Source organism: Paenibacillus sp. FSL H8-0048 (assembly GCF_038002825.1).
Taxonomy (GTDB): Bacteria; Bacillota; Bacilli; order Paenibacillales; family Paenibacillaceae; genus Paenibacillus_AQ.
Genome location: NZ_JBBODF010000001.1, coordinates 3975334 through 4033004, shown reverse-complemented (window position 1 = coordinate 4033004; position 57671 = coordinate 3975334). Strand labels below are relative to the sequence as shown.

The window sequence follows — 57671 nt, the reverse complement described above, 5'->3', positions numbered from 1 at the left end:
GTATCTGGTCGGCATCGGCATCGCTACGGTGCTGCTCATGACGGAGCACAAGATTATCAAGCCAGCTAACCGTAAGCTGATGAAGGTGGCTTCTTATAATTTGAATCAGGTGATCAGTATGGTGATCTTGCTGTGTACGCTGATTGATTATTTTTACGTTAATTAGGTTGGGCGCCTCGGGTAGGGGCGGCTGGAGGTTGGGGAGCTGCACTGCGCGGAATGTTTGGACTTCCGGTCGCTGTTAACTTCGGATTCCCTGATTGGAACCGCTGGAGCGGTTGGAATCCGAAGTTAAAGGCGAACGCTGCCGCTCCTCCAGTTCCAAAATTCCTCTCCGTTCCGTCCTAACCTTTCCCAGGCAAGATTAACTTCAAAAAGACAACAGGCCTACCCAGGGGGTGGGCGGCAAAAAAGGCGCGAATAAGCTTAGAGCTTCGCGCTTTTCTTCTTTTTTGGAGCATCAAACCCCAAACCCCAAACCCCCATGCTAAACATCACTCACGTACGCTTCGCTGCATTCGTTTGTTCAGCAAAACTTCAATTAACATGCGCTTTAAGTGCTTATTGGATGGGTATAGAAAGAATAGGTCTTGGAACATCCAAATTCTTGAAGGAGGAATACAAATTGAATAACAAACTGGCGCTCAGCCTCATTGTAGCTTGTGCTGTAGTGTCGGGCTGCGCTTCGGATGCCAATATAGCAAAGCCTGATAGCACTTCGGCTGCTGCTGAACCCACTGCCGCTGCAACGGTCGAACCTACGGCAGAACCTACTCCTGCTCCTACAACGGCTCCTACGGAAGCTCCTAAGGCAGAGCCTACAGCTGCGGAGAAGCTGGCTCTGGACTATATCATTACATATGTGAACAATTCGGATGTGGCGGCGAAAAAGAAATTTGTGGCTGAACATCTCCATCCCGGTGTGCAGGCTTTGTTTAAAGAAGCACAATTGACGGAGACGGAGCCAGAGCTTAAAGTGCTTAGACCCAAGGTCATTGAATCTACAGAGTATACGGATGACAATGGGGAAAAGGTGGATGCAGTACTGCTTCAGGGGGAGAAACGGTCGAATATGTACAATGAGGTTATTGTTCTGATTGCAGATAATAAAATCTTCAGAGCTATGGAGGCAGTGGAAAAAGCCGAATTTAACAATCTCCGCAGCAAGTTTAAGGCACCGGTTCCGGCTGTGACGTTACCGCCCCTAACGGTGCTGGATGAATTGGTCAACTTTATGATTGTCGATGTGTGGAACAAAGGCTTCGCTGATTTCCATTATTATGCCAAGAACGGGAAGAACACTGTCGGCGAAAATATGGATATTCAAGCAACCATGGACCGGCTAGCTGTTGCGATGGCCCACAAGAAAGAATCCGACAGCTATATCGCAGGCCTGGGTGCAGAATATGACGATGTGAAGAAAGTCTGGGCACCGCTATCCAAAGAAACTGACCGTTTGTACGCGGAGCTCCTCACTGGCCCGCCTAAGCCCAAAGATCCCAATACTAAGTTTAATACCGAAGCTTTCCGCCAGTACCGGGATGATTTTCAGGAAATAATAGATACAATGCTGCTTGAAAATAAATAACAAAAGGGCGCCCTGTTGCAAGGCGCCCAGGCTGCCGGAGAAGTCCCGGCAGTCTTTTTTTGGATAAGATTGATTTCACCAGCTGAAACTAAATGTATGTGAAAAATAGCATACATTGTGCTGGCACGCAGGCGCATGACCCGAATGTATGCGAAAAACAGCATACATTGTACTAACGCACAAGGTTGTCACTGCATTATGCTGATGCCCGCTCAGCGGTCACGCCCGGCGAAGTATTGCAGCAGGGTCTTCAGATCGGCATGCGCCGGGAAGCTGGAGAGCTGCTCCACAATCGCAGCAGCCCGGGCCAGATAGTCCTGGCTGACAGCCTCTGAGCGGGCAAGGGCATCACTGTCTCTTACGAGCTCCAGGACATGCTCAATGTCTTCAGGAGAAGAGCCAGGGCCTATCCTGCGGATGACAGGAGCAAGCTCATCATCCTGTAAGGCGAAGAGCACAGGAAGGGTAACCTGGCCGTGACGAAGATCGCTGCCGGCCGGCTTGCCGAGTACATCCGCTGATTGCGTGAAGTCCAGGATATCATCCTGAATCTGGAATGACATTCCCAGCGCTTCTCCGAAATCGTAGAGGAGGTGGGCAGTCTCCGCGCTGCTCTCCGCCGACAATGCGCCTACCCGCAGGCAGGTGGCCATCAACAGTGCGGTTTTGTTACGGGACTTCTCCAGGTACTGCTCCAGCGTAAGATCATAATCGAAGGCAAGCTCTAATTGCTGATATTCACCCAAACATAACTGGGCTGTGGCGACAGAGGATAGATCGTGAACATAACGGTCCTTATCACCGGTATACTTGCTGAGCAGTTCAATAATGCGGGCAGACATATAATTACCGATATGGACAGCGGATAGAATCCCGGTCTTGATATGCAGCGCAGGCTCGCCCCGCCGCAGCTCGGCGTTATCAATAATATCGTCATGAATCAATGAGGCCACATGGATAAATTCAGCCGCAGCGGATAATTGCAGGGTGCGGCGTCCGGCAGGTCTCGGACCAAACCGGCTGCCGACAATAACCATCAGCGGGCGGAGGCGTTTACCGCCGGAGCCTGTCAGTTCGAGAATGCTCTGCGCCAGCTGCGACTTTTTGGGAACATCCTTATCCCGGGCCACCAGATTCTTAATTTCACGGTTAATTTCATTCAGATCAATATTCAAGGCTTCATGCAGCTTCATCGTTCATGTTCCCACCTGTCAAATGGCTTTGCTGGTACGGCTTCGTTGTCTGCGCTCCTGAATGAGAAACTCATCCAGCTCCCGGGCCGGATTGTGTTCTGTGAACTCTCCATTTGAACGTTTGATCTGCAATTTTTTGATGGAGGAGGCCATATAGGCTACCAGATCCAGCTCCCTGTATTTCACTGCAAACTGCAGATAGAAGCTGTACAGGTAATCTCCATCCAAAATGTTACGGGTCAGGTCAGGATGATGTGGGACACATTCCATATGGCGCTGTGCTGCCACGGTAAGGATGGTATAAATGCCTAGCAAATGAGTTTTGCGGTCATACTCCAGATCATGGCGTTCCAGTACCGAGAGCATTTGCTCACATTCTGCCGGAGAGAGAGACAACTGAATTCCGGCAATCTTAGACATTTCAGCCTGAAGCAACCGGAATGTATCTTGGGTGATTTTTTGGTTCACAAGCTTCTCTCCTTCTTATCGGTTTTGCTGGAAGGAAGCCAATTCCTGATTATCCCTACAAAACCATTTTGTTGAAAACACACATATAAATGTACTTTCACCTCGTTAAACAAGGAGAGTAATGTGTCCTAGGGACACATTACTCTTAAGAATATCCTATTCAGCTTGCAGCAGCGCAGCCTGTGCATACGCCGCTGTTATAAATGAATGTAGTTGTTAACCACCGGTTACCCGGTTCATCAGTCGGTATACAGATACCAGCGTCGGACGAGAGGAATCCTCTTCCACTGCTTCTTAAGCCAAGGAAGAACATAGTAATCCAGGCCGAACACGCTGCCGGAACCGCCGATGCAGGCAATAGCTGCTCCAACATACCAGAGCATTTCTGTTGCTGCCATCTTGGTGGTCCAGATCATAACCGCCATACCTATCGTGGCCAGAGCAGAGATCGCTGTGAACAGACCAACGATCAGCATTACGCCGAAGACGATTTCGGCACAGACCATACCGATTTGGAACCATTTTGCCAGGAAGGTGTAAGATCCGTCAGCATTGTAAAACATGAGATCCATGAACCAGTTAGAGATATCATAGATGAAGCCTGGAACCGGAAGAGCCGATACAGCTTCTTTGGCAGTGGATACTGCGGAAGCGGCAGATTGGGCATCTACGGTAGTTTTGACTGCATCCACAGCCTGACTTGCTGCCGATGTCGCGTCTGCATAAGGAGCCGCAGGAATCAGGAAAATCTTATTCGGATCAACCCAGATTTTGCGGATCTTCTCTATACCTTCATATAACCACATTCCCCCGAGCAGCATACGGAGCGGAACGAGCCAGAAGTTCGGCGAACGCTTGGAGAAGTAACCGCCGACGAAGCTCTTGCGGTTCTCAACATGGAAGAACTCGTGCATCATGTAAGTCCAGACCTTGTTGAAGCCCACAACCTGGGACAGATAGAACATATTGATGAAATGTTTGGACAACATAGCCATGAAGCCGGTCAGCATGAAGAACTTGCCCGGAAGACCAACGTTCGCTACACCGTAGCGGCTGCCGATGGAAACCATGGTGCCGTGGAAGCCTGGTTTATATGCTTTTTTAGGCGTACCCTTGATATCAGCAGTGATATTCCCTGCGATAACCGGAGCCGCTTGTTCAGCATTCTCAACCATTTGCGGAACTGGACGTTCTTCGCCTTCGGGGATGAAGAAGATGTTATCCCCTACGACGTATACGTTCTTATGGTCAACACTTTCAAGGTGTTCATTGGTAACAATACGTTTGCGGCCTTGCTGTTGAACATCAAGGTTGCCGACGATTTCCGAGCCTTCAACACCGGCGGTCCAGACGATTGTCTGTGCATCCACGATGTTCTTCTCGCCGAGGGCAACAGAGCCTGCCCCTACTTCGGTGATTTTGGCGCCGGTAACGATTTCTACCTTCAGCTTGCGCAGACGGGCTTCGGCTTTCTGGATCAGCTTATCCGGAAGGATAGGCAGGATCTTCGGAGCCATATCAGCCACGATCAATCTCACTTCGGAAGGATCGATGAAGAATTCTCTGCAGAGCTCGTCGCGCTGCTCGGCCATTTCACCTACAAGCTCAACGCCGGTAAAGCCGGCACCGATGATTACGAAGGTCAGCATAGCGCGGCGTGTAGCCGGGTTCTTTTCCTTCGCAGCTTTGGTGTACATGTCGCGGATCTGACGCTTCAGGGCAACTGCATCATCGTAGGACCAGAAGGAGAAGGTGTTCTCTTCAGCTCCGGGGATACCGAAGAAGGTTGGCTTGCTTCCTGTGCCGATGACCAGATAATCATAAGCATAGGTGGCTTTGTCGGATTTCAGCTTCTTGTTCTTGAAATCAATGTTGCTGATCTCATCCAGAACTACATCTACTTTCAGTCCGGCAAAAATTTTCTTCAAGTCAATTTTGATCGAATCCTCAGGTGCGCGATTCGCAGAAACCTCATGCAGCTCAGTCAAAAGAGTGTGATATGGATTTCGGTCGATCAGTTTGATTTCTACATCTTTGTCGTTCTTAAATTTCTTTGCCAGTTTCTTAGCCGTGAGTACGCCGCCGTAGCCGCCGCCCAAAATGACTATTTTCTTCAAGAGAAACTCACCTCATTCATCTGATTAGCTGCAAAAGGGTAGCGAATAATTATTTCGCGCCTTCGAGTGCTTTTTGTGCAAGTGTGAAATATTCACCAACATGGATGGATACGCCGGAGATTGCGTCTGTTTTACCTTCAGCATCCAGGGTAGGAGCTACGCCTTTGTTCTCAAGGAAGTATTTCTCGGCAAGGGCGATTTCTTCATGCCATTCAGCAGCAGCGCCGCCGGCTTTCATGCCGTATTTTCCGTCTACAGAATATTGTTTCTTATCGTCGCCTGCAGCATTCACACCGCTGAAATTAACAGCTACAACGTTGCCGTTAGCAACAGACAGAGCTACAGTGGACTTCCAGCCGGATTTAGCATCCATTTCGCCTTCAGCAGTATATCCGCCGTCTTTGTATGGGCCTGCTTGTGCAGGGCCGGCAGCAAGTGCAGCCTGAGCCGCGCCAACGAAATCACTAACGTGTACGGATACACCGGAGATTGCATCTGTTTTGCCTTCAGCGTTTACAGTGAGAGCAGCAGGATCTTGTTTTTCAATCAGGTAGGCTTCAGCAAGAGCAGCCTGTTCATGCCATTCGGACTTCGCTCCACCGATTTTTACCAGGCCGTAGTTGCCGTCTTCAGATACTTTTTTCTTCAAATCGCCCGCTTTTTTAACGTTGAAAGCATTCCAGTCAGCTTTGGTGATTTTGCCGCCTTCTACAGTCAGTTGTGCAAAGGTCTGCCAGCCAGTCTCTGGATCGGCATCCACTGTACCGTAGTAGGTTCCGTCCTGGTACTTGCCTGTTTCGGCTGCAGGTGCAGTAGTTGCTTCAGCTGCGGCAGTAGCAGTTGCTACAGGTGCAGTTGTTGCAGCTGCATTCTCAGCTTTGTTGCTGTTGCCGCAACCAGCGAGTAAAGTACCCAGTACCAGTGCGCTCGACAAGATTACAGAAGCTTTTTTCATTTTGATATGACCTCCAAGAAAATAGTTTAAAATATATATATTAAAATGTAAAACATTTTAATAGCGGTGGAAGTGATAAAAATCACTTTATAAATGATAAATGTCACTCTCATCTCGGTCTTAAGTCCCTTTTTGTAGCAGGCATACGACATATATCGGCAGGCAATAAGAAAAAATTTAATCATATCGTTTCTTGTTCGATGGCATTTTAGCACAAGCTATGGAAGTATCATGTGAAAATAATCACTTAAATCATAAATAAATTTACTTCTGAAGTATATCAAATTTTAAGATAGTTGAATAGCTTTTTATAAAGACTTTTATGTGACAAAAGTTGAGTTATTCTGCATGGTTTCACCCGGTTGCAGGTGCAGCCCTGCACTCCGTGGCGATTCAGCAAAAAGTCATAGGGGTAATAGATCACAAGCAATTATAAGCTTTCGCCAGACATTAAATAGACAACTAAGGAGATGAGCTTGTAGTGGATAACAATGTGATTAAAGGTAAATGGCTGCAGATTAAAGGTGAAGCCAAGAAGCAATGGGGCAAGCTGACAGATGATGACCTGGATATCATCGACGGTGAAAAAGACAAGCTGGTAGGCAAGCTGCAGGAGCGTTACGGCCATTCCAAGGATGAAGCCGAAGCGGAGTACCATAAATGGGAGTCCTCCCACCGCAGCTAATCAGCAGTTAACAATACAAGGAAAGAGCGCAAATCCTACCTGATTTGCGCTCTTTTGCTGTTTTCCCGACATGCGGCAGCCTTCATTCTCATACATATACATATGCAATAGCCCTCATGCTTCATGTTTTCATTCCTCCATTGTGATACTATTGATATTATTGTGAACTTATTTTCGCTGCAGGAGTGAAGCCATGGAATATGTCAAAATCTTTTTTGTGAATACAGCTTTACTAATCACTCTGTCGTATCTGGCGAATCTAATATACAAGTACACCATAACCCACGCATCCGAGCCTGTAAAAAGAGTAAGCTGGGTATTGCTCGCGGTCTTTGCGGGCTGGATCAGCACCTTTTTCGGCTACAGACTGCATGAGCATGTCATTTTTGACCTGCGGTACGTACCGCTGATCATTTCAACGCTGGCTTATCCCCAGCCTCTGGTACTGATTATAATCGGAATCGCTACCGGGCTTACGCGCCTGACCTTCGGAGTTACGGACGCAGCCCTGGTAGGTGTGCTGAACCTGACTCTTCTGGGCTTCGTCTGTGCCGCTCTGAGCTTATGGATGAAGCGTTCGTCTTCCTCGCTGATGTATAAGGGGATCGTCACCATCTTGGTAGTCAATGTAGTAAATGTGCTGAATATTGCCGTATTCGGGGTCATTCCCACACATGATTACATAACGAAGATTCTGCCGGTTACCTTTCCTGCAGGTCTTGTCCTCAGTGCTCTGTTCGCGCTGATTATCCGCGATTTCCATCTGGAACTGATGCGTACCGGACAGATCATTAGAGCGAATGAGCTGTTGTCCGAACAGACGGAGGAGCTGCATAAGAATAAAATTGTGCTTGAGGAAAGAGCCAGGCAGCTCATGCTCGCCTCACAGTTCAAATCGGAGTTCCTGGCGAACATGTCCCATGAACTGAGAACCCCTCTGAACAGCATTATTAACCTGTCCCAGATGATAGAAGAAGGCGATGAGTCCCTGAGTGCGGAGGAGCTTGCTGAATATGGCGGGATCATTCACCGGTCAGGGGAGGATCTGCTGTCGCTCATCAATGATATTCTCGATCTGTCCAAGGTGGAGGCCGGTAAGCTGGATATTATTATAGAGGATTTAAATACCAGCGAGGTCCCTGATCTGCTCGTTCAGCAGTTCGGCGTCTTAGCCAGACAGAAGCAGCTCACCTTCAGTGTCTCTCTGGACGAAGGGGTCCCGGCCGTAATCTACACGGACCCCCAGCGGGTGCAGCAGATTCTGCGCAATCTGCTTTCGAATGCGTTCAAATTCACGATGACTGGCGGGGTCACTATGAATATCCGTGTAGTGGAACGTCAGGAGGGGGCTGCTTCGCAGAAGTGGATTGCCTTTGAGGTGCAGGATACCGGAATCGGCATTCCTCCGGAGAAGCATGATCTGATCTTTGAAGCCTTTGAACAGGCGGATATCAATGTCAGCCGCAAGTATGGCGGTACGGGACTGGGCCTGTCTATCAGCAATGATCTGGCCAGGCTACTGGGCGGCTTCATTACCCTGCATAGCCGCGAAGGCCAGGGTAGTATATTTTCCTTACATTTACCTCTGGATTCGGGCGCGTCTGTATAATCCCCGCAGCTCCAACTTTATTTGTGAATTTGGTATATTGACAGGAATCTGGTGCTGAGTAGAATGAAGCAAAAGCCGCATCAAAGGAGAGTCATTCCCCCATGAACATCATGAGAAGCCGGCCGCTGCGGAACCGTTCCAAGGATTTGCGCAAGGCCTCCGTACACCGCAAGAATCTGCAGATCGCTACCTTTGAGGGGATACCATCCACCATATTCCAGGTGCTGCTGCAAGGCCAATTTCTTACAGGATTCCTGTTATACCTGGGTGCCAGCTCCAGTCAGATCGGATTTGTCCTGGCGCTTACTACGCTGGTGAACGTCGCACAGATCGGTGTGGCCTTCCTGATCCAGAAGCTGCCGAGCCGTAAGTGGGCGCTCGTGACTTTTATTGGCTTACACCGTCTATTGTGGGGATCTACGGGCCTGGTTCCGTTTATTTTTCCGCAAGAGCACTGGGTTACCGCCTTCATCGTTCTGTATACCATTGCTTTCATTGCGAACACCGCCGGTGGTGTGCTCTGGAACTCCGTCATCAGTGACCTGGTGCCTGCAAGAGTAAGGGGCCGGTATTTCGGTATTCGTAATACGTTCCTTAATGCGCTGGGAAGCCTGGTGATGTACGGGGGCGGTATTATTCTGGACCGTTATCCGGGCGGACACGGATTCCTTATCCTGTATATTGTAGTGTGGATTTTCTCAATCTCGAACATCGTGGTATTCTTCTTCTACCCGGATGTGCCGTTTGAGAAATCCGAAGAGAAGGCCTTCCTGCCGATGCTCAGGAAGCCGCTTCAGGACAAGCTGTTCATGAAATCCACACTGTTCCTGTCTGCTTGGCTGCTGCTGCAGAACCTGACCGTACCGCTATATTCCTATGTCATGCTGCAGCTGCTGAATATCAATTATGAGAAGCTGTCCCTGCTGAATGTGGCGCAGACGGTCTTCATGATGGCCAGCTTCTATGTATGGGGCAACCTGAATGCCAGGCACAGTAACAAGAAGCTGCTGCTCTGGACCTTGCCGATTATCGCGTTCTCTTCCCTGATCTGGGGGCTCTTGTCCGTGCTGCCGATGCTTCCTGTGTTATTCGCAGCCCATATTGTGTTCGGCGTGGGCGTAGGCGGCTTCAACCAGCTCGCTTTCAACTTCATTATTGGGGATACGCCAAAGCGCGAACGGCCGATGTATATGGCGATGTATGCGGCGCTCACCGGTCTGGCGGCCTTCTTCGGCCCGCTGCTGGGCGGCCGTATCTACGAATGGATTAAGGAATGGCCGCAGTGGATGCAAATCTACGGCATGCAGTTAGTGGTAGGCGTGCTGATGATACTGCTGGCACTGCTGCTGGGCCGCCGTATTCTGCGGGATGAATAAGGAGGAATATAAGGAGGCTATTGCGGTGAGAAGAGTTGCGCTGGTACTGGGTGCTACTGGTCTGGTCGGCAGTGCGCTGACCCGGGATCTGCTGGGCGGGAGCTGGGACGAGGTCCGTGTACTGGTCCGCCGTCCGCTTGCGCTTGAGCATCCCAAGCTGAGACAGATTCAAGTGGATTGGGACCGGCTTGAGCAATATAGCGGGCAATTCGCCGGTGTATATGCAGTATTCTGCTGTCTGGGAACGACAATTAAGCAGGCGGGTTCGCAGGAGCAGTTCGAACGGGTAGATCTGGAATACCCGCTTGCCGCTGCGTCCTTGGCCAAAGAGTATAATGTGAAGCAGTTCCTGGCTGTGTCCTCTATGGGAGCCAGCGCCAAATCGCGTACCTTCTATAGCCGGATCAAGGGGCGGACGGAGGAGGGGCTGATAGCTGCCGGATTCCACGGGCTGCATCTGTTCCGCCCTTCGCTGCTGCTGGGTGACCGGGCAGAATTCAGGCTGGGTGAACGCGCTGCGGCTGTGCTGATGAAGGCGCTGGATTTCGCCATGGTCGGCAAAGCTGCGAAGTTCCGGGCCATTCCCGCCGCCACGGTAGCGCGGGCGATGATGAATATTGCCCAGGCTGATACAGGCGGCGTGCACATCTACACGAATGAGGTCATTCATGTGATTGGCAAGCATTAGCCGGGCAGCAGGGTTTGCAAACCGCAGACCCCAGGACTTACAATAAGCATACTAATAGAATGTACATAGCGGTCTACAGGCCGCGTACAGCATGCAGGAGGCGTTCATAATGACCAAAAAACAAGTAGCTACAAGCAAAGCCCCAGGAGCGATCGGTCCTTACAGCCAGGCAATTGTTGCGGGCAACTGGGTCTACACTTCAGGCCAGCTCGGAATGGACCCGCAGACGGCGGAACTGCCGGGCAGTGTGCAGGAGCAGGCGCGCCAGTCGCTTAACAATGTGAAGGCCATCCTGGAAGAGGCCGGAGCAGCGATGGATCAAGTGGTGAAGACAACCGTGTATCTGAAGGATATGAATGATTTCGCGGCGGTTAACGAGGTGTACAGCACCTTCTTCACCGAGCCTTACCCGGCCCGCAGTGCCGTTGAGGTAGCCCGTCTGCCGAAGGACGCGCTGGTTGAGATCGAAGCGGTAGCGCGCAAGAAATAACCCGGGCCGGTTGCAAGCGGTCAAGGCATAGGACAGCGAAATCCCCCGCACGTGAAGCTGGCGTGCGGGGATTTTTTTGTATATATAAGCGTATCTACATAGATTGAACTTGAAAACTTAAGGGAAGGGGAAAGTGGCGGAAGGGAATTTTGGAACTGGAGGAGCGGTAGCGACCGCCTTTGTCTGCGGATTTCAACCGTTGAAAACGGGATAAATCAAGAAATCTGCAGACAATAGCGGCCGGAAGTCCAAAACTTCTCTGGAGTCACGGCTAATCCCAAAATGGAAAAATAGTCAGTTCAATTTATTTAGTATCTGCTGCGGGAACGGCGCGGAGTCAGCAGCAGCCAAATACTGTAGAGCAAGAGAAGCCCTGCTGCAATCAATGCGGTGAAATACACCTCATTCGTGTCCTTATGCTCCGCAGCAATGGCGATGTAGGCCCAGACGAAGACAAGCGGATAGATGCTGTCCCGGTACGGGAAGCTTACCAGTACAGCCAGCACTGCACCAACGCAGAGCATAATGACTGCCCACAGTATGCCGCTGAGTCCGAAGCCGCCCCAGTCGTTCTTCACCAGCACAACACTGACATTGACAATAGTAGCAACGGAGATCCAGCCGAGGTAGAGGCTGAACGGCAGCTTCACGAGCCATTTCTCCCCGGTTGTGGGATCTGCGATGAAGCGGGTTTTGCGGTAAATGACGATTAACGATAGCAGCAGAAGTACCATCGCCACCAGCGACAGCTCAATGTACAGATAATGCCAGAGGAGCAGCCAGCCCATATTGAAGATACAGCTGAGCATGAACCAGATCCCGATCCGCTGGACGGAATCCCTGCCTCCGGTACCCTTGCGGAACTGATAAATAATGAATCCGGCCAGCAGCAGATAGATCAGGGACCAGATGGAAAAAGCATATCCGGCCGGTGTGAGGTACGTATGATACCTGTCCGAGATTTCGGCGGTGCTGTTCCCGCCAAGCGGCAGGACGACCGAAAGGGTATTGATGACAATGACGCCGAGGAAGAGCAGCAAATTTCCCCACTTATAAGGATTAGTTCTAGTCATATGACCACTCCCTAACTTGGTTAATAACTACGTTTTGGCCTTGGCCTATATAGAATATACCCGCTTTGGCAGCAAATAAGACTAATCCGGCGAAAAAAATGACCGATTGGTCATAACAATCACGGATAGTATTCCTTAGGCCCGGGGTAATATGTAGTCAAGAAGTAGATCAGCAAGCAGCGAAGGGAGAGAAGATACATGGAGAGCAGTGAGGCGATACGCCCTGAGAAGATGGGGCCGCTGGTGATGAAGGAGACCTGGAACACGCCGGGCAGCGTGGTGTCCTGGGAACGCTCCGAGAATATCTACATCGTCCGGGGGGAATGCGCCGGGATGGCTTTTATCTTCCTGAGCGATGATATGTTCCGGATGAAGGTCTTCCATGATAAGGTACCGGACCTGACCACCTCGGAGGCGGTGCTGAAGGAGTGCTGTATTCCGCATCTGTTTCCGGTAGAGGAGACGGAGGAGCAGCTCATTTTCTCTACGGGCGCCATCCGGCTGATTATTGAGAAGGCCTCATTTCTGCTTCGTGTGGAGAATACATCCGGCAAGGTGATCATGCAGCAGAATCTGACGAGCTGGAACCCGCGCGGCGCAAGCCATGCCGAATATGATATGCAGCCGGACTCTCATTTTTACGGACTGGGTGAGAAGTCGAGCTTCCTGGACAAACGGGGGGAGCGTTATACGAACTGGAACACCGATGTGTTCGCCCCGCATCTGCCGGAGATTGAAGCGCTCTATGAGTCTATTCCGCTCATTATCCACATGCACGGGGACCTCTCCTACGGGCTGTTTCTGGATAATACGGGGCGGAGTGATTTCGACATGCGCTCGCACGGCATTGCTTTTACCATTGGCTGCTCTACAGGAGCGTACGATATCTATTTCATTAACGGGCCTGAGATGAAGGATGTCGTCAAAAGATATACCACGCTCACCGGCCGGATCGCCCTCCCGCCCAAGTGGGCGCTTGGCTATCACCAGTCCCGCTACAGCTACATGAACCAGCAGGAGGTGCTGCAGCTGGCCAAGACCTTCCGTGAGAAGAACATCCCCTGTGATGTGATCTATCTGGATATCCACTATATGGACGAATACCGCGTATTCACCTTCGACCCTGTCAACTTCCCTGATCCGCAGAAAATGATCTCGGAGCTTGCGGAGCTGGGTGTGCGCATTGTCCCGATTGTCGATCCCGGCGTCAAAAAAGACCCTAAATACGAGGTGTATAAGCAAGGGGTGCTGGAAAAGCATTTCTGCCGCCGCCTGGAGGGCGATATATTCTTCGGTGAGGTGTGGCCGGGGATCAGCGCCTTTCCTGATTTCAGCGACAGTCGGACCGCCGAGTGGTGGGGGGATCTGCACAAATACTACACGGAGCTTGGTATTCAGGGCATCTGGAACGATATGAACGAACCGGCAGTCTTCAATGAGACCAAGACAATGGACCTGGATGTGATGCATTTCAACAACGGGCGGCCGGTGACCCATGAGGAATACCACAACCTGTACGGGATGATGATGTCCAAAGCGACCTATGAGGGTCTGGCCGAGCATATGGGGGGCGAGCGTCCCTTCGTGCTGACCCGGGCCGGGTATGCGGGCATCCAGCGCTATGCAGCCGTATGGACCGGGGATAACCGCAGCTTCTGGGAGCATATGGCGATGGCGATGCCGATGGTGCTCAACATGGGGCTGTCCGGGCTGGCCTTCTCGGGGCCGGATATCGGCGGGTTCGCCCATCATACGTCGGCGCAGCTGCTGGTGCGGTGGACGCAAATGGGGGTGTTTTTCCCTTACTGCCGGAATCACTCCTCCATCGGAACACTGCGCCAGGAGCCCTGGTCCTTCGGGGAAGAGGTGGAAGGGATTCTGCGTGAATTCATCGGGCTGAGGTACCGGTGGATGCCGCATTTGTATAATCTTTTTCATGAAGCGGAGATGAGCGGTCTGCCGGTCATCCGTCCGCTGGTGCTCGAATATCCGCGTGATCCGCATGTGACCAACCTGTGCGACCAGTTCCTGCTGGGTGAAAATGTGCTGATTGCCCCGGTCTACCGCCCGGATACGGATCACCGCTCCGTCTATCTGCCCGAAGGCTGCTGGCTGGACTATTGGGACGGGGAGATTCATGAAGGCGGACGCCATATTCTTGCGGCTGCACCGCTGCATATCATGCCGATGTATGTGAAGGCAGGCAGCTTCGTGGCCGAAGGCCCGCTGAGACAGTATGCGCTGGAGGACACGGAGGAGACGATCATCTTCCATCTCTACGGGGCGGAAGCGGCTGCGGGCTTCTCTTCCTCCTTCAAGCTGTATGAGGATGACGGCCACAGCTTCAGCTACCGCATGGGGCAGTATACGGAGCTTACCGTGCAGGCTGAAGGGGAGGAAAATGCGCTGGTGCTGAAGTGGGCGTATGCGGTTCATGATTACAAGCCGCGCCGGGAGACGCTGCGGTTCGCGCTCTGCTATCCGTTCTTCAATGTGGCTGCGGTGGAGGGGCTGGCGGAGATTAGTCTGGAGGAGCTGAATGAAGGGGCACTGGGCTGGGCCCGGAACGGCAAGAACGGTGCGATCATCGTTCAGGTGGCGGATACTGCCGGGGGCGGAGAGCTGCAGATTCTGGCGGGTGCGGAGTAGGAGCCGGGTAGAATGTAACCCGTCAGAGTGTAGTAGTCCAGCACGAGTTGCTGCACGGGATTTCAGGACCGGCTTGCCTGGAGGGGCGGGCCGGTTCTTCCTGCTGGAACGCAATCTGGACAGTAATGGCCTGATCCGGGCAACAATCTGCTGAAAATCACAGAAAATGTGCAGAAAAGTTTTTAAATATAGGCTTTTTCGTATAAGATGAAGGGATGAAGAAAAAGTTGCAGCAAATAACGTAACAGGAAGGCTGTACGGCTAGAGCTATTGCCGCCGGTGCAGCTTCATAATATATTTCTCGCGCAGCAGGAGACAGTCTTCCGGAGTGGAAGGGCTGCTCTTGCTGTTTGCTCACAAGAATGGAGATTAACCAACAATGATTAAGCATCTGTATGCAATATGGTTAGGGGACGTATTATTCTGCTTCTCGGGCGAAACCTCCGAGCCGAAGGTGGACGCATGGACACGCGTGATCAAACGGCTGGAGCTCCGCAGCGGCTGGCGTCCTTTTGCGGGTGCTGCCCTGCGGCTGGCGGAGGTGAAGTATCCTGCAGCCGCTGCTGCGGAGGGCAAGCCGGCGCGGCGCGGACTGCCCGGACGCACGCTGGAAGGACTGGCGCTGTCGCCGAAGGATGCTTTCGAGCTGCTGCTGGCCTGGGATGAACAGGCCAGCCGTGCCCAGGGCATTGAGCCTGGAGGCGAGCTGCGCTACTGGTCGGCTGCGGCCCGTTTCGCGCTGGAGCTGATGGGCAAGGGCGGGATTGTGCCCGGTGCCCAGCCGCCGCGCAAGGTCGGCTCGCGGCGGCGCGGAGGCGAACAGGCCGCTGCCGTGTGCTGGTCACCGGCGTTCCGGGAAGAGGCGGATAAGGAGTTCTTCCTGCAGATGGCGGCCTCTATGCCAGTGCTTGCGCTCGGCACGCATGTAGCCGAGGAAGGCGACCTGTCCTCGCGCGAGGAAGCGGGCGGATATGTGCTGTATTCCTTCCTGCAGGCGGTCATGACTGCCGAGATTAAGAATGTAGTTGCCGCCCATGAGAGCGCGCTGGCGCCGTATAAGGCTAACTACCGCCGCGGCTATTCTCCGCTGACTGAGCTGTGGTGGAACAGTCTGCTTACCGGCAGCCGGGATATCCCCGTGCAGGGGACCCCGGCTGAGGTGACGGAGCTGCTGAGCGTGGTGAACGAGACGGCGGGCCATGAGGTGCCGCATTTCGAGACTGAGGAGGCCCGCAGCGGACAGCTTAGTCTGGGCCTGCGGCTGGAGCCGCCGGCGGAGGACAGCGAGCTGTGGCAGCTAACCTTCTGGGCGGAGAGCCGGGAGGAGGGAGAATTCTGGATTCCGGCGGAAGCGGTGTGGAGCAGCCGGGAGCGGGAGTTCACCCTGTGGGGCAAGCGATACCGTAATATCCAGCAGCAGCTGCTTGCTGCGCTGGGACGTGCGGCGAAGAGTTCGCCGGATATCCGGCGATCGCTGGCTGAACCGGCTCCGCGCGGAATTGATCTGCCGCCGGAGCGGCTGTATTTCTTCCTGAAGGAGAGTGTGCAGCAGCTGCGGGAGCGGGGAATTACCGTGCAGATGCCATCGCGCTGGAGCCGTGAGGGACGCCGGCGGATCGGCATGAGAATGAAGATGCAGCCGCCGGTTGGCGGCACGGATGGCCCGATTCAGCCGGCGCTGGGCATGGAAGAGCTAATCTCCTTCCGCATTGAAGCCTCGCTGGGGGATTCAGACATCACCGAGGAGGAGCTGAATGCTCTGGTGGAAGCGGGGGTGCCTTTTGTGCGCTTCCGGGGAGAGTGGATTGAAGTGGACCCGAAGGAAGTGCGTCAGGTCCTGAGATATATTAAGCGCGGCGAGAGCGGAGAGATGACCGCAGCCGACTGGATGCGCCTGGAGGCCGAAGATGGCGAGGAGCGGCTGTGGAAGGGCATGTCAGTTACCGGCATGGAGACCTCCGGCCTGCTGGCCTCCCTCATGCACGGCGATGTGCTGCGCGGGATGCCGCTGCGTCCGGTGCCGGAGGATCTGAACGGAACACTGCGTCCGTATCAGGAGCGGGGTTATCAGTGGCTTACGGCACTCAGCAATCTCGGCTTCGGCGTCTGCCTGGCCGATGATATGGGTCTAGGCAAAACCATACAGGTCATCACCTGCCTGCTGGACCGGGCGCTGAATGCCCCGCCAGGTGAGAAGCAGGAGCCAGTGCTGATTCTCTGCCCGACCTCGTTGCTTGGCAACTGGCAGCGTGAATTGCAGCGCTTCGCCCCTTCGCTTAGCCTGCACATTCACCATGGAGGACGGCGGGTGCGCGGTGAAGGATTCAGGGAGCTGGCGGCCGGCCATGAGATTGTGCTGACCACCTACCATCTGGCGGGCCGGGACAGCGAGGATCTGGCCGGGGTACGCTGGTCTACCGTTGTGCTGGATGAAGCACAGTATATCAAGAATCACCGCACCAAGCAGGCGCAGAGCGTCATGAAGCTGAGCGCGCCGCACCGGATCGCAATGACCGGGACCCCGGTGGAGAACAGGCTGGGCGAGCTGTGGTCGATTTTCCATTTTCTCAACCCCGGCTATCTGGGGACCTATCATTCCTTCCGCCAGCGTTATGTATCGGGAGAGGGCGGAGAACGGCTGCGTGAGCTGCACCGCTTAGTCTCGCCCTTCCTGCTGCGGCGTCTCAAGAGTGACCCGGATATCTCGAAGGATCTGCCGGAGAAGCTGGAGCTGAAGTCTTATTGTCCGCTTACGGAGACCCAGGCTTCGCTGTATCAGGGGGTTGTGGATGAGATGCTTGGCGTCATCGGCGAGCGCTCAGGCATGGCCCGTCGGGGGCTGGTGCTGTCTTCCCTGACCAAGCTGAAGCAGATCTGCGATCATCCCCAGCTGTTCCGCAAGGACGAGGGGCGGAGCCTGCGCAGTGAGCCTTCGGGCAAAATGGACGTCATGTTCGAGGTGCTCGACAGCATCTCCGAGCTTGGCGAATCGGCGCTGATCTTCACCCAGTATGTGGCGATGGGCGAGCTGCTGGTCAGCCGGCTGGCCCGAAGATACGGGCAGACGCCGCTTTTCCTGCATGGCGGCATCTCGAAGCGTGAGCGCGACGAGATGGTGCATGCTTTTCAGGAGGGGGAAGGTCCGGCCTTCTTCGTTCTCTCGCTTAAGGCAGGCGGCGTCGGCCTCAATCTGACAAGGGCTAATCATGTGCTGCATTATGACCGCTGGTGGAACCCGGCAGTAGAGAACCAGGCGACGGACCGCGCCTTCCGGATTGGACAGCACAAGAATGTACAGGTGCATAAGCTGATCTGCCAGGGAACGCTGGAGGAGCGGATCGATGAGCTGATTGAACGCAAAAAAAGCCTGTCCGAGCAGGTCGTCGGCTCCGGCGAGAACTGGTTGACCGAGATGTCTAACCATGAGCTCAAGGAGCTGATTGAACTGCAGGGGCAGGACTGGATGTAGATCGGGCAATAGATTGTAAGGTAAAAGGAGGAAGCACCTATGTATAAGCTGCTGGAGCTGCGGCTGGAGGTGCTGCCCGGGGTCATCAAGGCCACCGGCAGTGTGGGGCCTGCTGCTGAAGGAGCAGACAGACGCAGCAGCAAAGCCGGAGCAGAGATAGAGAAGCAAGGGGATATGGGCCGGTGGGCGGAACCGTTGCGGCAAAGAGAACAGACGGAGAAAAAGCAGTTGGCGGAGCAAGGGCAGGGAGAGCGGTTGGAGAATAAGCAGCAGGTGCAGCAAGGGCAGGGAGAGCGGGTGGAGAAAAAACAGCAGGTGCAGCAAGGGCAGGGAGAGCGAGTCGAGAAAAAACAGCAGGTGCAGCAAGGGCAAGGAGAGCGGGTGGAAGCAGAGCCGCAGGTGCAGCAGCAAGGACAGCAGGCGTCGCTATCGCAGGTGCAGCGGGAGGCTGTCACTCTGCGCATTCCGCAGTGGACACCTGCCCGGAAGGATAAAGTGCTACATCAGCTCGCTGCGCACCCGGGTGAACTGTATGATCTGCTGCAGGGCAGCCTGAATGGCGGGCTTGCTGCGCTGGAGTTGCTGCCTGCGGATGATGAGTTGAGACTGGCAGCGGATGAACAGGGCACGGGTCTGCTGCCGGCTGAGGCACTGGTGGAGCGGATCAGGCAGCAGCTTACCCAGGAGCCGCTGCTTGCGTTAGCCCTGCGCGGACTGTCCAAGGAAGAGCTGCTCTCCGGTGTGTTCGCCCTGTGGGCGGAGCAGGAGAACGAGCGCAGTGCGGAAGAAGACGCGCCTGCATCTGTGTCGCTCGCGTCCGAGTTAGCCCGGCTGGAGCGCAAGGGTCCGGCTGTATCCTCTGGAGAATGGCTGGCCGAGGCTGCGGCTGAAGGCTCTCTGCACCAGCCGGGGCCGCTGTTTCATGAGATCTCCTCCCGTCCTTTTCCGGCAATGCCTGAGGTAATGGAACCGGAGGAGGATTGGAGCACACTCCTGCCGCAGACACCCAAGGCGCGTGAAGGGCTTGCGCTGCTGATGCGCCGGGTCTCGGAAGCTGCTGCTAAGCGCGCGGCGGGCTTGAATAAGTTGTAGCTGCACGGGGCGTGAGGTGGGCTTTGAGTAAGCTTTAAGTGCATGGATTTGTAGGTAAGCTTTGAGTAAGCTTTAGGCGCGTGGATTTGTAGGTGAGCTTTGAGTAAGCTTTAAGTGCATGGATTTGTAGGTAGGCTTGAGCAAGCTGTAGGCGCGTGGATTTGTGAGGTTGGCTTGAGCAAGCTAAGCTTTAGGTAACACAGATAGGTACAGTGGGATTGAATGAGCTATAGGCTACAATGTTTGTGCGGCGACTGAAGCTGTCCTTTAAGTAATCTAGAGGGTAAACTAGGCCAACTGGTGGAAATGAATCAGATGCCGGGACACGAACGCAATAGATGATCTTACAAGTAATATTGGTTTTGGGAGCAGTGCGCCGGGTAGGTTGCGGGAGGCTGCAAGGGAATGAAGGGGATAAATCCCTCTGAATCGGCCGGAAGTCGGCGGAATGGAGAAATGAAGGGGATAAATGCTGTTAGTGTTAACCGTGGACACCCGTTAAGAGAATAGAGATAATGAGTTTAACGAGGAGGTGTCCGCATGAGTGGAACACGGAGAAGCTACAATGAAGAATACAAAAGACAGGCCGTAAAGTACATCCAGGAGCAGACGAAAACGGTGGCGGAATTGGCCCTGGAGCTGGATGTCCCCGCCAAAACGTTGCATAAATGGCTAGGTCAGTACCGGCAGTTTGAGAATGAGCCCATCATTACTCCAGACAAATACAGAGAGCTGGAACGTCAACTGAAGGAGCGGGAGCAAGAACTCGCAGACCTGACAGAGGAGATGGCCATCCTAAAAAAAGCCGTGCACATCTTCAGCAATCCAAAGAACTGAGATTTCGGTTTATTGAAGATCATCGCTCCGAGTTCCGCGTGGAGAAGATGTGCAGTGTCTTTCAGGTGTCCCGGAGCGGGTATTACAAATGGAGAACAGCGAAGCCCAGCCCTCAAGCCACTCGTAAAGCCTTGTTGCTAAAGCGGATTGCCTATCATTTTCACGACTCTAAGGGTCGCTATGGCAGCCCCAAAATCAAGGTTCTCCTAGTGCGTGAAGGGCACCAGGTCAGTGAACGCACGGTAGGCAAGTACATGAAAGAACTGGGGCTGCGCTCTTGTGTCGCAAAGAGATTTCGCGTATGCACCACCGACTCCAACCATCCGCTACCCATTGCCCCCAACTTGTTAAACCAGCAATTTCACACGGAAAAGCCGAACCAGACGTGGGTAGCGGATATCACCTACATTCCCTGCCGGGAAGGACGAATGTACTTGGCGAGCGTGCTGGACCTGTGTACCCGGGAGATTGTCGGCTGGCGGCTTAGCGACCGGATGACCACTGACCTCGTACAGGGCGCTCTGGACGCTGCCTACCAGGCCAAACGCCCCGGAAAGGGCTTGATTCACCATTCGGATCGAGGCTCCCAGTACGCCTCTGCAGACTACCGGGAACGCCTAAAGACGTACCAGATGACCGCAAGCATGAGCCGCAAAGGAAACTGTTATGATAACGCCTGTATCGAATCTTTTCACAGCCTCTTAAAAAAAGAGTTGGTGTACTGGAATCGATTTAAAACGAAGCAACAGGCGTATGATGCCATTTTCCAGTACATTGAATTTTTCTACAACCGTAAACGAATCCATGGGGCACTGGGGTACGTTTCTCCGGTTCAGTTTGCAGCCACATTTAAGCGAAAAACTGCTGTTAGTGTTAACCGTGGACACCCGTTAAGAGAATAGAGATAATGAGTTTAACGAGGAGGTGTCCGCATGAGTGGAACACGGAGAAGCTACAATGAAGAATACAAAAGACAGGCCGTAAAGTACATCCAGGAGCAGACGAAAACGGTGGCGGAATTGGCCCTGGAGCTGGATGTCCCCGCCAAAACGTTGCATAAATGGCTAGGTCAGTACCGGCAGTTTGAGAATGAGCCCATCATTACTCCAGACAAATACAGAGAGCTGGAACGTCAACTGAAGGAGCGGGAGCAAGAACTCGCAGACCTGACAGAGGAGATGGCTATCCTAAAAAAAGCCGTGCACATCTTCAGCAATCCAAAGAACTGAGATTTCGGTTTATTGAAGATCATCGCTCCGAGTTCCGCGTGGAGAAGATGTGCAGTGTCTTTCAGGTGTCCCGGAGCGGGTATTACAAATGGAGAACAGCGAAGCCCAGCCCTCAAGCCACTCGTAAAGCCTTGTTGCTAAAGCGGATTGCCTATCATTTTCACGACTCTAAGGGTCGCTATGGCAGCCCCAAAATCAAGGTTCTCCTAGTGCGTGAAGGGCACCAGGTCAGTGAACGCACGGTAGGCAAGTACATGAAAGAACTGGGGCTGCGCTCTTGTGTCGCAAAGAGATTTCGCGTATGCACCACCGACTCCAACCATCCGCTACCCATTGCCCCCAACTTGTTAAACCAGCAATTTCACACGGAAAAGCCGAACCAGACGTGGGTAGCGGATATCACCTACATTCCCTGCCGGGAAGGACGAATGTACTTGGCGAGCGTGCTGGACCTGTGTACCCGGGAGATTGTCGGCTGGCGGCTTAGCGACCGGATGACCACTGACCTCGTACAGGGCGCTCTGGACGCTGCCTACCAGGCCAAACGCCCCGGAAAGGGCTTGATTCACCATTCGGATCGAGGCTCCCAGTACGCCTCTGCAGACTACCGGGAACGCCTAAAGACGTACCAGATGACCGCAAGCATGAGCCGCAAAGGAAACTGTTATGATAACGCCTGTATCGAATCTTTTCACAGCCTCTTAAAAAAAGAGTTGGTGTACTGGAATCGATTTAAAACGAAGCAACAGGCGTATGATGCCATTTTCCAGTACATTGAATTTTTCTACAACCGTAAACGAATCCATGGGGCACTGGGGTACGTTTCTCCGGTTCAGTTTGCAGCCACATTTAAGCGAAAAACGTTGTAGGTTTTGTCTACTTTCTTGACAGGAGTCCAAAATCCCTCTGAATCGGCGGGAAGTCGCCGTGCGGACATTTAGCTGATATTTAGCAGGCGGAAATGAGGAGCAGAAGTGCACCTGATTCCGGCCCTGACCGCCAAAAAGCAGCCAGTAAAACAAAGGAGGAGCACAAAAGTGCCCCTCCTGTAGGCGGATAAAGGCCTGGCTGCGGCCATTTTGCCCTAAATTTATGTGTTTTCTGTGCTGCACAATTAAGACTCGTTGCCGCCGCTGCCTTCGGACAGCTCCAGAATCTCCCGGCGCAGGCGGAGCATCTTCTGGTCCAGCTCATCAGCGGCGCGGGCGGCTTCCTTCAGCTCCTCGGCCACGTGGGAAGGCAGCTGTTTGTCGAATTTATAGTAGAGAATATGCTCCATGCTGGCCCAGAAATCCATCGCCAGGGTACGGAGCTGCATCTCTGCCTTCACCCAGCGGGTACCATCCAGCAGCACCAGTGGTATAGCCACAATAAGGTGCAGGCTCTGGTAGCCGTTCGGCTTCGGATGGGCGATGTAATCCTTAATCTCAAGCACACGGATATCCTCGCGGGCGCACAGGTGATCCACCAGCCGGTAGATATCCTTCACGAAGGCGCAGACAATCCGCATCCCCGCAATATCATGGATGTGCTGTTCCATATTATCCAGGTTCAGCTCATAGCCCTTGCGCTGCATCTTTTGCACAATGCTCTTCGGTTCTTTGATCCGGCACTTCACATGCTCGATCGGGCTGAAGCCGTCCCGCACCTGCCACTCGGTCCGGATGATATCGATTTTATTCTCAAGCTCATTCAGAGCATGGCGGTACAGCGCCGGCAAAGCCTTGAAATTCTCAACCTGCTTGGCAAAATCCTCGTTAATCTGCCACTTTTGCATATCCTTCACGTGGACCTGCAACTTGTTCAATGTTACTTGTGTACTATCATATTCTTCCACTGAAACTCTCCCGGTTTTCGTTATTTGTGACTGTAGACCATGAATGGATGACTGCGGCAATCGTTTGCAGCGCTAGCTGCGGTTCTGATTCTATTTTAACCGATGTACAGCCCCGGAAGCAAAATAAAACCGTAACCCTGGCCGAAGAGAAACATTCTTCCCTCCGGCGCGTATTAGCACAGTATAGGCATTAAGCCGTTCTTATGCCACAGCTTCGTTCATTCTTATTTGTTGGTGGGAGAGCCTGTGCCGTAACCTTCATCCTGGTAGCCCGTATTCTCCAGCTTCTGCAGGATGTTCAATCCTTCGATCTGAAGGCGGGTCTCGTCCGTGCCGTGGTCGTGCAGATACTGGAACAGGCGGATGGTGGCGTCATCGAACTGCTCTGCGGCATCATCATGATCGGCTGACTTGTAGGGAACCAGAGCACGCCGGAAGGTGTATTCATCCCCGCTGGCCAGATCGGCCAGGAGCTCCTGAAGCACGGTCAGCCCGTCACTGGACAGCAGAACCTCGTAGTCACTGGATTCGCCCCTCTCTTCCTGAATCAGACCGTGATTCACAGAGACGAAATATCGGTTAAGGTTATCGTTAGGCACCATTTATCCCTCCATCATTTTGATAATGTACGGGTACGCAGGAACGAAGGGGCAGCAGAAGGCAAGATGTATGATTGCTTCTTCCGCAGCATACTCATTCCAATAAGAACGCTAGCCGCTCTACTTGGTATTTACCACATGACGACAAATAATGAATCTGCCGTGGACTTTTGGTATGATAGAATCACGTTTCCGCTGCTGCATGGAGCGGCAATCGGAATGGAAGGATATACGCGGCTGCGAATCAGCCTATTCTCACTCTGGAGAAGGAGGAACTACAATGAATTTACTGCAACGCATTAAAGACGGTGCCAGCCGGGTGAGTGAAAAAGCGCAAAGCTCGGTGGAAGTGAGCAAGCTGAATGGGCAGATTTCAGATATTGAGCATGAGATGCAAGTTGAATTTCTCAAAATGGGGAAGCTGTTCTACGAGGGATATCGTTCAAGGGATATGTCGGTGGCTGAAGGCCAGATGATCGAGCTTGCGCGGGGCTGTAACAAGCTGCAGGAGCAGATCGAGGACGTACGCTCTAGAATTGCCGAACTGAGAAATGAACGCTTGTGTGCCTGCGGTCAGATCGTAGGGCTGGATGCCAATTTCTGTCCGCATTGCGGACGTAAGCTGGAACCACGCAAGCCGGAAGATAAGGGAATTTCACTGCGTAAAGAACCGTCTTCGGCGGCTGCTGCTGCCGCAGCGCCGTCTGCGGTTACCGTACATACGGTGCTGGAGCATGAAGACGAGGAAGACCAGTACTACGGCGAGGAAGAGCTGACCGAAGCGGAACGGGAGCTGGCGAGAAGACCCGAAGCGCGTGTGCAGTATGCAGAGGTACTGCCCGAACTGGAGGAAGAGGCAGAGCTGGGGGAGGCGGACCGGATAGCTGCAGGTTCTGACCGGAGCCGCCGGGAGGCAGATGAACTGGAACGGGAACGGGAGCGGCAACTGGAGCTGGACCGCCGGATCAGGGACTGGAAAGCAAGTGAGCCAGCCGAAGAACGCGTAGCCGGAGATGCGGATACACGGGAGGTCGTGAATTGTCAGATCTGCCGCGCCGACTTGCCGAAGGGCTCCATGTGGTGCCCGCGCTGCGGCTCGGAACAAATATAGACAGTGTAGTACTGACAGCTTAGGGGGACAACATAGATGGAACAGTTGCTGCTGCATCTGCGCAATTTGGGTTTCACAGAGATGGAATCCAAAATTATGGTTGAGCTGGCCACCAAGGGCCAGGCTTCGGGCTATGAAGTGGCAAAGCAGCTAGGAGTATCAAGATCGAACGTATACGCGGCGCTTCAGCGCCTGACTCAGCAAGGCTACGTGCGCTGCGGAGAAGGGGAGCCGGCACGCTACAGTGTGCTGGACCCGGAAGAGCTGGCCACGATGATATCCGGCCGGGTGCAGGCCTCGCTTGCCTATATGGAGAGTGAAATGCCGCGCGGGGGTCCTGTCAGCCCCTCTTTCTACAACGTGGAGGGTGACCGGAATGTCATTGGAGAGCTGGTCCGCCAGCTGAATCTTGCCGCTCAGGAGATTGTGGTGGATGTGTGGCGGGAGGAAGCCTCGCTGCTGCGCAGTGAGCTTGAGCAGGCGGAGAAGCGCGGAGTGAAGCTCTTGTGGGCTTTTGACGGCGGCGATGCTGTACCGGCACCTTATCCGGTATGGCCGCCCCTGCCGGGCAAGCCGCAGCGCAGCGGAGGCCGTAAGTTCTCCTTCGTCGTGGACCGGAGCTGGTGCATGCTCGGTATGCGTTATGAGGACGGGAGCGCCCAGGCCGTGATTACCGAGCATCCGGTGCTGGTGGAGCTGTTGCTCAAATCTTTTACACAGGAATTGGTACTGTTCGAGCTTGAGGAAGATATGGGCCCTGAACTGCAGCGCCGCTACGGGGAGCGCTACAGCCGGATTTACAGCAAATATGTGCTGCATGATCAGGAGGAATCCGGGGAAGAGCCGGAGGAATAGGGCTTGGGTAGTAAGTGCCCAAGTTCACTAAGCAAGGGAGGTGACAAGCATGGAGTGTATTGTACATTTTGAAGTGCAGCATGCAGATGGCGTCAAGCCGCTGCGCGGACTGCTGTTCCTGGAAGAGGGCAAGACCCCGGGAGAACGGGAGCTGGTGGAGATGTTCAAGGACATGAAGTTCAACGTCCGGCTGGATAATCGGGAGAAATGGATTTTCAAGCCCGTGGCTCCGGGAGAAAGTTATTCCGAGATCCGCATTACCAGCTTTGACAACGGGAAGAAAAACAGCAAGCCGGAGGGTGAGCTGAAGTCGATTGTCGGCAACCTGCTACCCCAGAAGCCAACAGGGCTGTAACCGGAGCAGCGGGGTTCCAGATAACAAAGAGCAGGACCAGGGGAATACCCGGGGCCTGCTCTTTGTGTTGGGAGAAATATCATTCCAACTTCTTCATTAGGCATAGCCATCTGCTTCTAACGGACCTGAGAGACTCTATCCCTTGGAAAACACCACTTTTGGTGTCTTGACGGACCGAGGAGACCTTAAGGTAGCTCAAAACGATATGTAAAGCAGTATTTCAGAGAATAAGGTCCGTCGTTACTTGTCTGATTTATGACTTTCATCGGGAATAAGAGCGCCTCAGTCCGTTACGCGGAGCCGCATATATGCCCAGCCCCGCCACACCCGTCTTAGATGCTGGCGTGACAGGACCCGGGCCCGGCTTCGCCCAGCGCCCCGGCTGCTGCCAGCGGCGAGAGCACGCGCAGCGCGCCCGGCTCGCAAGCCACGGCCAGCGGCGCCGTGCCCAGCGCTTCGCCGTCGCCGATGGCGTGGCGCGGCTGCGCGAAGTGCACGGCTACGCTGCGTCCGCGCAGCATCGTGACATAGGGCAGCTTCGTATGCCTGCCCTTCACCACCGTCGGGAACAGCCGCAGCAATTGCCCGCGGCTGACCCCGTGCACGACGCAGACGTCAAGCAGGCCGTCGCCTGATTCCGCCTGCGGGCAGATCAGCAGCCCGCCGCCGTAGCTCGGCAGGTTGCAGACCGAGACCAGCCACGCCTGATCGAAGGCCTGCTCCTTGCCGTCGCAGGTCACGCTGACGCGGCAGGGCTTGAAGGTCATCAGCGTATGCAGCACGCCGATGATATAGGCTAGGCGCCCGGCGCCAATGGCGTTACACAGCCGCTTGTAGCGGCTGCCGTTCACATTGACGGCTACCTGCGCGTCGAAGCCGCTGGCCACCGCGGTCAGGGTTAGACCACCTGCCGCGTGAAGCAGATCGGCTTCGAGGCAGCGCTCTTGCAGCGCGTAATCCAGCGCTGCCCCGGGCGCGAGCGGGATGCTGAAGCCGCGCGCGGTGTCATTGCCCGAACCCGCCGGGATGACGCCCAGCGGGACACCCCTGCGCCGCAGTGCGCCCAGCACACTGTAGATCGTGCCGTCGCCGCCGACAACAATGGCGGCGCGCCAGTCGTCGCGGCGGGCCAGTGCGTGAAGCATCTGGCTCTCTGCGCTGTCAGCGCTCTGGGTGAACAGCGCTTCATACGGAACAGCCCGCGCCGCAAGCAAGGCTTGTACGGTGTGCCAAGTCCGCAGGCCCGCTCCGCCGCCGGAGCGGGAATTGATGATAAACAAATACATGATGCTTCCCCCAGCCTGTAGATTCCTGAATGTCTTATCCCATTGTAAGGAGCGGGCAGGCAAAAGGGAAACTATTTTGAAATACAAGAAATTATAGGTTTCACACGATAACTTATCCTTCTATTTCTCGCCGAACGGTGCCGTCCTTTAAAAGGACGGTACCGTTTTCACTTGTGCATTACGGAGCTACAGCTGCCGCAGCTGGCTCTCGGCGATTTCCCCCACCCAGGGGAGCTTGAACCATCTGCTGCCCAGGGCATGGTAGATCATCAGGAGCCAGACGGCGAAGCTGCAGAGGGAGATCAGGGCGCCCGCCAGATCCCCGAGAAGCGGAATGAAACCGCTGAGTACATGGGCGATCATAAGGGCTCCGAAGGCAATCAGGGATTGAAGCGAGTGGAACAGGACGAAGCGGCTGCGCTTCTCCAGCGCGAGGAAAATAATGGCCCCGATGAACGGGAAGAAATAACACAAGGCGGCGGCAAGGTTATCGGGCAGTCCGGTGGAAGATCTGAAAGGCGACAAAGGGCTCACTCTCCTTCCCTACAAGCCTATGAGGTGTCCAGGAAAAGTATGAGCTGTGCGGGGCTGCTGTCCAATAATTTCTGGGGGTAGGGGGCATACTATTGCCAGGTTCCGAAACGGGAGGGCAAGCATATACTATAAAAAATTTCCATTTGCATTTTTACATGGAAAGGTGGAAGTTCATCTGGAATATGATACAATATAACGATAAGGCCCGAAAGGAGTGATTCAGCAAGTGGCTCTTCGGGTAATTAAAGTGTCAAGGTGTCTTTGCAGTGGGACATCCTTACTCTCAGCCCAAATCACGACGAACCTGCTTCACCGGCAAGGCGGAATTCCAAGTTACTGGAATGGTAGTCTGAACGGGTAATGCAAGCCGCGTATGTGTAATGGTTCTTAACTTGCATTTCAAGGTTACGGCGAACTTTTCATCATGCATTCTCTACAACGGAGCATTCATTTTCAATGTTTTGGGAGGGAACTGATCATGGCAAGTAAAGGTCATAACGAAGTCAAGGAAAGTCTACGGGAAATGACACGTATTTTCCGGCCCAAAGATCCCAAGAAATTTGTGAAAGAGTACGTCCGGAAGTATCGGATCACGGGAGGCTATGAAGAAGAGCTGACCATGGTTGTGGAGCATGAACTGGTTAGAATGAATTCTTCCGTCTCCTGAAGAAGCGGGCAGATTCTGTTTCGTGCTGTGTGATACCTACAACTATATATGTAAGCTACATTCAAGCGATAACATCCATGAGGATTCTCATAAACCGTGCCCGGGCAGCCTACTGCTTCTGGAATCGGTTTTTTTTGTATGCCCATTTCAGATTATCTTCGTATGTCAAATGAATGTTTAGACACAAATACATATGAATACGCTTCAAAAGTAGTTTAACAGTTTTTCGGCAAAAATGAAAGCGCTTATAAAATCAGTGTTGACAAGCTTTCCGCGACTTCAAAATGATTTTGTGAATTTGTTGTGAACGATTGACAAAACCGTAGACCGAACTTATATTAATAGTGATTGTTATAATTGACAGGAAAATACTCTATTCTACGAATTCGGGAAAAGCGGGGTAGATCAATGATGAAAACGTGGCAGGCTGGTAAGCGGCTTCTTCCCATGACCGCAGCACTTGGACTCCTTCTGGCCGGATGCGGGCGGGAGGACTTGTCGGTACTCAGACCGCAGGGACCCGTAGCGGAAAGCTCTTACGGACTGATGAAGCTGTCAATCACGATCATGATTGTGGTGCTGCTGATCGTCTTCTCGATTGCGGCTTATGTATGGATTCGCTTCCGCCGGAAGAAAGATCAGGATGAGATCCCGGAGCAGGTGGAGGGCAGCTTCAAGCTGGAGGTGCTATGGACGGTCATCCCGCTTATTCTCGTCATTGTGCTGGCGATTCCCACGGTGAAGGTGGTGTTCGCTGCCGGCAATGATCATTCGGATGACAAGGACGCCATCAAGGTCAAGGTGACCGGCCACCAGTACTGGTGGGAATTCGAATATAAGGATTACGGAATAACGACTGCGCAGGATCTGATTATTCCTACAGGCAAGCATATTGCCTTCGAGCTGAGCACGAAGGATGTGCTGCATTCCTTCTGGGTACCCTCGCTGGCCGGGAAAATGGACACCAATCCCGACGGCACGGTGAACCGCTTCAGCTTCAGTGCCCCGAATGAAGGCGTTTACCGGGGGAAATGTGCAGAGCTGTGCGGACCCTCCCACGGGTTCATGGAGTTCAAGGTGAAGGCTGTCAGCGGTGATGCCTTCGAGAAGTGGATCGCTTCGATGAAGGCACCGGAGTCGGTGATGCCGGAAGACCCGGTACTGGCTGAGAAGTTCAAGTCCCAGTGCCTTAGCTGCCATGCGATTGGCAGCATGCCTGCATCACCGGTCGCTCCCAGCCTGACCGGAATTGGTTCCCGTGAATCCGTTGCCGGGATTTTGCTTAATGATGACACCCGCGAAGACGGAGCACCGGTCCTGGAGAATCTGAAGACTTGGCTGCATGATCCGCAGAGCGTGAAGCCCGGCAACAAGATGCCGAATCCGAAGGATAGGGGCTTAAGTGATGAAGAGATCGACGGCATTGCCGAATTTCTGGCCGGTTATACGCTGGACTAGGGGCCAATGACTGAAGCGGAAGCAGCATATTTGATAAGGGGGTACGTTCTTTGGCTCACGCAGCGCAATCCTTGCAGCCCTCCCAGCCCTTGCAGCCCGGCCACAGCGCCAAGCGGCATACCGGGCTGATGGACTGGATTACCACCGTCGACCACAAAAAAATAGCCATCCTGTATCTATGGGCAGGCGGCCTCTTCTTCGGCATTGGAGGTCTGGAGGCCATCCTGATCCGTATTCAGCTGATCAAGCCGATGAATACCTTCCTGGATGCCCAGACCTTCAACGAACTGATTACCATGCATGGCACGACCATGATCTTTCTGGGAGTCATGCCGGTTATTTTCGCGCTGATGAATGCGGTGATTCCGCTGCAGATCGGCGCGCGCGATGTTGCCTTTCCTTTTCTCAACTCGCTGGGCTTCTGGACCTTCCTGTTCGGCGGTCTCTTGCTTAACCTCAGCTGGGTCATGGGCGGTGCGCCCGATGCGGGCTGGACGGCCTATACCCCGCTATCGGGTAAGGGCTACAGCGCCTCGCATGGGGTGGACTTTTATACGATAGGACTGCAGATTGCCGGTCTCGGCACCCTGATTGGCGGGATTAACTTCCTGGCTACCATCATCACGATGCGCGCACCGGGGATGTCCTTCATGCGGATGCCGATGTTCGCCTGGGCCACCTTTATTACCTCAGCTATTATCCTATTTGCCTTCCCTGCGGTTACCGTAGGACTTGTCCTGCTTACCTTCGACCGGATTTTGGACGCCAACTTCTTCGATGTTGCCGGAGGGGGGAACCCCGTGCTGTGGCAGCATATCTTCTGGATCTTCGGCCATCCCGAAGTATACATTCTGATTCTCCCGGCCTTCGGGATCATCTCCGAGGTCATTCCGACCTTCTCGCGCAAGCGGCTGTTCGGGTACAGCTCCATGGTCTTCGCGACGATTCTGATCGCCTTCCTGGGCTTCATGGTCTGGGCGCATCATATGTTCACCACCGGCCTCGGTCCGGTAGCGAACGCCTTGTTCTCTGTCTCTACCATGCTGATTGCCGTCCCGACCGGGATCAAGATCTTCAACTGGCTGTTCACCATGTGGGGCGGACAGGTACGGTTCACGACTCCGAATCTGTTCGCGGCCGGGTTCATTCCCACCTTCACGATGGGCGGGGTAACCGGGGTGATGCTGGCTTCCGCGCCGGCAGACTTCCAGTTCCATGATACGTACTTCGTGGTGGCGCATTTCCACTATGTAATCGTTGGAGGTCTGGTGCTCGGTCTGTTCGCCGGACTGCACTACTGGTGGCCGAAGATGTTCGGACGGATGCTCAGCGAATCCTTGGGCAAGTGGACCTTCTGGACCTTCATTATCGGGTTCCACTTAACGTTCTTCGTGCAGCATTTCCTGGGACTGATGGGGATGCAGCGGCGCGTATTCACCTATTTGCCGAACCAGCAGTTCGACACGCTCAACCTGGTCAGTACGGTGGGGGCGTTCCTGATGGGAGTGGGCATGATTATCTTCCTTGTAAATGTATTCTTGACCTCCAGACGGCCGGCGGATGCGCCGGATGACCCGTGGGAAGACGGGCGGACGCTGGAATGGACGATCCCTTCGCCGCCGCCGGAATATAACTTCAAGCAGACGCCGCTGGTGCGGGGCCTGGATGCTTTCTGGAAAGAGAAAATGGCCGGGCATAAGGGGATGACCCCGGCGGAGCCGGTTGGCCCGATTCATATGCCGTCGGCCACGATTCTGCCGTTCCTCATGTCCGTCGGTATCTTCATTGCAGGCCTTGGCTTCATGTTCAGCCGTGATGAATTCAGCAGCAGCATCATGAGTTTCCTGTTCAATAACTATATTGTTACGGCGCTGGGGCTGCTTATTACCTTCGGATCGATGCTGATGCGGTCGCTGTTCGATGATCACGGCTGGCATATTGAACCCGAAGAGCTGGAAGGAAGGTGAGCAGAGATGACAACGGCACATGCTGAAGCAGCGGACGGTACACTCCCGCATGAACCTGAGAAAGCGACACTGGAAGGACGCAATAAAGTGCTGGCCTTCTGGCTGTTCCTCGGGGGGGAAGCGGTGCTCTTCGGCACCCTGTTCGCTACCTTCCTGGCGCTGCGCAATCAGACGAATGAGGGACCCTCGGCGGCTGAGCTGTTCCACCTGCCGCTGGTTGCGGCAGCGACGCTGCTCCTCCTGGTCAGCAGTCTGACCAGTGTGTTCGCCATTCAGGCCATGCACCGGGGGAATGTGGCCCAGCTCCGGAACTGGCTGCTGGTAACCGTCCTGCTTGGTCTTGCATTCCTGATCCTGGAGATCTACGAGTTCAGCGTTTATGTCAGACATGAGGAATTCGGGATGACGACGAGTGCGTTCAGCTCGGCCTTTTATACGCTGGTCGGGTTCCATGGTGCCCATGTGGCGTTCGGGATTCTGTGGATCGCCGTGCTGATCGGACAATTGCTGCATAAAGGCTTGACGGTCGTTACCGCACCGAAGATTTACGTGTCGGCAATGTATTGGCATTTCATTGATGTGGTGTGGGTCTTTATCTTCACAGTCGTATACCTGCTCGGAAAGGTGGGGTGAAGCCATGACGACGAAGCAGCCCTCTACAGATTCTGCGGTGAAGCACCGGCACCGTCCGGAAGGACCGCAGCGGCATATTGTGGTATTTGTATTCTCCGTGGTGCTGACGCTGATCGCTTTTGCCGCAGTGGCGGCCGGAGGAGTGAATGCTACCTTTGCGATCATCCTGCTGCTGGTAATGGCTGTGCTGCAGGTGTTCCTGCAGATGGGCTTCTGGATGCATCTGAAGGACAAAGGGCATATGCTCCCGATTATCTTCATGCTGGGCGGTTTTTTTATCGCAGGCACCTGTATTGTAATGGCGCTCTATTGGGTATGGTGGGATTAATTCTATCTCCGGGGAGGTCTTGAGGATGATACCGGGATTGCAATATTTCAGCTTTACGGAACTATGGAGTCCGCTGTTTTTGGCCCTGATGCTCCTCCTGACTGCCGGATATTTTGTGCTGATCGGTCCGCTGGCCTCCCGTTTTGAGGGCAGCACTGCAGTCCCCTTCTGGCGGAGGGGGCTGTTCTTATGCGGAATGCTGGCCCTCTATCTGGCGCAGGGAGGACCGGTCAGTCTGCTGGGGCATATCTTATTTTCCTTCCATATGGTCAGTATGGCCTTATCCTATCTGGTGGCGGTCCCGCTGATTATGCTCGGGATCCCCGACTGGTGCTGGCGCGCTCTGCTGCGGGTGAATCCGCTGAAGGGACTGGCTTTTCTCGCGAAGCCGGTGGTGGCGGCCCTGCTCTTCAACGGCCTGTTCTCGCTCTACCACATCCCCGCCATTCATGATTATGTCATGCTGCATTTCACCGTTCACCGTCTGTATTATGGCGTTCTGTTCCTGACCTCGGCGCTGATGTGGTGGAATCTGATCAACCCCTTGCCGGAATATAGGGCGCTTAGCGGTCTAGGACAGGTGGGCTTCATCTTCCTGAACATGGTGCTGCTGACACCGGCCTGCGGGCTGATTATTTTTGCAGGCTCCCCCCTCTATGCTACGTATAGCGACCCGGGCACCTGGGCGAAGGCGATGGGCTACTGTGTTCCGCAGAGTCCGGCTGCCTTACTGCAGGCTTTTGGCGGTCCCGGCTTCTTCGGATCTCTGTCCCCCAAGGTAGATCAGCAGGTCGGCGGCATCGTGATGAAGTTCATTCAGGAATTTATTTTCGCCTCGATGCTTGCTTATGTGTTCTATCATTGGTATAAAAAAGAGAACGGACAAGAGGACACCGAGGTGTCCGCGTCACCCTCTGCACTGGCGGAGGAGGTCTGAACTATAATGAGCTGGTAAGTACCGAGGGGGATATTCATGGATATTTTCACATTGTTTCCTACGATCAGCACATCGTTCATCGTCATAAGCGCGGTGCTGGTGGCCATCGGCTGGAGACAGATCATTCAAGGCAAACGCGAAGCGCACAAGAAGACGATGATTGCGGCTGCGGTGGCAGCGATTCTGTTCTTCCTGGTGTACTCGTCAAGAACAGTGTTCGTAGGCAATACCTCCTGGGGCGGCCCGGATGAGCTGACGACGATCTACCATGTCTTCCTGATCTTCCACATCGTGCTGGCAACGGTAGCTGCCGTATTCGGCATCACCACGCTGACGCTCGGCTTCAAGGCCAAGTATGCCAAGCACCGCAAATGGGGCAGAGTGACCGCCGTCATCTGGTTCATCACCGCCATTACCGGAGTCGCCGTCTACGTGCTGCTGTATATCTTCTATCCGGGCGGCCACACGAAGCCTGTCTGGGAGATCATCCTGGGAGCGTAGGCCGAGGGAAGAGAAGCCCTGGATCATAGGGGAAAAGCCTGTCCATCTGCCGCTGCTGCGGGGGAGGGGTGGGCTTTTTTAGGATTAGGGGCTTGGAGTGGGCCGAATGTAATCGAAAAACCGATCACATTGGGCTGGTGGCGAGTGTGCGGGAGGAATGTAATCGGAAAACCGATTACATTGGGCTGGTGGCGAGTGTGCGGGAGGAATGTAATCGGAAAACCGATTACATTGGGCTGGCGGCGAACCTGCGGGAGGAATGTAATCGAAAAACCGATCACATTGGGCTGGTGGCGAGCCTGCGGGCAAAATGTAATCGAAAAACCGATTACATTGCGCTTGGGATTGCACTCGCCAAGTGTTAAGAATAACAATGCAGTTTAATTTCAATCACTAAGGAGAAAACATGGACCCACACATCAAACGAATGTTCCTGGACGAACATGCTGCTGAAGGTGCTAGGCGCTTTGGGATTAAACCTGAGGATCTGACCTTTATTGGCGGCTTTCAAAACTTTATTTATTCTTATATTCGAGATGAATCCCAATATATTCTCCGATTTACTCCTGGCACGCTTCGTACCTCCGAGGGAGTTGCAGCCGAAATCGAATGGATTTGTTACCTTGCGGAGAAGGGGGTATCAGTTTCAGCTCCGGTTCAATCGGTGAATGGAAAGGATTTTGAGCGTATTCATGGGAATACGATGGATTTTTACGTATCAGCGTTTAATTATGCACCCGGCACAAAAATCGGATATCCGGAATGCCTGGGGAATCCAATGCTATATGAACAATGTGGCCGTATTACAGGCCGTCTTCATGAACTGGCTAAGCGGTACAAACCGGTATTCAGAAGACATACCTGGGAGAGTAACGAATACCTGGTACGGGCGAAAGATTATTTACCGGCAGAGCTTGGGCCCATTTTACATGCCCTTGATGAACTAAAAGCAGAGTTGGCCAGTCTGCCTGTCACCTCAGATAATTTTGGTTTAATTCACGGGGATATCAACGTAGGCAATTTCATGGTAGATGAGTCAGGGCAGATCACGCTTTTTGATTTTGATGAGTGCCAGTACAGCTGGTACGCTGAGGATATTGCTATCCAGCTCTATTATTTACTATATGTATTTGGGGAAGATTCGAGATCTGAACGTAAGGCGCAATACGAGCTGTTTATCCGGCATTTCGAGCTGGGCTACACGGAGGATGGCCGGCAGCTCCCCGGTGGCTGGAAGAGTCAGCTGGATTTGTTTCTTAAACTGCGTGAGATTATCGTAGTTGTCGGCATGCACCGGAGTTGGGATTTAACCCAGGCTGATGATTGGACCCGTGATTTCTTGCAAGAGAGTACAGTGCGTATTACCAAGGGGATTTCGTTAATTGATGGGTTCAGCGAAGAGGAGCCACAATCATAGTTGGAAAAAGCACACTTAATTTCAGCGATACAGACGGTTGCAGGTAAGCAATTGGAAAAAGTCCACCTAATTCCCCGGAAATCATTGAATTGGACGAAATTGTAGAAATTAAGTGTCGTTATTCCAACTGTTGTCCGTGAATGGGGCGGTGCAGTCAAAATAGATGGACAAAATCCACTTACACGCCATCGGCTGCGTTCAGAACTGTACACTAAAGCCATTAAACCGGTGGATTCCTGTTCCGAAATGATCAAGTCCTTGCTCTTGCAGATATACCGCCGCACGCTTCGCTTCTTGAAGAATCTCAGGTTCCAGTCCAAGCGTATAATGAGAGCCGTATACTTTGCGGACGCCGCTAATCTCTGAAATGCGTATCAGGGAACGCGTCAGATCAGCGGGATTCGTGGAAGGGTAGAAGGCGTAGACGGGCATGGTGTCATAAAGCAGATCGCCGCTGAACAGGAACCCCCGCTGATTGTCAAAAAAGCATAGATGGCCTGGCGAATGCCCGGGCGTATGATATACCGTGATCATCCGCCCGCCGCCCAGGTCAACCGTATTCCCGTCATGCAGCAATCCTGCCGGTTCCCCTTGAAAAGGTGTGTAGGTAGAGGGATCGAACCCCTCAGGTGTCTGGCGTGTGATATCCCGGCCGATATTCTGCCTAATCTGCTCCAGGGACAAGCCTTGAATACCGTGGATTAACCAGTGCTGATCTTCTTCATGCACCAGAATCCGCTCGAATTCCCCATGATTGCCTATATGATCAGTGTGAACATGAGTAGTAAGGACATCTATGGGCAGCCTGGTTAGCTGGCTGGTGATGCTGCTGATATTCCCTATGCCAAGCCCGGTGTCGATTAGTGCAGCTCGGTCTGCTCCGAGTAACAGGAAGGAATGTACCTGTTCCCAATGACCGTATTCGCTGATGGCGAAGGTTGAATTATCGATTGCTGTAACTGTGAACCAAGGATCGTTCATTACACATCCCTCCAATAATTAAAGATACTGTATATCTGGCTGATTCTACAAGATAAACAAAAAAACCTGCAAGCTCCCATTCGGAGCTTGCAGGCACCTGAATAAACCAAGAGCTACAACCGGAACGAAGACACCGTGCTCTGCAGCTCCTCAGCCAGGCTGGCCAGGGACTGGGCGGAAGAGGCGGTCTCTTCGCTGCTGGCGGCGGACTGCTGGGTGGTGGCGGAGATGCTCTCCACGGCAGCGAGGACGTTGGTGGACTGCGCGGCTTGTTCTTCGCTGGCGGCGGCGATTTCGGAGATTTTCTGGCCGGCGTTGTTGACCATCGTCACGATCTGATGAAAAGAAACGCCGGTCTTCTGCGACAGCTCCGCACTCTCCTGCACAGCGCTCACGCTGTAGCGTGTATTCACCTGCATCCCCTTGATGATGCTGGTGATCTGCTTGGTGGCCTCGCCGCTGCGCTCGGCCAGCTTGCGAACCTCGTCGGCCACCACCGCGAAGCCGCGGCCCTGTTCCCCCGCTCTGGCGGCTTCAATGGCGGCATTCAGTGCGAGCAGGTTGGTCTGATCAGCAATATCCTCGATGACATCGATAATCTCGCCGACCTTCTGCGAGTCCTCCTCAAGCTTGGCCATCTGCCCGCTGACAGCCTGCATGCTCTCCATCGACTCCTGAATAATGCTGTTCCCGTTCTCGGCAATGGTTACCGTCTCATCGGAGATCACCGAGGCCTGCTCGGTATTCTGGGCTACAGAGTGGATCGCACTGGAGAGCTCTTTGAATAACTCGCTGATGGTTCCGGCATCATCCGCTGTGGTTGTGCTGCCGCTTGCCACCTCTTGCGTACTGGCGGAGATCTCCTCGGCGGCGGCCGACAGGCTCTGGGAATGCAAGAGGATAGAGCCCACTGTCCGGCGGAGGCTAGCGACCATCTCGTTCACCTTGGCAGCCAGGATGCCGATTTCATCTCTGGTGTCGATATCGGATTGGCTGCGCAGGTCACCGTCAGCCACCTTCGAGAGCACCTTGACAACCTTCGCCAGCGGATTGGAAATAATCCGGGAGATGACATACCCTAGCAGGATACACAGAATGACCGCACCGATAATGATGCTGAGGGTAATATTACGTGAAGAGCTATAGAGTGCAGCTCCATTCTGTCTGGCCTGATCCGCTTCCTTGGTGTTGGTGAGAATTAGCTCGTTCAGAATATTCTTCAAGGTGTCGCCTTGGTTGTTAAGCGTACTGCCACGCAGCATCTCCAGCAGCTTCTCGTCCTGACCGGTCAGGGAGAGGCTGACAAGAGAATCGTAGGTGAGCAGATAGTCATTCCATGCCGCCTCAAAAGGGGCGATAGCTTGAACCGAATCCGCGCTCAGCTTGGTTTTGCGGAAGGCTGCGATGTTATCGAGTACGTTCTGCTTCTCTTTTTTATAATCATCCACCCGCTGCTGGCGTTCCTCAGGGGTCTTCTTAATGTACAGATCCCTGACGATAACGCGCATGACAGAGAAGCTGTTCTGTGAGCTTTGCAGAGAGGAGACGGGAACCAGGTTATTCACATACATGTCGTCCAGACTGTTATTAATTGAGCCGAGGTTGCTTAGCCCATAGAGGCCCACGAAGGAAAGAATGACAGCGACGGCCAGGAAGGACGAGATTAATTTCACGCTTGTTTTTAGATTATAGAACCATTTCATACCTGTTTCCCCCAGTAAAGATGATTTTGTTAAGCGAAAACTCCCGTAGTCAAAAATAAGCTGGCTATGTCTATGATCAGTGCGATATTTCCGTTTCCCAGGATAGTAGCTCCTGATATATTCTCAGTCTTGCCCATGTAGGAGCCGAGTGATTTGATCACGATATCCTGATTGCCGATAAGTGTATCTACGGCCAGTGCCAGCCGTTTCTCTCCCCGCCCCACGATGATCAGCGGAATGGATGCTGCGCTGCCGCCCGCGCTTGCGGGCAGCCGCAGAATATCCTGCAGCCAGACCACCGGTACGAGCTGACCCCGTGCGGTAATGACAGGCTGGCCCCGGACAGAGCTGATCTCCTCTGGAGCGGCGCGGACGATCTCAGCCACACTGCTCATGGGAATGACGAAGGTGGCTCCCCCGGCATGAACGAGAAGACCCCGGATGATGGCGAGCGTCAAGGGCAGGCGGATTCGAAAGCGGGTGCCTTGCCCCCGGGTGGTCTCAATATCGATCATGCCGTTAATCCGTTCAATGTCATTGCGGACGATATCCATCCCGACTCCGCGGCCGGAAATATCGCTGATCTGCTGGGCTGTGGAGAAGCCGGGCCGGAAAATAAGCCGCAGTGCCTCATCCTCAGTCATCCCGCCGGCCTCTTCTGCCGTAATGATGCCCTTCCGCAGAGCAGACTCTGCAATCAGGCCGGAGTCGATCCCGGCTCCGTCGTCCTCGATGACCAGGATGACCTGGTTGTCCTCGTGGGAGGCAACGACGCGTACGGTTCCGGTCTCGCTTTTGCCGGACTTGCGGCGGATTTCCGGGGTCTCTATGCCGTGATCGACGGCATTGCGCAGCAGATGGATCAGCGGGTCGCCAAGCTCCTCAATGAGCGTCCGGTCCAGCTCCGTCTCTTTGCCTTCAAGGACCAGCTCAACCTGCTTGTCCAGGGAGCCGGACAAGTCCCGGACCATGCGGGGGAGGCGATTGAACAGCTGCTCTATTGGCAGCATCCGCACCTTAATCATGCTCTCCTGCAGCTCGTCTGTAATCATAGCCAGATGGTCGGCAAGCTGGCCGAGCTCCTCTGTCAGATCATTGGTTCCGTACTGCTGGTGGAATCTGCGGTTCAGCAGATGGAACCGGGTCTGGTCGATGACCAGCTCACCCGCCAGGTTCATCAGCTTCTCCAGACGCTCCACCTGGACGCGGATCGTTTGCGGTTTGGTTTTGTCAGAGGCAGGCGGCAGAGATTCGGGTACCTCCGGGAGCTCCCGGCTTCCCGTCTCCGGATGGGGCGGTCTCACGAATTCACCGGGACGCGGAGAATCGTTCAGCACTTCTTCTATGTATATACGATCAACATCCATGATGGATAAGATCTCCTGACGGAACTCCCCGATATCAATCTTGGGCGATAGTAACCAGGACGCCTCGTCAATCCGGCTGTCGTGGTCCTCTATCGCTTCCAGCTCCGGCTTCATGCGCAGGACTGCGGCGACACTCCTCAGCTTGGCATCGATCAGGTGAAGACGGGGCAGCTTCATCTCACAGCCGGGAGAGAGCCACACATGCACCCAGAACAGCTGGAGGGGCAGTTCGGTCTGGCTTGTCTGCTCAGCAGAGGCCTTATGCTCTGGCTTCTGCAGCTCCTCCGCTGCGAATGCGCTTAGCTGCTGAACCAGACTGGCCACATCTGTGCTCTCCTGATCCGTAGCGGCGATCTCGCTCTGCAGTGCGCGCATGCTATCCAGCGCTTCGAAGAACAGGCGGATCAGCTCCGGCGTGACTGTCCGTTCCCCGCCCCGCATCTGATGAAGCAGATGCTCCAGATGATGCGTGACCTCCTTCAGCCCGTTGTAGCCCATAGAGGCCGAGGAGCCCTTAAGGGTATGGGCCGCCCGGAAGAACTGCTGAATGCCGTCTTCTGTCTCCCCGGCCTGCTCCAGTCTGAGCACCTCATCCTCGATCAGCTGTAGCTGGTCCTCCAGCTCCTCCAGAAAAATCCCTCGGTATTCCGATAAATCAACCATGGTTCTCCTTCTCTCCGTGTAGCCTTTGTTTAGTCGCGCAGCAGGATCTCATCCAGCCGAAGAATACCGACCAGCCCGGAAGAAGAGAAGCCTACTCCGTTGAAGAAGGAGCCGCTGATTCCGGAGATGCTGCCCTGTGCAGGCTGAATATCGTTGAAGGTCGTCACTTTATTCACGTTGTCGACAATGACGCCCAGGGATTCCTCCTGGTGATGGACCACCAGAATACGTGTGTGTTTGGTCGGCTCCACTTCTTCCATCTGGAGCAGCACTCTAAGGCTGAGCACGGGCACAATTTTTCCCCTGAGATTGATAATGCCCTTAACATAGTGACGGCTGCTGGGGATCTCTGTTATTTCCTGCATTCTTATAATTTCATGGACATCTGAGATCGGGATTGCGTAATGCTCGTGTTCTATCCCGAATTCAACATATTGTTTCTGCAAAACGGTCTCCATAGTTACCCTCCGGCTTCTCATAGTACTTAGCTGGCCCGCAGCTGCTATTCTGTCTTACGTCTCCCTTCTGAGTTCTTCGCGTTACCTTCTGCTGATCTTGTGTGTTCCTGTCTTTAGTCATCCTTGTGTGATAATGGGACAAAATACCACAAAAATGTCGTACAATATCACTTATGCGACATGTCTAATCCTGAGGAGTGATGAAAAAAGAATGAGTCAGACCGAATTTAGCCGTACGGCGCTCAGCTTGGTGCACCCGGAAGAGGGCTACCTAAGCGATGATCAGATTGTTCAGATGTTTATGGCTACCTGCTGTACGAATGTTAATACAGGTCGAAATTATAAGCGGGCGATTGCTGATTTCCGCAGATTTATTGCAGGCACCTCTTTGCGGGCAGTGAGCTGGAGGGAGATTGAGGCGTATAAGATTTTCCTGACGCAGGGGGGCTACAGCTATCAGAGGCAGCTGGCACCGGCAAGCATAGCGGCATTCCTTGCGCCGTTGAAGTCTTTTTATAAATGGGGGAGTGACCAGCACATAGGGATCTTTGCAGTGAATCCGACCTCCTCGGTGCGCATCCCCAAAATAACCGTGACCAGCCGCAAAAACTTCCTGACCAAACGGGAGGTGGGAGAATTACTGAATGTACTGGAGAAGCAGGGACTGCGCAATTATCTGATCGGGCTGACGCTGGTGGTGCTGGGTCTGCGGGTATCGGAGCTGACAGCAATGAAGTGGGGAGACTTCCATAATGATCTGCTGGAGACCTCGGTCTGGCTGACCGTGGAGAACGGCAAGGGGGGCAAGCCCAGAGAAATCAAGGTTCCGCCGACCCTCTGGCAGCTGTACTCCAAGTTGTCTGATACCCTGCCAAGGAAGGAAGAGCTAACTCCGGAGCAGAGGATGTTTCCGTTATCTTCAAGGCAGGTGGAACGGATTATTAAGAACGCCGGAGCCGCCAGCACGATTGAGAAAAAGCTGACACCGCACTGGCTGCGGCATACGAATGCCACACTGGCCCTCCTGCAGGGAGCGTCACTTCAGCAGGTTCAGGAATCGCTGGGACATTCCCACATCAATACCACCCAGCGGTATCTCCACACCGTTCAGCAGATTCAAAAGGCTGCCCCGGATTTTGTAGAGGACAGCCTGCGTACGTTTATTCAATAGATTGAATTCGACAAAAATTGCAAAGACATGAAATGAACATTATTGTGGAAGCGGAGGGGCTGATCCGGCGAAGTTTCTATACAGAAGTTAGGAAATGACCTATAATAAACGCATTGCTGCTTAATTATGCGCAAGTATGCATAGTTTCTCTTGTTTTGCTCCAAAAAAGTCGCATAAGTGATATTGTACGACAAAAAACGTCAAAGTATACATACTGACTTAACTTCAAGTGGTTTATTGCACTCAAATCCGGCACTTGTGCCGTAAATCCCGCGTATGCCCAATAGAAAGTTTAGACTCCGCCCATGCGCGGGGTTTTTTTGTATGGATACCGAAATCATAAAAATAGCAGACGTTTTCTATTGACAGTGAAAAGCACAGGTCATATACTGTGTATATAGATATATACAGTAAGCACACATAGATACACAGTGAAGTTGGCTGATCTGCCACCGACGGACTTTCAAGACAAATAAAGCGAGGTTAGAAGTTATGACAACATTCAAGCAAGCATGGGTCATCGTACGCAGCGAATTCCACGGTGACCGCTGGAAGCTGCTGTGGGCGCTGCTGTTCTCGCTCCTGTTCATGGGATATTTTGCTGCACTGTCAGGAATGGTCATCGACGATACGCTGACAGGACATGATAAGCAGCTGCTCAGCGATGTTCTGATGGTTACCATGATGCTTATGCTCACGATCACCTTCTCCCGGCGGACAATGAAGTATATCTCAGAGGATTCCTACACCCGGATGCTGGCGTATATGCGGGCGTTGCCGGTACCTGTAGCCGCTGTTCTCTGTAAAAGAAAGCTGGACACCCTGTTCGCCGTTGTCATGAACGGCACGCTGTACTTCAGCCTGATCTATCTGTTCAGCCCTGGAATACGCGCGGAATTGCCGCCTGCTTCGTATCTGGCTTTTGCCTTTACCTGGATCGCCTACAGTCTGATTGTCGCAGGCATTTACATTATCATCGAGTTCTCGGTCAGCGGCGTCATGTACTTCTGGATCATCTCATCCGTTATGCTGCTGGCGCTGGGCGTGTCCGGTCTGGTCTATCTGGCTGGAGGCAATATACTGCTCGCCACGGTCGCTGTATCCAAGGAGTGGGGCCTATTATCTCCCCTGATGTGGGGAACGCTGGTACTTGGCGTGTTATCGGTTCAATTATTCTCCAAATGGACGATTCACCGGCTGAAGAGCCGTGATCTCGTATGAGACGGGGCAAGGCGTTCATCCGGGGACCGGGCCTGGAAGGCAGGTGTAAATGATGTGGATACCTATACAAATTAATGAGAACAGCGCAGAGCCGCTGTACCATCAGATTGAGACGCAGCTCAGAGCGCTGATTATCTCAGGTGCGATTACAGAAGGGACGCTGCTTCCTTCCATCCGCGAATTCGCGGGTGAGCTGAAGTGCAGTGTCATTACGGTCCGCCGTGTCTATCAGGATCTGGAGAACGAAGGGCTGCTGCGTACCCGGCAAGGGACGGGCACCTTCGTGTCCCATATCGGTACCGGGGCCATGGAGGACTATAAGCAGGAGACCGTCCGCAAGGCGCTGGAGAGTGCCGTGGAGGCGGGACTATCCGTCCAATGCAGCGAAGAGGAACTGACCAGGCTGTTCACAGAGATTGTGAAGAGCAAATACTGGAAGCAGGCAGAAAGAGGGGGAAGCTGATGGGCCAGCAAGCTATAGAACTGCGGGATGTTTGCAAGAAGCGGCGGAACAAAACCATCGGGCCGATGAATCTCCGGCTGCCGCAAGGATATATTACAGCGCTGGTGGGCCAGAACGGCGCGGGCAAAAGCACGCTGCTGAATATGCTCCTGCAGCTGATTTTGCCGGATGAAGGGGAGATCCGCTGGTATGAAGAGACTTACCGCGGCGTGCTGCCGATGAAGCTCCGGCAGACCATCGCTTACGTGCCGGAGATGCCCCAGCCTGAGGAGAACTTCTGGACGCCTGTTGAGGCGGCTGCCTTCCGCAGCCACTGGTATCCTTCCTGGGACCAGAGCTATTTCGAGGAGCTGATCCAGAGGTTTGAAGTGCCGCAGAATGCCAGGCTGGGTAAAGTATCCAAGGGGGAGCGCCGCAAGTTCGAGCTTGCCGCGGCCCTTGCGGCGAAGCCCCGGCTGCTGCTGCTGGATGAGCCGTCTTCGGGCTTGGACCCATTTGCATGGAAGACCATGATTGATACGCTGCAGAACTACATGGAGGAGCACGAGGCGACGATTGTCATCTCGACCCATATTGTGGATGAGGTGCGGCGGCTGGCCGATTACATCGTGCTGATGCACCAGGGGCAGCTGCTGGGAATGGCCGAGAAGGACAGCCTGTTCGGCTCATGGACTGAGATATGGGTTCAAGTCGAAGGGGCGCAGGAGCTGGAGGAGCTGGCAGCCGAGCTGCCTCAGGCGCTGGAGCTGAAGCTCGAGACGCCGGGTGTGGCTTCCTTTTTAACCCAGCCAATTTATCTGTATGAGAAACGCATTCACGATTTGGGCGTAAAGGTAATCAAGAGCCGCAGCCTGGAGCTGGATGAAATCCTAAGCTTATGGACCCGGGGACATCGTCCGGTTCTGATCGACCAGAAGAGAGGGGAATAAGAATGGAAGCATTGCAGTTGAAGCAGGTAGTGAAGCAGTACGGTGAGAAGACAGCCGTCAACGGAATCAGTCTAAAGGTAGAGCAAGGCGAGATTTACGGTCTGCTGGGTGCCAACGGTGCCGGCAAAACAACGACCATGCGCATGGTGCTCGGCCTGATCTATCCCGACGAAGGGAGCATCCTCTATAACGGCAAGCCGTATAGTAAGGAACTTCAGCATCTGACCGGCTATCTCCCGGAGGAGCGCGGGCTGTACCCGAAGGTCAAGGTCAGCGACCAGATTATCTATCTGGCCCGGCTGCGCGGGATGGCTGCCAGTGAGGCGGATAAGAGCCTGAAGTACTGGCTGGAGCGGTTCGATGTTCCGGAATACTACAATAAGCGGATTGAAGAGCTGTCCAAGGGGAACCAGCAGAAAATGGGCTTCGTTGCTGCCGTGGTCCACAAGCCGGAGATCCTCATTCTGGATGAAGCCTTCAGCGGACTTGATCCGGTCAATGTGGAGCTGCTGAAGGATACGGTCAAAGAGCTGCGGGATCAGGGAACCAGTATTCTGTTCTCCACACACCGCATGGAGCATGTCGAGGAATTATGCCGCAACATCACGATTCTTGACCGCTCGAACACCGTAGTTCAGGGAGATATCCGTGAGATCAAGAAGGGGTATCCGCGGGAGCATGTCGTGCTGCGCACCGCCGGGGAAGTGAACGGGCTGGCGGAGATTGCCGGTGTTACCGGAGTGGAGCGGCAGGAGCGCGGATATGTGTTGACCATCACTGACCTGGGAGCGGCACAGCGCATTCTGCAGCTGGCTATGGCTCAGGGCGAGGTCGAGCACTTCGAGATTAAGGAACCGACGCTAAACCAAATCTTTATCAGAGCGGTGGGTGAATCCAATGAATAAAATGGCAACCATTATCGGCTTCACATTCAAGAACAAGGTAAGAACGAAATCTTTCATGATTACCACCCTGATTCTGGTGCTTCTGCTCAGTATCGGGATGAATATCCCTTATCTGATCAAGGTGTTCAAGGGAGAAGACGGTGCCAAGGACGCGACCCAGATCGGAGTCGTTGCCGAGCAGGGCTTCCGGCCTGCCGAGCTGCTGCTCGCTTATACTCCGCCGGCTGAAGCCGAAGATAAAGTCGTATTTACCGCTTATCCTTCCGCTGAGGATGCTGCGCTGAAGCAGGGGCTGGAGGATGAGAAGATCGAGGGGTATCTCACCTTTGCCGCAGAGGGCAGTGAAGGCGTACCTCCGGTAACGTACCACAGCAAGGACGGAGACATCAGCAGCAATCTTAGAACCAATCTGCAAGCCGCTCTGCAGCAGGTGAACACCGGGCTGATTGTCGGCGATAAGCTGACCGAGAGCCAGGTGGCGGCAATCTTCGCTCCGGTGTCGATTGATACCGCGCAGCTAAGTACGGACGGGGCTGCAGGCGGCACAGACCAAGTTCGGGATAAACCGCCCATTAACTATGTTGTGGTCTATATCCTGCTGATTCTGTTCTTCATGTCGGTGATGATGACCGGCAATATGATTTCAGCCGAGATTACCTCGGAGAAAAGCTCGCGCATTATGGAGATTCTCATCACCAGCGCCTCGCCGCTAACCCAGATGTTCGGCAAGGTCATCGGAATCTTCCTCGTCGGCCTGATGCAGATCGCCATTATCTCGGCTGCCATCGCCGCCAACCTGATGCTGCCGCATAATTCCACGATCCTGAGCGATTTCGATCTGAATCTGGGACAGCTTAATGTCAGCATGATCGTCTATGGCTTCATCCTGTATATCCTGGGCTACTTCCTGTACGCCCTGATGTATGCCGCTGTCGGCTCGATTGTCAGCCGGACAGAGGATCTGGGGCAGGCCGTGATGCCAGTCATGATGCTGGGCTTCGTCAGCTTCTATCTGCCGCTGTTCAGTATCTCGAACCCGGATACGCTGCTGGTGAAGGTAGCGAGCTTCGTACCATTCACCTCCTCACTGAGCCTGCTGCTCCGTATCGGGGTCGGAGAGGTCGCCGTCTGGGAGATCATGGTCTCGCTGGCAATCCTGCTGGCGACAACCTTCCTCTTCGGCTGGCTCGCCGCCAAGATCTACCGCACCGGCGTCCTGATGTACGGCAAGCGCCCTAGCATCAAGGAGATCAGAAAAGCGATGAAGGCTTATAAAATCTAGGATTATATACAAAATAAAACCTGCTAAGGAGTGTCTAACATGATTAAAAAACAATTCAAAAGCCAACTGGTTTCCCCGCTGTTCCTGGCCTCACTCGCAGCCATTGCTGCCAGCCAAGTGATTCAGCCTAACACAAGCAACTTGATGGATTTCTCGCAAGGCTTGCTGTTAGGCATGGGCCTTGTAGGGATGCTGATGACGATTGTGACCCTGGGTAAATCTAAGAAACGCAGCGAATAAGACGAAGTTGTAGCCATGATATATAAAGCGCGCAACAACAAAACACCCATCCGCCCCCCTAGAGGCAGATGGGTGTTTGCTATACACCATTATTTTTACGAAAGTCAGAAGGGTTAACTCCTGTCCATCTTTTGAATTGTCTGCTGAAGTGGGAGAGGTTCTTGTAGCCTAGACGGTTTGAAATCTCATTTAAAGATATTCTGGGCTGCTGGAGTAATATTTTGGCTTCCTGCAGCTTTAAGTCTGACAGATAGGTACGGGGCGACATTTTATATATTTTTTGAAATACCTCAAGTCCGTAGTTGGGGCTGATCCCAAGCGCAGCGATGATGGGCTGGATGTGAATGGTGTAATCTGAATTTCCCTGGGTGCAATTTTTCTTGAAAGCCCGCTTGATGGCTTCGGCAATTTCTTTGGCGTATTTCGCAGTGGTCATGGACTGCTTAGCACGTATCTCCGTCTGGACCGGCTGGATATCTATCAGCACCTCCAATAATTCGAATAGGACCATTTGTGCTTTTAGCTTCGCTTTGGTGAACGACAACTCAGGCTCATGCAGAATATCTATCCATTTTTGAAGGCACTTTTTCAGCTTAGGATGATACGAACTGGAGGGCGTATAGACCCAGTCGCAGTTTTTCATGATTTGCATCCGCAAGGAGGGCTCGTCTATATCGAAATGAGCACAAAAATAAGTCATCGATGCAGCGGAAATGCATTTATTCGTATGCTCGAACCCGGGCGGAATCAGCAGAATATCATCACGGTTCACAACGAATTGTTCATAATCCATCCTTGTCTCCTGAGTCCCATCCAGCACAATTAGAATCTCAAAGGCATGGTGGGATTCTGTCGTCATGCTCCAATCGGCAGGAACGGTCTGTGTATGTGCGCCAAAAAAGCGTATATTCCAATCAATGCGCGGCAACAGCAGCGTCTGTGCACCTGTGAGATAGCTATTCATCTGTTCCAATTTGCAGCACCTGCCTTTGATTTGGGTAAATCTAGCCGTAATCATCCCATCGCATAAGTACGTTACTAGTTATTATAATATACATAGACAACAGGAAAAGGGTAAATAATATGGCTAAACAGCGAAGGGAAGCAAATCAATGACGAAGATTAATAATCCTATAATCCCTGGAATGGCACCAGATCCCTCTATTATTAGAGTAGATGATGTGTATTATATTGCGACATCTACGTTTCATTGGAATCCCGGCATTCAAATTTTCAAGTCAAACGATTTAGCGGATTGGGAGTTGACGGCCTTTGCCCTGAATAAAGGGGAAGTGAATCTAAGAGGCACAAATACTCCAGCCGGGATCTGGGCCCCGCATCTCTCCTACGATTCCAGGACGAATCGGTACTGGTTAGCCTATTCACATATGTTAAACATGGCAGGCCGTGAATTTAACTCGGATTCCTATGCCATGTGGGCAGAAGATATCCAGGGACCCTGGTCGGAGCCCATCTATCTGACATCCATCGGTTTCGATCCGGCGCTCTTTCATGATGAAGACGGCAAACACTATGTGTCCATTCTTGAATGGGAGACCCGTGAAGGGTATCAGGCGCCTGGACATATTGTGATCGCTGAATTTGATTTGAATGTGGGGAAGATCGCTGGACAATGGCACCGGGTGACGCAAGGCTTCACCAGCCGCGGCTGTGCGGAAGCACCGCAGATCTATAAATATAGAGATATGTACTATCTGCTATTAGCAGCTGGCGGAACGGGTTATGCTCATGGTGTGGAGCTGGGACGTTCGGAGAATATTTTTGGCCCCTATGAAGCGCATCCGTCGGGAGAGCCTATTATCACTTCCTCGCCGCGTCATCTATTCTCACTGGGCAATCCGGATGCCGGGCATTTTGAGATGTATAATCCAGGTTCAATCATGCAAAAAGCAGGTCACGGCTCATTAGTTCAAACCCAAACAGGCGAATGGTACATTGCCCATTTAATGTCACGGCCTGTGGAAGGAACGCTTTTAAACCCATTAGGCCGTGAAACCTCTATACAGAAAATGCATTGGACAGAGGACGGCTGGCTGGAAATGAAGGACGGATCGAATGTAGCCAAAATGGAGGTTGAGGGGTTAACAGGTGTTGAACTAGAGGGGGACAGACTCTCTCATGACGTATTTGATGATTTTAACCGGGAGCACTATGATCTTCACTTTCTGACTCCATACCGGGACCAGCAAGCAGCATGGGTGAATACGGTTGAACGTCCCGGTTACTTGCGCATTCATGGAGAGAATTCTTTCTTCTCGCAGATCAATCCGGCGATGTTGGCCACACGTGCTACCTCCCTTCATTATGAAGTTCAGACCAAGGTGGAGTTTCATCCCGATCATTACTCGGAAACGGCGGGGATGGGGCTATACTATGATTCGAATAATTGGCTGTACGTTCACTTGACCCACTCCGAATCAAAGGGCACTGTTCTATCTGTGCTGCAGGCCAAGCTGGGGGAACGCACCGAGCGGGTCCACCATTACATTCCTGTCCCTGAAGACACAGCGGAGCTCAAGCTGATCTATCATTCAGGCATCGCGAGTATCCATTACCGTTTCGGGGATAACGGGGATTGGCAAGCTTTTATAGAGAATATCGATGCACTCTATCTGTCGGATGAAGGCGTGAACGGGGAGCCGGGGGAGATTGGCGGATTTACAGGCTTGTTCAATTTCATCGGTTCGGTTGATGCCCACCAGCATGACTCCTTCGCTGATTTCGAGTACTATAGAGTGAAGAATTACTAACAGGAGTGGTGAATGGTTGTGAAGAAAAGCAGACAAACCCCCGTGCTGGTCGCGGCCTCTATCCTGCTCATTATTGTCAGCAGCCTGATCCCCTCGGATCAGTCGACATGGCTGGGGGCGTTACAGACCCTAATGCTGGGAGCCGGATTACTCGGCTGCTGTATGGCTTTTTGGCGGTTTGCCAAGGGCGGCAAGGGTGGTAAGAGCGGGAAAGGCAAGAGCTGAGTTCTATGTAATGAACAGTTGGCGGAGACAGGATCGGTTCATGGGATGGTTGAGCTATGAAAGGTGAGCCAGGCACAGTATGGGTGCGTGATGGCGCTGAGAGTCAAGGACTAAGTCGCGGCGGATGCTGCGGCTTTTTTTGATATGCTGTGGGGTCCCGCAAAGTACCTCAGTCATCATCGAAGCCAGAGCCCCATTTTGAGGGGCGGATTTTGTTTTGTAGGCGGACTCAGAGGCCTTTATTTTGTGAAAAAGACCGATTATCTCCCCGTTGCGGACTGAGAGGACGTTAACGGGCTGTTTGGAGCACCAAATGAGGCAGAATGGGTTAATTAAGCGCCTCTCAGTCCGCATGGTCTTCAGAATAGTCTCATTTGCCGAAATAGCGGATTTGTAGTCCGCCGCCCGCCCTCTCCTTCTGCCGCATCCGTATCCTAACTCCGCCACATCAGACTCCTTCTGCCGCATCCGTATCCTAATTCCGCCACAGCCAACTCGTTCCGCCGCACTCATTCCTGTATCCCACGAATCCCGCGTTATTCCCGGTCTCATCCCGCCGAAGGGCGGTGGACCGCAGGCAAGGCCGAATGTGCGGCTGCCATCTGTTCGCGTATTCCTCTAAGCCGGGCCTTCAGCTCGGGGATGCTGCACTCCAGGATCTGGCTGATGTCGGGCAAGGGGAGCTGGATGCCGTACCATAAGGCACTGGCAACGTGATCGTCCCAGTTGAGCACAGAAGCGGAGCGGCTATGGTTCCGCGCGAGCGCGGCACATTGGCGGATGCACTCTCTGTAAGCAGACGCAGCAGCGCTGTCTCCAGTGAGGCTGCCCTTCAGCCACAGTGGATGGAGGGCAGCGAAGGTGGCGGTGGTTGCTTGTTCGGCGCGGGCGCCTTTGTCCAGCAGCAGGCAGCTAAGCGCATAGACGGGACCGCTATATTGCTGGGTGTAGTGGTTGAACCCGGCAGCAGCTGTCAGTTTGGGCGGTAAGGGGTCAGGCATGTGGTCACGTTCCTTTCAGAATCTATACTGTGCAGTTCATTCCAGCGCGCAAAAAACCGCAGGCAGAGGAGGACCTCTGCCTGCGGTTGTGGGTAACAGGGCGTAAGACGCCTGGCACAAAAGCTTGGCGGATCAGGACTCTCTCCTTACGCTTACGAGGTTAGCTGTCGGATTCGGACGGTGAGAGTCGCCCTACCTGCCGGAGACCTGCGCGTGGCATTCTCCTTCGGATTCACCCCAAGTCGGCCTGACGGCCGGATGGTTCCCCCGTTTTCCACAAGACGGAAATTCAGCGTGCATGCATATGCTCATTTTCATGAATGCATTCATTTGCTTTCAACACGAATCATACTCTCTTCGGAGGGGGTTTGTAAAAATGGAAAAGAGTGCTATTCGCCTTGTTTTCAGCAAATGCCTGAATAGCTGCGCATAGGAAAGCCAAAACACCTATATGTAGCAGATTATCCGCCATTTATCTCGCTCAAGCGCTGTTTTTTATTTTTGGCAGACGGCGGTGGGGATGAAGGCCCCTTGTATTAGACTACCACCACAGCGGAACCTTCTGATTCTTCCAGGCAATAATCCGCTTCACCTCACGAACGGCTCCTGTTGTAATCTCATAGCCGCTACGCTCGGTGGCATGAAGGTCCAGGAAATGCAGCATCCCTCCATAAGTCCCCACGGCCAGCAATGTCTCATCCGCATTGACAGCTAAGCCTGATATAGTGCTTCCGGCATAATAACGCCACAGCTCCCGCCCCTCTAGGTCAATGAGCGTCAAGTAGCCATAGGCGTCGCCAATGACAACACCGTCCTTCAGCGCTGCCGCCGCATATACCCGGGCCTCCTCGTTGACAAGCGGATATTCCTGATCTGGCAGAAGCTTGCCTGCTTCCGCATCTTCAAGGGACACGGCGAGGGTAACGCCATTATAGAAGTGGCAGGCATTGTACCATACGCTATGCTGGTCCTTCGTAAATATAGTATAGTGCGGGTAGCTCGATTCCGGATTGAATAAGTGAACCTGTCCTGAAGTTGTGTCATATAAAAGATGGTCGCTGCCCTGGCTGCCGTAGGCAATCCATCTTCCGTCCGGTGAGACGGCACCATGCGGCATGTCAATTTCAATATGCTCCATCTCATCTGCTTTATATTCTTCGAGATCAGGATGCAGCAGCTTCACCTCCCAGGGCTTATCCAGCGCTTGCTGGACCAGGAAAATTCCCTGGCTCGTAACAAGCAATAACGCCCCGCCCCCGTTAAAAGGAATGATCTCCTCCAAGGGTAACTCCTGGTCCAGGCTGTCTAAGTTCAAAACAGTAAAGTCCGGGTCCAGCGCTTGAATCGTTCCATTTAGCTCACGCCATGAAAGCTCGGCAACGACCTCTCCCTGCAACTCGCTGTTCATGGATTGCATAATGGTAATGCCTTGAGTTCCGGCGAGCGCATAGAACTGATTATCAGGAGATGCCCCAACCAGGCTAAACTCGTCGAATACGGAAATAACATCCTTATGCACAGCCACAACTGCATTCTTCTCCCAGGGTGAGCCTATGCTGAACACCACAGCATCATCACTGATGAAATGGATACCGCGAACCGCCTGCATCTCCTTCTGAAAGTGGCCGGAGAGCGGCCACGTTGCCGCCGGCAATTGCGCCCGCAGCTCAGCAATTTCACCATGCTCATTAGCTCCCCGAATCATCTTATAGATTGTGGCGGCGAGGGCCCCGCGTGTATCCTCTGCCGGTTCATCTCCCGCCTTGTCCCAGCCTTCAGTCAGTCCCTTATGTACGAATTGATTGACGTCGCTCGCATAACGCTGTCCTTCTTCACGCCATTTGGCGGCCTGCTCATCTTGTAGCCAGTTCAATTAATCAGTCCTCCTGTTCCTCCAGATATATATAAATATACATATTTTACATCAATGAATCGCAAAAAAAAGGTGCTGCTCCTGTTGAGAGGACAGCACCTTTGTGTATATTACAGAACAGCAGCATCCATAAGCTTCTGGAGCTCAGGAAGATTGAAGCCCTTGACTGCCCGGTCCCCGGATACGGTGACCGGAATGCCCATGAAGCCCAGCTTCTCCACTTCCTCCTGATAGACGGAGCTTGTCATCACTTCCCGCACCTCGAAGGGAATGCCTTTGCTCTCCAGCAGCTGCTTGACCTGATTGCATTCGCTGCAACCGGAGGTCGAGTAGACAATTACGTTCCCGCTCATTGTTCCACTGCTTCCTTTATCGCTTTTTGGGTAATCTTCCAGTGTGAGGTGTTCCAGCGGACTTGGCTGTCCTCCAGCAGGAAGATTTGCGGGGATTCATGCTTGATTCCGAAATCCTCGGCAATCTGATTGGAGACAGGACGGTCTTCGATTACATGGACAACGGCGGCAGGAGTATCTGAATGCTGTGCATAGGCCTGGAATTCCTCGTTGGCCTTGGCGCTGATCGGGCAGGTGGTGCTGTGCTTGAAGAGCAGTTTTTTGCCAGGCTGCCCGATATATTGCTGTAATTCTTCCTTAGTGTGAATTTGTTGAATAGACATCGGAGGATCACCTTCCTGGGTAAGAGTTAATGAAACCTGTTGTCAACAATTGTGTTGTTAACAACTATTAATCTTGATTGTAGCATAGTTCAAAATTAAAGCAAAAATAAAGTTCAGCTTAGCCCGCCCCTCCCTTGCAGGATGTTGTTAACGGCCTCAGGCCATGCTAATGTGAGAGGGATGAACCTAGGCTCGGTGCATAATCATGCAGATATGAGGGGGGAGCTCATGAAAAGGGTTGCTTGTGTTACCGGTGCTGACCGTGGACTGGGATTGTGCCTCGTTCGATCTCTTTTGGAGAGTAAGTACATGGTGTTTGCCGGACAGTATTTGCCGGACCTTGCGCTACTTGAAGCTTTGAAAGCGCAATACCCGGATAGCCTGAGGATGGTCCCTCTTGATATCGGCAATGCAGGGAGCGTAAAGGAGGCGGCACGGAGTATTGCCGGAAGTACAGGGCACCTTGATATGATAATCAATAACGCGGGGATTATCCACCGGTCGGATGATGCAACGGTGCTCGTGGATATGGATGATGAAGCGATGGCGGAGATCTATAACGTGAACACGCTGGGTGCGCTGAGGGTAAGTAATGCATTAATGGGCTTACTGCTGCAAGGCCGCCAGCGTCTGGTGGTTAATATCTCGTCGGAGGCCGGAAGCATCGGACGGAACAAGCGGATCAATATGTATGGCTATTGTATGTCCAAGGCCGCGCTTAATATGCAGTCTTCGCTGCTGCACAATCATCTGCGTGCGATGGGCGGACAAGTGCTGGTCTTCCATCCCGGCTGGCTGCAGACCTATATGAACGGGGAGAAGGATGCGCAGGCGTCTGTAACTCCTGAAGAATCAGCAGGCAAGATTATGACGATCGTTCATAACCATAAGATGTATCTGGCTGAAGAACCGGCTTATATCGATCTGGACGGCAATCTCTGGCCCTGGTGATACGAACATTCAGACAGGCTATCTTGGCAAAAGAGAGGTGTGTACATCATGTCTTCATACAAAGCACTGGCGTTCGGCAGCTATACCGAAGTGAAGTATCATCCCTTCGAGGGAGTGGACCGTGAACTGGAGCAGCTCCTTGAGCCTGAGCTCCAGGTGGTCTCTACGGAGGATTATGGACGGATGAACCGGGCAGAGCTGGCAGAGTGCAGCCTGGTGATCTCCTATACGGAGTTCTCCGAGGAGCAGATACCCCCTGCACAGAGCGGGGCCCTGCTTGCTTATGTGGCTGGCGGCGGCGGGCTGCTTGTCGTGCACAACGGCATATCCCTGCAGCGCAATCAGGAGCTTGGGGCGATGCTTGGTGCCCGGTTCACCCACCATCCGGCATTCTCAGCGCTGCAGATGAAGGTGGCAACGCCGGAGCACCCGATTATGCAGGGGGTCTCTGATTTTGTGATAGAGGACGAGCCTTACTATTTCGAGCAGCATCCCCACTTCAAGACAACGGTGCTGGCCGAATATCCGCATGACGGGGCGATGAGACCGGCGGCATGGTGCCATCCCTTCGGCGAAGGACGGGTGGTCTATCTGATGCCTGGGCACCATTTGCCTTCCTTCTCCTCAGAGCCGCTGCGCCGGATGATCCGCAGAGGCGGATTGTGGGCTGCCGGAATGCTATAGTGCGTGTCGTTAACGGTAAAAGGCAGGATACCGCTTGGATAACATGCGGCGTCCTGCCTTTGTGTATATGATGTATGGGATGATCAGCTATGATGCCTTATTTCAGGGGTTCAGCATCAGCAACAGGGATGACCTCGTTCTGATGAAGAGCCTCCAGTACCTCTGCCCGCAGCGCACCGGTGAAGGCGGCCCAGACTTTTTTGCCGACATCCAGTTCTTCGCGTCCAATCGATTGCAGCGTCTCCAGCCATACCCGCTTGTCATTAATGAGTCCGAGCTGTTCCTGAATGTCCTTATAGAAGGCTTCATGGGCGTGGAATTTCTGATCCAGCGCAAAAGCAGCCGCATTCGCCGTATACCGCAGTTCCTTGGCGGCGATCCGCAGCTCATGCAGGGCTTCGAAGGCTTCCTGCGATTCGGCTGCCGGACCCTTGAACAGGGTTTTGCAGGCTTTTTTCTTCTGTTCAAAGGCGACTTCAAGCTCGCGCATGGCGATATTGGCGTCTTTTTTGGCAGCGAGGGGTTCTAGCCCGGTCTTGATAAAAGATGTCCACAGCGCTTCGAGCGCTTGGCCGGACAGCTTGGGCAGTGCCTTCTTCAGCTTCTTGCGGGCGGCCTTCCGCGTATCCTTCTGGTGTTCGATTACCGCCTTCAGCAGCTTGGCAGTCTTCTTATCGCCCGCCGCCTCTGCCGCCTTGCGCCGGGCCTCAAATGACCCGATCAGCACATCTGCATCACGGACTCTGCCGAGCTTCTTCTGGGCTTGCTTGAAGCTGTCGTACAAGTCTGCTGTTGCAGTATGGCCCGGATCAAGAATGGACAACAGGGTCAGCAGCTTGCGGCTATTGACTCTGGCCTGATGAATATCCTCATCGTTGAATCCTTTCCGTGCATCCTTGCTGTAGTCCTGAAAATTAATGTACAGCTTATTCATGGCCTGTTCCCATTGCCTGGATTTACTTAGTTGCCTGTCCTTTGCCTGTGGTTCGGTTGTCATGCAGCATCACTCCTAGAGGTTGTCTATAGCATGAGCTTATGCGCGAATCTTATGGCTGGTATATTCTTCTGTACTACATTAAGGATAACGGGTTCGCTCCGCCATTTCAAATTTGTACGGGCATACGCTGGCGGTTGTACGGTGCGGGGAGAGATCGGTTACAATGTGAATAGTTAACGGAGTTAAGATCAGCGCAGGTCTTATAGATAGAAAGGGGAATCAGCATGCGGAGTGAACCTTATGATGTACTGGAGAACGGGGCGGCGGGAAGGCTGCCGGAGCAGATGGTCCTCTTCACACATACCGGCGGTGAGGCTGGGGAAGAAGGGAGAGAGGGGGGGAAAGGAGGAGGGGCATCTGCTGAGGATATGCTGATTCCGTTCGCTTTTGAAGAGGTGCTGTGCCGGGATGTCGGGGCCGGGAGGGTCCCGCCGGTGCTGCATCTCTGGAGCCACCCCGGCGGGGTCGCACTGGGGCTGCGGGACAGCAAGCTGCCCCGCGCAGCAGAGGCGATGCAGGTGCTGGAGCAGCAGGGCATCCGTACGGCAGTCCGCCATTCGGGCGGGGCTGCGGTGCCGCTGGATGCGGGAGTCATCAACGTGTCCCTGCTGCTGCCGAAGCCTGCGGGCAAGCTGGACTTCCACGATGATTTCCGGCTGCTGGCCTCGGTCATTACCGAAGCGGTAGCGGCGGGCTATCCGCAGGCAGCGGCGCAGATCCGGGCGGAGGAAGTCATCGGGTCGTATTGCCCCGGTGACTTCGACCTGGCGATCGGCGGCCGCAAGTTCTGCGGCATCGCCCAGCGCAGACAGAGCAGCGCGTACTTCGTCCACGCGTTCGTGATTGTGTCCGGCTCGGGGCGCGCGCGCGGAGAGCTCGTCCGCCGTTTCTATCAGGATGCAGCGGACGGCGGTGCTTCCCTGGACTATCCGCGCGTGCGGCCGGAGACCATCGGCGCGCTCGCAGAGCTTGGCGGCCCGTCTTCGGCGGCCGAGTTCACCGCGGGTATCCGGCAGGCGCTTGCCGGCCGGGGAACCCGCCTGCTGCCTGCGGAGCTGCTGCAGCAGAAGACAGGCTACAGCCTGCGGTACAGCGACCCGCAGGTGC

57 protein-coding genes and 1 riboswitch (2 of these 58 only partly in view) are annotated in these 57671 nt (G+C 53.6%); of the genes, 38 read left to right on the top strand and 19 right to left on the bottom strand.

Features of this window, described 5'->3' with window-relative positions; genetic code table 11:
- Both NSU18_RS17105 and NSU18_RS17100 read left to right on the top strand, forming a co-directional pair.
- Positions 1-166: the 3' end of a UbiA-like polyprenyltransferase gene (locus NSU18_RS17105; protein ID WP_340990868.1), read on the top strand. 719 nt of this gene lie to the left of the window's left edge; the window shows 166 of its 885 coding nt (coding positions 720-885); the start codon falls outside the window, past its left edge; its stop codon occupies positions 164-166.
- A 459-nt stretch (positions 167-625) separates the two neighbouring features.
- A complete protein-coding gene (locus NSU18_RS17100; protein WP_341014889.1) occupies positions 626-1588 on the top strand; it encodes a hypothetical protein in 963 nt (320 codons plus the stop codon).
- A gap of 212 nt (positions 1589-1800) precedes the next feature.
- On the opposite strand, the gene NSU18_RS17095 is transcribed toward NSU18_RS17100, so the two are convergent.
- The 4 genes from NSU18_RS17095 to NSU18_RS17080 all read right to left on the bottom strand — a co-directional run bounded on the left by NSU18_RS17095 (position 1801) and on the right by NSU18_RS17080 (position 6321).
- Positions 1801-2781, bottom strand: a complete 981-nt coding sequence (locus tag NSU18_RS17095; protein WP_341014885.1) for a polyprenyl synthetase family protein — start codon at positions 2779-2781, stop codon at positions 1801-1803.
- 18 nt (positions 2782-2799) lie between these two features.
- Entirely contained in the window at positions 2800-3249 is a 450-nt protein-coding gene (locus NSU18_RS17090; protein WP_341014884.1) for a hypothetical protein, read from the bottom strand.
- A 239-nt stretch (positions 3250-3488) separates the two neighbouring features.
- Positions 3489-5366 carry an FAD-dependent oxidoreductase gene (locus NSU18_RS17085; protein ID WP_341014882.1) on the bottom strand — a complete coding sequence of 626 codons (1878 nt, stop codon included), beginning with the start codon at positions 5364-5366 and terminating at the stop codon, positions 3489-3491.
- 49 nt (positions 5367-5415) lie between these two features.
- A complete protein-coding gene (locus NSU18_RS17080; protein WP_341014879.1) occupies positions 5416-6321 on the bottom strand; it encodes an FMN-binding protein in 906 nt (301 codons plus the stop codon).
- Between the two features lie 481 nt (positions 6322-6802).
- Here NSU18_RS17080 and NSU18_RS17075 point away from each other — a divergent pair, with 481 nt between their 5' ends.
- The 5 genes from NSU18_RS17075 (at position 6803) to NSU18_RS17055 (ending at position 11169) form a co-directional block, all read left to right on the top strand.
- Complete coding sequence (locus tag NSU18_RS17075) at positions 6803-7006, top strand: CsbD family protein (RefSeq protein WP_036695255.1); 204 nt, start codon at positions 6803-6805, stop codon at positions 7004-7006.
- 193 nt (positions 7007-7199) lie between these two features.
- Positions 7200-8615, top strand: coding sequence for an ATP-binding protein (locus NSU18_RS17070; RefSeq protein ID WP_341014878.1), 1416 nt, complete (start codon positions 7200-7202; stop codon positions 8613-8615).
- Positions 8616-8716: 101 nt separating this feature from the next.
- Positions 8717-9991, top strand: coding sequence for an MFS transporter (locus tag NSU18_RS17065; protein WP_341014876.1), 1275 nt, complete (start codon positions 8717-8719; stop codon positions 9989-9991).
- 25 nt (positions 9992-10016) lie between these two features.
- Positions 10017-10679, top strand: a complete 663-nt coding sequence (locus tag NSU18_RS17060; RefSeq protein WP_341014874.1) for an oxidoreductase — start codon at positions 10017-10019, stop codon at positions 10677-10679.
- Positions 10680-10788: 109 nt separating this feature from the next.
- A complete protein-coding gene (locus NSU18_RS17055) occupies positions 10789-11169 on the top strand; it encodes a RidA family protein (protein WP_341014872.1) in 381 nt (126 codons plus the stop codon).
- A gap of 308 nt (positions 11170-11477) precedes the next feature.
- Here NSU18_RS17055 and NSU18_RS17050 read toward each other — a convergent pair whose 3' ends face one another.
- Complete coding sequence (locus NSU18_RS17050; RefSeq protein ID WP_341014870.1) at positions 11478-12242, bottom strand: tryptophan-rich sensory protein; 765 nt, start codon at positions 12240-12242, stop codon at positions 11478-11480.
- 198 nt (positions 12243-12440) lie between these two features.
- On the opposite strand from NSU18_RS17050, the gene NSU18_RS17045 reads away from it, so the two are divergent.
- From NSU18_RS17045 to NSU18_RS17015, 7 genes are all read left to right on the top strand, one after another.
- Positions 12441-14891 carry a glycoside hydrolase family 31 protein gene (locus NSU18_RS17045; protein WP_341149619.1) on the top strand — a complete coding sequence of 817 codons (2451 nt, stop codon included), beginning with the start codon at positions 12441-12443 and terminating at the stop codon, positions 14889-14891.
- Between the two features lie 379 nt (positions 14892-15270).
- Entirely contained in the window at positions 15271-18360 is a 3090-nt protein-coding gene (locus tag NSU18_RS17040; protein WP_341014867.1) for a DEAD/DEAH box helicase, read from the top strand.
- Between the two features lie 39 nt (positions 18361-18399).
- Positions 18400-19452: a hypothetical protein gene (locus tag NSU18_RS17035; protein WP_341149618.1), complete on the top strand. Its 1053-nt coding sequence runs from the start codon at positions 18400-18402 to the stop codon at positions 19450-19452.
- Positions 19453-19992: 540 nt separating this feature from the next.
- The gene (locus NSU18_RS17030) at positions 19993-20289 is read left to right on the top strand and encodes a transposase (protein WP_341016938.1); all 297 of its coding nucleotides are present in this window, start codon (positions 19993-19995) and stop codon (positions 20287-20289) included.
- Positions 20175-21191 (top strand): IS3 family transposase, encoded by a 1017-nt coding sequence (locus tag NSU18_RS17025; RefSeq protein WP_341151062.1) that lies wholly within the window; start codon positions 20175-20177, stop codon positions 21189-21191. Before NSU18_RS17030 ends, NSU18_RS17025 begins: the two co-directional genes overlap by 115 nt.
- Positions 21192-21221: 30 nt before the next feature.
- The gene (locus NSU18_RS17020) at positions 21222-21518 is read left to right on the top strand and encodes a transposase (protein WP_341016938.1); all 297 of its coding nucleotides are present in this window, start codon (positions 21222-21224) and stop codon (positions 21516-21518) included.
- Positions 21404-22387 carry an IS3 family transposase gene (locus tag NSU18_RS17015; RefSeq protein WP_341151061.1) on the top strand — a complete coding sequence of 328 codons (984 nt, stop codon included), beginning with the start codon at positions 21404-21406 and terminating at the stop codon, positions 22385-22387. Before NSU18_RS17020 ends, NSU18_RS17015 begins: the two co-directional genes overlap by 115 nt.
- Positions 22388-22632: 245 nt before the next feature.
- Here NSU18_RS17015 and NSU18_RS17010 read toward each other — a convergent pair whose 3' ends face one another.
- Positions 22633-23295 (bottom strand): GTP pyrophosphokinase, encoded by a 663-nt coding sequence (locus tag NSU18_RS17010; protein ID WP_051477780.1) that lies wholly within the window; start codon positions 23293-23295, stop codon positions 22633-22635.
- A gap of 284 nt (positions 23296-23579) precedes the next feature.
- A complete protein-coding gene (locus tag NSU18_RS17005) occupies positions 23580-23954 on the bottom strand; it encodes a hypothetical protein (RefSeq protein WP_341149617.1) in 375 nt (124 codons plus the stop codon).
- Positions 23955-24234: 280 nt separating this feature from the next.
- Here NSU18_RS17005 and NSU18_RS17000 point away from each other — a divergent pair, with 280 nt between their 5' ends.
- The 3 genes from NSU18_RS17000 to NSU18_RS16990 are packed head-to-tail and all read left to right on the top strand — an operon-like array spanning position 24235 to position 26275.
- Positions 24235-25065, top strand: a complete 831-nt coding sequence (locus NSU18_RS17000) for a zinc ribbon domain-containing protein (RefSeq protein ID WP_341149616.1) — start codon at positions 24235-24237, stop codon at positions 25063-25065.
- A gap of 36 nt (positions 25066-25101) precedes the next feature.
- On the top strand, positions 25102-25920 hold the full coding sequence (locus NSU18_RS16995; RefSeq protein ID WP_341014863.1) for a TrmB family transcriptional regulator: 819 nt from the start codon (positions 25102-25104) through the stop codon (positions 25918-25920).
- A 49-nt stretch (positions 25921-25969) separates the two neighbouring features.
- Positions 25970-26275, top strand: coding sequence for a hypothetical protein (locus NSU18_RS16990; protein WP_341014862.1), 306 nt, complete (start codon positions 25970-25972; stop codon positions 26273-26275).
- A 332-nt stretch (positions 26276-26607) separates the two neighbouring features.
- Here NSU18_RS16990 and NSU18_RS16985 read toward each other — a convergent pair whose 3' ends face one another.
- Together NSU18_RS16985 and NSU18_RS16980 are read right to left on the bottom strand one after the other, a co-directional pair.
- Entirely contained in the window at positions 26608-27561 is a 954-nt protein-coding gene (locus NSU18_RS16985) for a diacylglycerol/lipid kinase family protein (protein ID WP_341149615.1), read from the bottom strand.
- Positions 27562-27747: 186 nt separating this feature from the next.
- Positions 27748-28086 (bottom strand): DUF4870 domain-containing protein, encoded by a 339-nt coding sequence (locus NSU18_RS16980; protein WP_341149614.1) that lies wholly within the window; start codon positions 28084-28086, stop codon positions 27748-27750.
- Positions 28087-28573: 487 nt separating this feature from the next.
- On the opposite strand from NSU18_RS16980, the gene NSU18_RS16975 reads away from it, so the two are divergent.
- The 9 genes from NSU18_RS16975 to NSU18_RS16935 all read left to right on the top strand — a co-directional run bounded on the left by NSU18_RS16975 (position 28574) and on the right by NSU18_RS16935 (position 36003).
- Positions 28574-28762, top strand: a complete 189-nt coding sequence (locus tag NSU18_RS16975) for a hypothetical protein (RefSeq protein ID WP_019913840.1) — start codon at positions 28574-28576, stop codon at positions 28760-28762.
- 408 nt (positions 28763-29170) lie between these two features.
- A complete protein-coding gene (coxB, locus tag NSU18_RS16970) occupies positions 29171-30220 on the top strand; it encodes a cytochrome c oxidase subunit II (RefSeq protein ID WP_341149613.1) in 1050 nt (349 codons plus the stop codon).
- Between the two features lie 128 nt (positions 30221-30348).
- Positions 30349-32187 carry a cytochrome c oxidase subunit I gene (gene ctaD, locus NSU18_RS16965; protein WP_341151060.1) on the top strand — a complete coding sequence of 613 codons (1839 nt, stop codon included), beginning with the start codon at positions 30349-30351 and terminating at the stop codon, positions 32185-32187.
- 6 nt (positions 32188-32193) lie between these two features.
- Positions 32194-32820, top strand: a complete 627-nt coding sequence (locus NSU18_RS16960) for a cytochrome c oxidase subunit 3 (protein WP_341014855.1) — start codon at positions 32194-32196, stop codon at positions 32818-32820.
- A gap of 4 nt (positions 32821-32824) precedes the next feature.
- Complete coding sequence (locus NSU18_RS16955) at positions 32825-33148, top strand: cytochrome C oxidase subunit IV family protein (RefSeq protein ID WP_341014852.1); 324 nt, start codon at positions 32825-32827, stop codon at positions 33146-33148.
- A gap of 25 nt (positions 33149-33173) precedes the next feature.
- The gene (ctaG, locus tag NSU18_RS16950; RefSeq protein WP_445321807.1) at positions 33174-34085 is read left to right on the top strand and encodes a cytochrome c oxidase assembly factor CtaG; all 912 of its coding nucleotides are present in this window, start codon (positions 33174-33176) and stop codon (positions 34083-34085) included.
- A 36-nt stretch (positions 34086-34121) separates the two neighbouring features.
- The gene (locus NSU18_RS16945) at positions 34122-34586 is read left to right on the top strand and encodes a DUF420 domain-containing protein (RefSeq protein ID WP_036695274.1); all 465 of its coding nucleotides are present in this window, start codon (positions 34122-34124) and stop codon (positions 34584-34586) included.
- A gap of 92 nt (positions 34587-34678) precedes the next feature.
- Positions 34679-34951 (top strand): hypothetical protein, encoded by a 273-nt coding sequence (locus NSU18_RS16940; protein ID WP_341014851.1) that lies wholly within the window; start codon positions 34679-34681, stop codon positions 34949-34951.
- Positions 34952-34992: 41 nt separating this feature from the next.
- Positions 34993-36003, top strand: a complete 1011-nt coding sequence (locus tag NSU18_RS16935) for a phosphotransferase enzyme family protein (RefSeq protein ID WP_341014849.1) — start codon at positions 34993-34995, stop codon at positions 36001-36003.
- A 198-nt stretch (positions 36004-36201) separates the two neighbouring features.
- On the opposite strand, the gene NSU18_RS16930 is transcribed toward NSU18_RS16935, so the two are convergent.
- The 4 genes from NSU18_RS16930 to NSU18_RS16915 all read right to left on the bottom strand — a co-directional run bounded on the left by NSU18_RS16930 (position 36202) and on the right by NSU18_RS16915 (position 41175).
- On the bottom strand, positions 36202-36984 hold the full coding sequence (locus tag NSU18_RS16930; RefSeq protein WP_341014848.1) for an MBL fold metallo-hydrolase: 783 nt from the start codon (positions 36982-36984) through the stop codon (positions 36202-36204).
- Between the two features lie 113 nt (positions 36985-37097).
- Positions 37098-38687, bottom strand: a complete 1590-nt coding sequence (locus NSU18_RS16925) for a methyl-accepting chemotaxis protein (protein WP_341149612.1) — start codon at positions 38685-38687, stop codon at positions 37098-37100.
- A gap of 29 nt (positions 38688-38716) precedes the next feature.
- The gene (locus tag NSU18_RS16920; protein WP_341149611.1) at positions 38717-40717 is read right to left on the bottom strand and encodes a chemotaxis protein CheA; all 2001 of its coding nucleotides are present in this window, start codon (positions 40715-40717) and stop codon (positions 38717-38719) included.
- Between the two features lie 29 nt (positions 40718-40746).
- Positions 40747-41175: a chemotaxis protein CheW gene (locus tag NSU18_RS16915; RefSeq protein WP_341149610.1), complete on the bottom strand. Its 429-nt coding sequence runs from the start codon at positions 41173-41175 to the stop codon at positions 40747-40749.
- Positions 41176-41386: 211 nt separating this feature from the next.
- Between NSU18_RS16915 and NSU18_RS16910 the strand changes: the two genes are divergently transcribed.
- From NSU18_RS16910 to NSU18_RS16880, 7 genes are all read left to right on the top strand, one after another.
- The gene (locus NSU18_RS16910; protein WP_341014843.1) at positions 41387-42346 is read left to right on the top strand and encodes a tyrosine-type recombinase/integrase; all 960 of its coding nucleotides are present in this window, start codon (positions 41387-41389) and stop codon (positions 42344-42346) included.
- A 492-nt stretch (positions 42347-42838) separates the two neighbouring features.
- Positions 42839-43567 carry a hypothetical protein gene (locus NSU18_RS16905; RefSeq protein ID WP_341149609.1) on the top strand — a complete coding sequence of 243 codons (729 nt, stop codon included), beginning with the start codon at positions 42839-42841 and terminating at the stop codon, positions 43565-43567.
- Between the two features lie 52 nt (positions 43568-43619).
- Entirely contained in the window at positions 43620-44030 is a 411-nt protein-coding gene (locus NSU18_RS16900) for a GntR family transcriptional regulator (RefSeq protein ID WP_341151058.1), read from the top strand.
- Positions 44030-44959, top strand: coding sequence for an ABC transporter ATP-binding protein (locus tag NSU18_RS16895; RefSeq protein WP_341014840.1), 930 nt, complete (start codon positions 44030-44032; stop codon positions 44957-44959). The genes NSU18_RS16900 and NSU18_RS16895 overlap by 1 nt, the downstream gene beginning before the upstream one ends.
- A gap of 2 nt (positions 44960-44961) precedes the next feature.
- Entirely contained in the window at positions 44962-45864 is a 903-nt protein-coding gene (locus NSU18_RS16890) for an ABC transporter ATP-binding protein (protein ID WP_341014839.1), read from the top strand.
- Positions 45857-47146, top strand: a complete 1290-nt coding sequence (locus NSU18_RS16885; protein WP_341149608.1) for an ABC transporter permease — start codon at positions 45857-45859, stop codon at positions 47144-47146. Before NSU18_RS16890 ends, NSU18_RS16885 begins: the two co-directional genes overlap by 8 nt.
- 39 nt (positions 47147-47185) lie before the next feature.
- Positions 47186-47386, top strand: a complete 201-nt coding sequence (locus NSU18_RS16880; RefSeq protein WP_341149607.1) for a hypothetical protein — start codon at positions 47186-47188, stop codon at positions 47384-47386.
- A 79-nt stretch (positions 47387-47465) separates the two neighbouring features.
- Here NSU18_RS16880 and NSU18_RS16875 read toward each other — a convergent pair whose 3' ends face one another.
- Entirely contained in the window at positions 47466-48350 is an 885-nt protein-coding gene (locus tag NSU18_RS16875; RefSeq protein WP_341151057.1) for an AraC family transcriptional regulator, read from the bottom strand.
- 148 nt (positions 48351-48498) lie between these two features.
- Between NSU18_RS16875 and NSU18_RS16870 the strand changes: the two genes are divergently transcribed.
- The gene (locus NSU18_RS16870; RefSeq protein WP_341149606.1) at positions 48499-50157 is read left to right on the top strand and encodes a family 43 glycosylhydrolase; all 1659 of its coding nucleotides are present in this window, start codon (positions 48499-48501) and stop codon (positions 50155-50157) included.
- A gap of 18 nt (positions 50158-50175) precedes the next feature.
- Positions 50176-50382, top strand: a complete 207-nt coding sequence (locus NSU18_RS16865) for a hypothetical protein (protein WP_341149605.1) — start codon at positions 50176-50178, stop codon at positions 50380-50382.
- A gap of 548 nt (positions 50383-50930) precedes the next feature.
- On the opposite strand, the gene NSU18_RS16860 is transcribed toward NSU18_RS16865, so the two are convergent.
- From NSU18_RS16860 to ytxJ, 4 genes are all read right to left on the bottom strand, one after another.
- Positions 50931-51383: a hypothetical protein gene (locus NSU18_RS16860; protein WP_341014830.1), complete on the bottom strand. Its 453-nt coding sequence runs from the start codon at positions 51381-51383 to the stop codon at positions 50931-50933.
- Between the two features lie 135 nt (positions 51384-51518).
- A riboswitch (cyclic di-AMP (ydaO/yuaA leader) is annotated at positions 51519-51688 on the bottom strand.
- 236 nt (positions 51689-51924) lie between these two features.
- Positions 51925-53256: a WD40 repeat domain-containing protein gene (locus tag NSU18_RS16855; protein ID WP_341149604.1), complete on the bottom strand. Its 1332-nt coding sequence runs from the start codon at positions 53254-53256 to the stop codon at positions 51925-51927.
- A gap of 110 nt (positions 53257-53366) precedes the next feature.
- Complete coding sequence (locus NSU18_RS16850) at positions 53367-53609, bottom strand: glutaredoxin family protein (RefSeq protein WP_341149603.1); 243 nt, start codon at positions 53607-53609, stop codon at positions 53367-53369.
- Positions 53606-53932: a bacillithiol system redox-active protein YtxJ gene (gene ytxJ, locus NSU18_RS16845; RefSeq protein ID WP_341014825.1), complete on the bottom strand. Its 327-nt coding sequence runs from the start codon at positions 53930-53932 to the stop codon at positions 53606-53608. The genes NSU18_RS16850 and ytxJ overlap by 4 nt, the downstream gene beginning before the upstream one ends.
- A gap of 180 nt (positions 53933-54112) precedes the next feature.
- Here ytxJ and NSU18_RS16840 point away from each other — a divergent pair, with 180 nt between their 5' ends.
- Together NSU18_RS16840 and NSU18_RS16835 are read left to right on the top strand one after the other, a co-directional pair.
- Entirely contained in the window at positions 54113-54883 is a 771-nt protein-coding gene (locus tag NSU18_RS16840) for an SDR family NAD(P)-dependent oxidoreductase (protein ID WP_341151056.1), read from the top strand.
- A gap of 48 nt (positions 54884-54931) precedes the next feature.
- Positions 54932-55567 carry a ThuA domain-containing protein gene (locus NSU18_RS16835; RefSeq protein WP_341149602.1) on the top strand — a complete coding sequence of 212 codons (636 nt, stop codon included), beginning with the start codon at positions 54932-54934 and terminating at the stop codon, positions 55565-55567.
- Positions 55568-55664: 97 nt separating this feature from the next.
- Here the strand turns inward: NSU18_RS16835 and NSU18_RS16830 are convergent, their stop codons facing one another.
- Positions 55665-56564: a CHAD domain-containing protein gene (locus NSU18_RS16830; RefSeq protein ID WP_341149601.1), complete on the bottom strand. Its 900-nt coding sequence runs from the start codon at positions 56562-56564 to the stop codon at positions 55665-55667.
- 224 nt (positions 56565-56788) lie between these two features.
- Between NSU18_RS16830 and NSU18_RS16825 the strand changes: the two genes are divergently transcribed.
- Positions 56789-57671, top strand: partial view of a lipoate--protein ligase family protein gene (locus tag NSU18_RS16825; protein WP_341149600.1) — the 5' portion only. It continues 41 nt past the right edge of the window; the window shows 883 of its 924 coding nt (coding positions 1-883); its start codon is at positions 56789-56791; its stop codon lies off the right edge, out of view.

Coding starts and splice junctions, on each gene's coding strand:
- NSU18_RS17050 (WP_341014870.1), bottom strand. CDS start 12,242: ATGACTAGAACTAATCCTTATAAGTGGGGAAATTTGCTGCTCTTCCTC.
- NSU18_RS16880 (WP_341149607.1), top strand. CDS start 47,186: ATGATTAAAAAACAATTCAAAAGCCAACTGGTTTCCCCGCTGTTCCTG.
- NSU18_RS16990 (WP_341014862.1), top strand. CDS start 25,970: ATGGAGTGTATTGTACATTTTGAAGTGCAGCATGCAGATGGCGTCAAG.
- NSU18_RS16835 (WP_341149602.1), top strand. CDS start 54,932: ATGTCTTCATACAAAGCACTGGCGTTCGGCAGCTATACCGAAGTGAAG.
- NSU18_RS16875 (WP_341151057.1), bottom strand. CDS start 48,350: ATGAATAGCTATCTCACAGGTGCACAGACGCTGCTGTTGCCGCGCATT.
- NSU18_RS16915 (WP_341149610.1), bottom strand. CDS start 41,175: ATGGAGACCGTTTTGCAGAAACAATATGTTGAATTCGGGATAGAACAC.
- NSU18_RS16860 (WP_341014830.1), bottom strand. CDS start 51,383: ATGCCTGACCCCTTACCGCCCAAACTGACAGCTGCTGCCGGGTTCAAC.
- NSU18_RS17010 (WP_051477780.1), bottom strand. CDS start 23,295: ATGCAAAAGTGGCAGATTAACGAGGATTTTGCCAAGCAGGTTGAGAAT.
- NSU18_RS16935 (WP_341014849.1), top strand. CDS start 34,993: ATGGACCCACACATCAAACGAATGTTCCTGGACGAACATGCTGCTGAA.
- NSU18_RS17080 (WP_341014879.1), bottom strand. CDS start 6,321: ATGAAAAAAGCTTCTGTAATCTTGTCGAGCGCACTGGTACTGGGTACT.
- NSU18_RS16890 (WP_341014839.1), top strand. CDS start 44,962: ATGGAAGCATTGCAGTTGAAGCAGGTAGTGAAGCAGTACGGTGAGAAG.
- NSU18_RS17020 (WP_341016938.1), top strand. CDS start 21,222: ATGAGTGGAACACGGAGAAGCTACAATGAAGAATACAAAAGACAGGCC.
- NSU18_RS17045 (WP_341149619.1), top strand. CDS start 12,441: ATGGAGAGCAGTGAGGCGATACGCCCTGAGAAGATGGGGCCGCTGGTG.
- ytxJ (WP_341014825.1), bottom strand. CDS start 53,932: ATGTCTATTCAACAAATTCACACTAAGGAAGAATTACAGCAATATATC.
- NSU18_RS16830 (WP_341149601.1), bottom strand. CDS start 56,564: ATGACAACCGAACCACAGGCAAAGGACAGGCAACTAAGTAAATCCAGG.
- NSU18_RS16900 (WP_341151058.1), top strand. CDS start 43,620: ATGTGGATACCTATACAAATTAATGAGAACAGCGCAGAGCCGCTGTAC.
- NSU18_RS16840 (WP_341151056.1), top strand. CDS start 54,113: ATGAACCTAGGCTCGGTGCATAATCATGCAGATATGAGGGGGGAGCTC.
- NSU18_RS16850 (WP_341149603.1), bottom strand. CDS start 53,609: ATGAGCGGGAACGTAATTGTCTACTCGACCTCCGGTTGCAGCGAATGC.
- NSU18_RS17055 (WP_341014872.1), top strand. CDS start 10,789: ATGACCAAAAAACAAGTAGCTACAAGCAAAGCCCCAGGAGCGATCGGT.
- NSU18_RS17040 (WP_341014867.1), top strand. CDS start 15,271: ATGATTAAGCATCTGTATGCAATATGGTTAGGGGACGTATTATTCTGC.
- NSU18_RS16975 (WP_019913840.1), top strand. CDS start 28,574: ATGGCAAGTAAAGGTCATAACGAAGTCAAGGAAAGTCTACGGGAAATG.
- NSU18_RS16945 (WP_036695274.1), top strand. CDS start 34,122: ATGGATATTTTCACATTGTTTCCTACGATCAGCACATCGTTCATCGTC.
- NSU18_RS16925 (WP_341149612.1), bottom strand. CDS start 38,687: ATGAAATGGTTCTATAATCTAAAAACAAGCGTGAAATTAATCTCGTCC.
- ctaD (WP_341151060.1), top strand. CDS start 30,349: ATGGACTGGATTACCACCGTCGACCACAAAAAAATAGCCATCCTGTAT.
- NSU18_RS16930 (WP_341014848.1), bottom strand. CDS start 36,984: ATGAACGATCCTTGGTTCACAGTTACAGCAATCGATAATTCAACCTTC.
- NSU18_RS16885 (WP_341149608.1), top strand. CDS start 45,857: ATGAATAAAATGGCAACCATTATCGGCTTCACATTCAAGAACAAGGTA.
- coxB (WP_341149613.1), top strand. CDS start 29,171: ATGATGAAAACGTGGCAGGCTGGTAAGCGGCTTCTTCCCATGACCGCA.
- NSU18_RS17095 (WP_341014885.1), bottom strand. CDS start 2,781: ATGAAGCTGCATGAAGCCTTGAATATTGATCTGAATGAAATTAACCGT.
- NSU18_RS17065 (WP_341014876.1), top strand. CDS start 8,717: ATGAACATCATGAGAAGCCGGCCGCTGCGGAACCGTTCCAAGGATTTG.
- NSU18_RS16910 (WP_341014843.1), top strand. CDS start 41,387: ATGAGTCAGACCGAATTTAGCCGTACGGCGCTCAGCTTGGTGCACCCG.
- NSU18_RS16920 (WP_341149611.1), bottom strand. CDS start 40,717: ATGGTTGATTTATCGGAATACCGAGGGATTTTTCTGGAGGAGCTGGAG.
- NSU18_RS16870 (WP_341149606.1), top strand. CDS start 48,499: ATGACGAAGATTAATAATCCTATAATCCCTGGAATGGCACCAGATCCC.
- NSU18_RS16905 (WP_341149609.1), top strand. CDS start 42,839: ATGACAACATTCAAGCAAGCATGGGTCATCGTACGCAGCGAATTCCAC.
- NSU18_RS17035 (WP_341149618.1), top strand. CDS start 18,400: ATGTATAAGCTGCTGGAGCTGCGGCTGGAGGTGCTGCCCGGGGTCATC.
- NSU18_RS16895 (WP_341014840.1), top strand. CDS start 44,030: ATGGGCCAGCAAGCTATAGAACTGCGGGATGTTTGCAAGAAGCGGCGG.
- NSU18_RS17030 (WP_341016938.1), top strand. CDS start 19,993: ATGAGTGGAACACGGAGAAGCTACAATGAAGAATACAAAAGACAGGCC.
- NSU18_RS17000 (WP_341149616.1), top strand. CDS start 24,235: ATGAATTTACTGCAACGCATTAAAGACGGTGCCAGCCGGGTGAGTGAA.
- NSU18_RS16985 (WP_341149615.1), bottom strand. CDS start 27,561: ATGTATTTGTTTATCATCAATTCCCGCTCCGGCGGCGGAGCGGGCCTG.
- NSU18_RS17070 (WP_341014878.1), top strand. CDS start 7,200: ATGGAATATGTCAAAATCTTTTTTGTGAATACAGCTTTACTAATCACT.
- NSU18_RS16955 (WP_341014852.1), top strand. CDS start 32,825: ATGACGACGAAGCAGCCCTCTACAGATTCTGCGGTGAAGCACCGGCAC.
- NSU18_RS16960 (WP_341014855.1), top strand. CDS start 32,194: ATGACAACGGCACATGCTGAAGCAGCGGACGGTACACTCCCGCATGAA.
- NSU18_RS16995 (WP_341014863.1), top strand. CDS start 25,102: ATGGAACAGTTGCTGCTGCATCTGCGCAATTTGGGTTTCACAGAGATG.
- ctaG (WP_445321807.1), top strand. CDS start 33,174: ATGATACCGGGATTGCAATATTTCAGCTTTACGGAACTATGGAGTCCG.